This is a genomic window from Paenibacillus sp. FSL L8-0708, assembly GCF_038009325.1.
GTDB lineage: Bacteria > Bacillota > Bacilli > Paenibacillales > Paenibacillaceae > Paenibacillus_AQ > Paenibacillus_AQ odorifer.
Window position 1 is genome coordinate 1 of sequence record NZ_JBBPBC010000003.1, and the last position, 56,762, is coordinate 56,762.

General features: G+C 38.0%; 70 protein-coding genes and 1 pseudogene (1 of these 71 running past the window's edge). 58 read left to right on the forward strand and 13 right to left on the reverse strand.

Going from position 1 to position 56,762, the window contains the following annotated elements:
- Window positions 1-136: 136 nt before the first annotated feature.
- A complete protein-coding gene (locus NYE58_RS37040; RefSeq protein ID WP_076138907.1) occupies window positions 137-355 on the forward strand; it encodes a hypothetical protein in 219 nt (72 codons plus the stop codon).
- 94 nt (window positions 356-449) lie between these two features.
- Here the strand turns inward: NYE58_RS37040 and NYE58_RS37045 are convergent, their stop codons facing one another.
- From NYE58_RS37045 to NYE58_RS37075, 7 genes are all read right to left on the reverse strand, one after another.
- The gene (locus NYE58_RS37045; RefSeq protein WP_076138906.1) at window positions 450-770 is read right to left on the reverse strand and encodes a type II toxin-antitoxin system PemK/MazF family toxin; all 321 of its coding nucleotides are present in this window, start codon (window positions 768-770) and stop codon (window positions 450-452) included.
- A 29-nt stretch (window positions 771-799) separates the two neighbouring features.
- The gene (locus NYE58_RS37050) at window positions 800-943 is read right to left on the reverse strand and encodes a hypothetical protein (RefSeq protein WP_179088975.1); all 144 of its coding nucleotides are present in this window, start codon (window positions 941-943) and stop codon (window positions 800-802) included.
- A 336-nt stretch (window positions 944-1,279) separates the two neighbouring features.
- A complete protein-coding gene (locus NYE58_RS37055; RefSeq protein ID WP_076138905.1) occupies window positions 1,280-1,990 on the reverse strand; it encodes a ZIP family metal transporter in 711 nt (236 codons plus the stop codon).
- Window positions 1,987-2,211, reverse strand: coding sequence for a helix-turn-helix domain-containing protein (locus NYE58_RS37060; protein ID WP_076138904.1), 225 nt, complete (start codon window positions 2,209-2,211; stop codon window positions 1,987-1,989). Before NYE58_RS37060 ends, NYE58_RS37055 begins: the two co-directional genes overlap by 4 nt.
- Window positions 2,208-2,375, reverse strand: coding sequence for a YvrJ family protein (locus NYE58_RS37065; protein ID WP_076099531.1), 168 nt, complete (start codon window positions 2,373-2,375; stop codon window positions 2,208-2,210). Before NYE58_RS37065 ends, NYE58_RS37060 begins: the two co-directional genes overlap by 4 nt.
- Window positions 2,368-2,811, reverse strand: coding sequence for a sigma-70 family RNA polymerase sigma factor (locus NYE58_RS37070; RefSeq protein WP_036681494.1), 444 nt, complete (start codon window positions 2,809-2,811; stop codon window positions 2,368-2,370). The genes NYE58_RS37065 and NYE58_RS37070 overlap by 8 nt, the downstream gene beginning before the upstream one ends.
- Before the next feature lie 163 nt (window positions 2,812-2,974).
- Window positions 2,975-3,298, reverse strand: a complete 324-nt coding sequence (locus tag NYE58_RS37075; protein ID WP_036681493.1) for a hypothetical protein — start codon at window positions 3,296-3,298, stop codon at window positions 2,975-2,977.
- Between the two features lie 200 nt (window positions 3,299-3,498).
- On the opposite strand from NYE58_RS37075, the gene NYE58_RS37080 reads away from it, so the two are divergent.
- The 33 genes and pseudogenes from NYE58_RS37080 to NYE58_RS37240 all read left to right on the forward strand — a co-directional run bounded on the left by NYE58_RS37080 (window position 3,499) and on the right by NYE58_RS37240 (window position 28,086).
- On the forward strand, window positions 3,499-4,134 hold the full coding sequence (locus NYE58_RS37080) for a hypothetical protein (RefSeq protein WP_036681491.1): 636 nt from the start codon (window positions 3,499-3,501) through the stop codon (window positions 4,132-4,134).
- A gap of 425 nt (window positions 4,135-4,559) precedes the next feature.
- Window positions 4,560-5,168, forward strand: a complete 609-nt coding sequence (locus tag NYE58_RS37085) for a recombinase family protein (RefSeq protein WP_076138903.1) — start codon at window positions 4,560-4,562, stop codon at window positions 5,166-5,168.
- Window positions 5,169-5,263: 95 nt separating this feature from the next.
- Entirely contained in the window at window positions 5,264-5,419 is a 156-nt protein-coding gene (locus tag NYE58_RS37090) for a hypothetical protein (protein WP_178944262.1), read from the forward strand.
- 72 nt (window positions 5,420-5,491) lie between these two features.
- Window positions 5,492-5,740: a hypothetical protein gene (locus NYE58_RS37095; RefSeq protein ID WP_143761308.1), complete on the forward strand. Its 249-nt coding sequence runs from the start codon at window positions 5,492-5,494 to the stop codon at window positions 5,738-5,740.
- 380 nt (window positions 5,741-6,120) lie between these two features.
- On the forward strand, window positions 6,121-6,306 hold the full coding sequence (locus NYE58_RS37100) for a hypothetical protein (protein WP_076138901.1): 186 nt from the start codon (window positions 6,121-6,123) through the stop codon (window positions 6,304-6,306).
- A gap of 24 nt (window positions 6,307-6,330) precedes the next feature.
- Window positions 6,331-6,465, forward strand: a pseudogene (locus NYE58_RS37105) (site-specific integrase); the annotation flags it as partial.
- Window positions 6,466-6,479: 14 nt separating this feature from the next.
- Complete coding sequence (locus NYE58_RS37110; RefSeq protein ID WP_076138900.1) at window positions 6,480-6,857, forward strand: DUF2538 family protein; 378 nt, start codon at window positions 6,480-6,482, stop codon at window positions 6,855-6,857.
- Between the two features lie 40 nt (window positions 6,858-6,897).
- The gene (locus NYE58_RS37115; protein WP_076138899.1) at window positions 6,898-7,185 is read left to right on the forward strand and encodes a hypothetical protein; all 288 of its coding nucleotides are present in this window, start codon (window positions 6,898-6,900) and stop codon (window positions 7,183-7,185) included.
- A gap of 72 nt (window positions 7,186-7,257) precedes the next feature.
- Window positions 7,258-7,443, forward strand: coding sequence for a hypothetical protein (locus NYE58_RS37120; protein WP_076138898.1), 186 nt, complete (start codon window positions 7,258-7,260; stop codon window positions 7,441-7,443).
- Between the two features lie 223 nt (window positions 7,444-7,666).
- Window positions 7,667-8,044, forward strand: a complete 378-nt coding sequence (locus NYE58_RS37125; protein ID WP_076138897.1) for a hypothetical protein — start codon at window positions 7,667-7,669, stop codon at window positions 8,042-8,044.
- A complete protein-coding gene (locus NYE58_RS37130; RefSeq protein ID WP_076138896.1) occupies window positions 8,028-8,273 on the forward strand; it encodes a hypothetical protein in 246 nt (81 codons plus the stop codon). The genes NYE58_RS37125 and NYE58_RS37130 overlap by 17 nt, the downstream gene beginning before the upstream one ends.
- A gap of 69 nt (window positions 8,274-8,342) precedes the next feature.
- Window positions 8,343-8,501, forward strand: a complete 159-nt coding sequence (locus NYE58_RS37135; RefSeq protein WP_179088974.1) for a hypothetical protein — start codon at window positions 8,343-8,345, stop codon at window positions 8,499-8,501.
- Window positions 8,502-9,214: 713 nt separating this feature from the next.
- The gene (locus tag NYE58_RS37140) at window positions 9,215-9,871 is read left to right on the forward strand and encodes a hypothetical protein (RefSeq protein ID WP_076138909.1); all 657 of its coding nucleotides are present in this window, start codon (window positions 9,215-9,217) and stop codon (window positions 9,869-9,871) included.
- On the forward strand, window positions 9,868-10,404 hold the full coding sequence (locus tag NYE58_RS37145) for an accessory gene regulator B family protein (protein ID WP_076138895.1): 537 nt from the start codon (window positions 9,868-9,870) through the stop codon (window positions 10,402-10,404). Before NYE58_RS37140 ends, NYE58_RS37145 begins: the two co-directional genes overlap by 4 nt.
- Window positions 10,404-10,535, forward strand: coding sequence for a hypothetical protein (locus NYE58_RS37150; RefSeq protein ID WP_341004424.1), 132 nt, complete (start codon window positions 10,404-10,406; stop codon window positions 10,533-10,535). Before NYE58_RS37145 ends, NYE58_RS37150 begins: the two co-directional genes overlap by 1 nt.
- 11 nt (window positions 10,536-10,546) lie before the next feature.
- A complete protein-coding gene (locus NYE58_RS37155; RefSeq protein ID WP_081386682.1) occupies window positions 10,547-11,290 on the forward strand; it encodes a hypothetical protein in 744 nt (247 codons plus the stop codon).
- Between the two features lie 181 nt (window positions 11,291-11,471).
- Window positions 11,472-11,777, forward strand: coding sequence for a hypothetical protein (locus NYE58_RS37160; RefSeq protein WP_076138894.1), 306 nt, complete (start codon window positions 11,472-11,474; stop codon window positions 11,775-11,777).
- Window positions 11,778-11,929: 152 nt separating this feature from the next.
- A complete protein-coding gene (locus NYE58_RS37165) occupies window positions 11,930-12,082 on the forward strand; it encodes a hypothetical protein (protein ID WP_178944259.1) in 153 nt (50 codons plus the stop codon).
- Between the two features lie 219 nt (window positions 12,083-12,301).
- A complete protein-coding gene (locus NYE58_RS37170) occupies window positions 12,302-13,309 on the forward strand; it encodes a hypothetical protein (protein ID WP_076138893.1) in 1,008 nt (335 codons plus the stop codon).
- A gap of 16 nt (window positions 13,310-13,325) precedes the next feature.
- Window positions 13,326-14,027: an EAL domain-containing protein gene (locus tag NYE58_RS37175; protein ID WP_076138892.1), complete on the forward strand. Its 702-nt coding sequence runs from the start codon at window positions 13,326-13,328 to the stop codon at window positions 14,025-14,027.
- 24 nt (window positions 14,028-14,051) lie between these two features.
- Window positions 14,052-14,888 carry a metal-dependent hydrolase gene (locus NYE58_RS37180; RefSeq protein ID WP_076138891.1) on the forward strand — a complete coding sequence of 279 codons (837 nt, stop codon included), beginning with the start codon at window positions 14,052-14,054 and terminating at the stop codon, window positions 14,886-14,888.
- Window positions 14,889-14,902: 14 nt separating this feature from the next.
- On the forward strand, window positions 14,903-15,151 hold the full coding sequence (locus tag NYE58_RS37185; protein WP_081386681.1) for a hypothetical protein: 249 nt from the start codon (window positions 14,903-14,905) through the stop codon (window positions 15,149-15,151).
- Window positions 15,152-15,198: 47 nt separating this feature from the next.
- A complete protein-coding gene (locus NYE58_RS37190; protein ID WP_076138889.1) occupies window positions 15,199-15,612 on the forward strand; it encodes a hypothetical protein in 414 nt (137 codons plus the stop codon).
- A gap of 69 nt (window positions 15,613-15,681) precedes the next feature.
- Complete coding sequence (locus NYE58_RS37195; RefSeq protein WP_076138888.1) at window positions 15,682-16,002, forward strand: hypothetical protein; 321 nt, start codon at window positions 15,682-15,684, stop codon at window positions 16,000-16,002.
- A complete protein-coding gene (locus tag NYE58_RS37200; protein WP_076138887.1) occupies window positions 15,999-18,347 on the forward strand; it encodes a hypothetical protein in 2,349 nt (782 codons plus the stop codon). Before NYE58_RS37195 ends, NYE58_RS37200 begins: the two co-directional genes overlap by 4 nt.
- Window positions 18,348-18,362: 15 nt before the next feature.
- Window positions 18,363-20,378, forward strand: a complete 2,016-nt coding sequence (locus tag NYE58_RS37205) for a hypothetical protein (RefSeq protein ID WP_076138886.1) — start codon at window positions 18,363-18,365, stop codon at window positions 20,376-20,378.
- Complete coding sequence (locus NYE58_RS37210) at window positions 20,375-22,324, forward strand: VirB4 family type IV secretion system protein (RefSeq protein WP_076138885.1); 1,950 nt, start codon at window positions 20,375-20,377, stop codon at window positions 22,322-22,324. The genes NYE58_RS37205 and NYE58_RS37210 overlap by 4 nt, the downstream gene beginning before the upstream one ends.
- A 4-nt stretch (window positions 22,325-22,328) precedes the next feature.
- On the forward strand, window positions 22,329-23,456 hold the full coding sequence (locus NYE58_RS37215) for a M23 family metallopeptidase (protein WP_076138884.1): 1,128 nt from the start codon (window positions 22,329-22,331) through the stop codon (window positions 23,454-23,456).
- 4 nt (window positions 23,457-23,460) lie between these two features.
- Window positions 23,461-23,712 (forward strand): hypothetical protein, encoded by a 252-nt coding sequence (locus tag NYE58_RS37220; protein ID WP_076138883.1) that lies wholly within the window; start codon window positions 23,461-23,463, stop codon window positions 23,710-23,712.
- A 4-nt stretch (window positions 23,713-23,716) separates the two neighbouring features.
- Entirely contained in the window at window positions 23,717-25,891 is a 2,175-nt protein-coding gene (locus NYE58_RS37225) for an FtsK/SpoIIIE domain-containing protein (RefSeq protein ID WP_076138882.1), read from the forward strand.
- A 491-nt stretch (window positions 25,892-26,382) separates the two neighbouring features.
- The gene (locus NYE58_RS37230) at window positions 26,383-26,682 is read left to right on the forward strand and encodes a hypothetical protein (protein WP_341004425.1); all 300 of its coding nucleotides are present in this window, start codon (window positions 26,383-26,385) and stop codon (window positions 26,680-26,682) included.
- On the forward strand, window positions 26,663-27,142 hold the full coding sequence (locus tag NYE58_RS37235) for a hypothetical protein (protein ID WP_340962156.1): 480 nt from the start codon (window positions 26,663-26,665) through the stop codon (window positions 27,140-27,142). Before NYE58_RS37230 ends, NYE58_RS37235 begins: the two co-directional genes overlap by 20 nt.
- A gap of 644 nt (window positions 27,143-27,786) precedes the next feature.
- Complete coding sequence (locus NYE58_RS37240) at window positions 27,787-28,086, forward strand: hypothetical protein (RefSeq protein WP_076139110.1); 300 nt, start codon at window positions 27,787-27,789, stop codon at window positions 28,084-28,086.
- Window positions 28,087-28,376: 290 nt separating this feature from the next.
- Here the strand turns inward: NYE58_RS37240 and NYE58_RS37245 are convergent, their stop codons facing one another.
- From NYE58_RS37245 to NYE58_RS37260, 4 genes are all read right to left on the reverse strand, one after another.
- On the reverse strand, window positions 28,377-29,207 hold the full coding sequence (locus NYE58_RS37245) for a hypothetical protein (RefSeq protein ID WP_076139109.1): 831 nt from the start codon (window positions 29,205-29,207) through the stop codon (window positions 28,377-28,379).
- Between the two features lie 15 nt (window positions 29,208-29,222).
- Window positions 29,223-29,621, reverse strand: coding sequence for a hypothetical protein (locus NYE58_RS37250; RefSeq protein ID WP_076139108.1), 399 nt, complete (start codon window positions 29,619-29,621; stop codon window positions 29,223-29,225).
- A gap of 86 nt (window positions 29,622-29,707) precedes the next feature.
- Complete coding sequence (locus tag NYE58_RS37255; RefSeq protein ID WP_076139107.1) at window positions 29,708-30,148, reverse strand: JAB domain-containing protein; 441 nt, start codon at window positions 30,146-30,148, stop codon at window positions 29,708-29,710.
- A gap of 1,460 nt (window positions 30,149-31,608) precedes the next feature.
- Entirely contained in the window at window positions 31,609-32,295 is a 687-nt protein-coding gene (locus NYE58_RS37260; RefSeq protein WP_076139093.1) for a hypothetical protein, read from the reverse strand.
- Window positions 32,296-32,504: 209 nt separating this feature from the next.
- Here NYE58_RS37260 and NYE58_RS37265 point away from each other — a divergent pair, with 209 nt between their 5' ends.
- Window positions 32,505-32,813, forward strand: coding sequence for a helix-turn-helix domain-containing protein (locus NYE58_RS37265; RefSeq protein ID WP_076139094.1), 309 nt, complete (start codon window positions 32,505-32,507; stop codon window positions 32,811-32,813).
- A gap of 1 nt (window position 32,814) precedes the next feature.
- Here NYE58_RS37265 and NYE58_RS37270 read toward each other — a convergent pair whose 3' ends face one another.
- Together NYE58_RS37270 and NYE58_RS37275 are read right to left on the reverse strand one after the other, a co-directional pair.
- Complete coding sequence (locus tag NYE58_RS37270) at window positions 32,815-33,021, reverse strand: hypothetical protein (RefSeq protein ID WP_076139095.1); 207 nt, start codon at window positions 33,019-33,021, stop codon at window positions 32,815-32,817.
- Between the two features lie 19 nt (window positions 33,022-33,040).
- Window positions 33,041-33,388: a hypothetical protein gene (locus NYE58_RS37275; protein ID WP_076139096.1), complete on the reverse strand. Its 348-nt coding sequence runs from the start codon at window positions 33,386-33,388 to the stop codon at window positions 33,041-33,043.
- A gap of 550 nt (window positions 33,389-33,938) precedes the next feature.
- Between NYE58_RS37275 and NYE58_RS37280 the strand changes: the two genes are divergently transcribed.
- The 23 genes from NYE58_RS37280 to NYE58_RS37385 form a co-directional block, all read left to right on the forward strand.
- On the forward strand, window positions 33,939-35,159 hold the full coding sequence (locus NYE58_RS37280) for a ParM/StbA family protein (protein WP_076139097.1): 1,221 nt from the start codon (window positions 33,939-33,941) through the stop codon (window positions 35,157-35,159).
- Window positions 35,156-35,581 (forward strand): hypothetical protein, encoded by a 426-nt coding sequence (locus NYE58_RS37285; RefSeq protein WP_076139098.1) that lies wholly within the window; start codon window positions 35,156-35,158, stop codon window positions 35,579-35,581. The genes NYE58_RS37280 and NYE58_RS37285 overlap by 4 nt, the downstream gene beginning before the upstream one ends.
- Window positions 35,582-36,792: 1,211 nt before the next feature.
- Window positions 36,793-37,491, forward strand: a complete 699-nt coding sequence (locus NYE58_RS37290; protein WP_076138942.1) for a SprT-like domain-containing protein — start codon at window positions 36,793-36,795, stop codon at window positions 37,489-37,491.
- 222 nt (window positions 37,492-37,713) lie between these two features.
- Window positions 37,714-37,884, forward strand: coding sequence for an aspartyl-phosphate phosphatase Spo0E family protein (locus NYE58_RS37295; protein ID WP_081386690.1), 171 nt, complete (start codon window positions 37,714-37,716; stop codon window positions 37,882-37,884).
- 791 nt (window positions 37,885-38,675) lie between these two features.
- The gene (locus NYE58_RS37300; RefSeq protein WP_076138943.1) at window positions 38,676-39,734 is read left to right on the forward strand and encodes a hypothetical protein; all 1,059 of its coding nucleotides are present in this window, start codon (window positions 38,676-38,678) and stop codon (window positions 39,732-39,734) included.
- A gap of 877 nt (window positions 39,735-40,611) precedes the next feature.
- Window positions 40,612-41,007, forward strand: a complete 396-nt coding sequence (locus NYE58_RS37305) for a hypothetical protein (protein WP_076138944.1) — start codon at window positions 40,612-40,614, stop codon at window positions 41,005-41,007.
- 56 nt (window positions 41,008-41,063) lie between these two features.
- Window positions 41,064-41,321 (forward strand): hypothetical protein, encoded by a 258-nt coding sequence (locus tag NYE58_RS37310; protein WP_076138945.1) that lies wholly within the window; start codon window positions 41,064-41,066, stop codon window positions 41,319-41,321.
- A 45-nt stretch (window positions 41,322-41,366) separates the two neighbouring features.
- A complete protein-coding gene (locus NYE58_RS37315; protein ID WP_081389209.1) occupies window positions 41,367-43,454 on the forward strand; it encodes an ATPase, T2SS/T4P/T4SS family in 2,088 nt (695 codons plus the stop codon).
- On the forward strand, window positions 43,451-44,329 hold the full coding sequence (locus NYE58_RS37320; protein WP_076138947.1) for a type II secretion system F family protein: 879 nt from the start codon (window positions 43,451-43,453) through the stop codon (window positions 44,327-44,329). The genes NYE58_RS37315 and NYE58_RS37320 overlap by 4 nt, the downstream gene beginning before the upstream one ends.
- 137 nt (window positions 44,330-44,466) lie before the next feature.
- Window positions 44,467-45,312: a type II secretion system F family protein gene (locus NYE58_RS37325; RefSeq protein ID WP_143766814.1), complete on the forward strand. Its 846-nt coding sequence runs from the start codon at window positions 44,467-44,469 to the stop codon at window positions 45,310-45,312.
- 28 nt (window positions 45,313-45,340) lie between these two features.
- The gene (locus NYE58_RS37330) at window positions 45,341-45,568 is read left to right on the forward strand and encodes a hypothetical protein (RefSeq protein ID WP_076138949.1); all 228 of its coding nucleotides are present in this window, start codon (window positions 45,341-45,343) and stop codon (window positions 45,566-45,568) included.
- A gap of 16 nt (window positions 45,569-45,584) precedes the next feature.
- Entirely contained in the window at window positions 45,585-45,998 is a 414-nt protein-coding gene (locus NYE58_RS37335; RefSeq protein WP_076138950.1) for a DUF4320 family protein, read from the forward strand.
- 4 nt (window positions 45,999-46,002) lie between these two features.
- Window positions 46,003-46,422 carry a hypothetical protein gene (locus NYE58_RS37340; protein WP_076138951.1) on the forward strand — a complete coding sequence of 140 codons (420 nt, stop codon included), beginning with the start codon at window positions 46,003-46,005 and terminating at the stop codon, window positions 46,420-46,422.
- Between the two features lie 41 nt (window positions 46,423-46,463).
- A complete protein-coding gene (locus NYE58_RS37345) occupies window positions 46,464-47,144 on the forward strand; it encodes an RcpC/CpaB family pilus assembly protein (protein WP_076138952.1) in 681 nt (226 codons plus the stop codon).
- 73 nt (window positions 47,145-47,217) lie between these two features.
- Window positions 47,218-47,574 carry a hypothetical protein gene (locus tag NYE58_RS37350; RefSeq protein ID WP_076138953.1) on the forward strand — a complete coding sequence of 119 codons (357 nt, stop codon included), beginning with the start codon at window positions 47,218-47,220 and terminating at the stop codon, window positions 47,572-47,574.
- Window positions 47,561-48,415 (forward strand): copper amine oxidase N-terminal domain-containing protein, encoded by an 855-nt coding sequence (locus NYE58_RS37355; protein ID WP_076138954.1) that lies wholly within the window; start codon window positions 47,561-47,563, stop codon window positions 48,413-48,415. Before NYE58_RS37350 ends, NYE58_RS37355 begins: the two co-directional genes overlap by 14 nt.
- A 97-nt stretch (window positions 48,416-48,512) precedes the next feature.
- Entirely contained in the window at window positions 48,513-50,885 is a 2,373-nt protein-coding gene (locus NYE58_RS37360) for a CARDB domain-containing protein (RefSeq protein ID WP_076138955.1), read from the forward strand.
- Window positions 50,886-50,940: 55 nt separating this feature from the next.
- Window positions 50,941-51,354, forward strand: a complete 414-nt coding sequence (locus NYE58_RS37625; protein ID WP_143767404.1) for a prepilin peptidase — start codon at window positions 50,941-50,943, stop codon at window positions 51,352-51,354.
- Window positions 51,355-51,391: 37 nt separating this feature from the next.
- A complete protein-coding gene (locus tag NYE58_RS37365; RefSeq protein WP_076138957.1) occupies window positions 51,392-51,574 on the forward strand; it encodes a hypothetical protein in 183 nt (60 codons plus the stop codon).
- Window positions 51,575-51,605: 31 nt separating this feature from the next.
- The gene (locus NYE58_RS37370) at window positions 51,606-52,286 is read left to right on the forward strand and encodes a hypothetical protein (RefSeq protein WP_076138958.1); all 681 of its coding nucleotides are present in this window, start codon (window positions 51,606-51,608) and stop codon (window positions 52,284-52,286) included.
- A gap of 22 nt (window positions 52,287-52,308) precedes the next feature.
- The gene (locus tag NYE58_RS37375; protein ID WP_076138959.1) at window positions 52,309-53,421 is read left to right on the forward strand and encodes a WxL protein peptidoglycan domain-containing protein; all 1,113 of its coding nucleotides are present in this window, start codon (window positions 52,309-52,311) and stop codon (window positions 53,419-53,421) included.
- A 132-nt stretch (window positions 53,422-53,553) separates the two neighbouring features.
- The gene (locus NYE58_RS37380; protein WP_076138960.1) at window positions 53,554-54,144 is read left to right on the forward strand and encodes a hypothetical protein; all 591 of its coding nucleotides are present in this window, start codon (window positions 53,554-53,556) and stop codon (window positions 54,142-54,144) included.
- Between the two features lie 22 nt (window positions 54,145-54,166).
- Window positions 54,167-56,762, forward strand: partial view of a hypothetical protein gene (locus NYE58_RS37385; RefSeq protein WP_340893372.1) — the 5' portion only. Its footprint extends 164 nt past the window's final position; only the first 2,596 of its 2,760 coding nucleotides appear in the window; the start codon lies at window positions 54,167-54,169; its stop codon lies beyond the right edge, outside the window.

The following is a 56,762-nucleotide window of genomic DNA, read 5'->3' on the forward strand; positions in this document are numbered from 1 at the left end:
TCGCCGGCGGTAACAAGATCCTGGGCGATGGACTGCATCCAGGAGAGCATGAGCTACAGCTGTAGTGGATCCCGTATGGTCTACACCGATTGAATCAATATAACCCTAAATATTCAGAGATAAAGGCGGGGACGGAATGAGTACTAATGATTTTGAATGGAGAATGACAAGGGGTTCAGAATCTGGTTATCTGGTCATTAATGAAATATCGGGTATATGGACGGTGGGTTGGTCTAGTGAAACCTCTAGGATCATAACAGACATGTGGTATCAAGGAGATAATAAAGATACTGCTTTTTCAGTATTTCGTGAGAAAGTAGCAGAAAGGTTAAAAGAAGGCTATAAAGCAAAATAAACAAAACCATGGACTGCATTAAGCAATATTAGGGAACATAAAAAGAAGCTAGCTGAATTCAGCTAGCTTCTTTTTTATGCGTATGTATTATTTCTTATCTGTCACGATAGATTTTTTCAAGAACGTTGATCATATCTTCAGGTCGTAGTGTACCAAGAAATTTTTTGATTTTATCATGATGCAGTGGAACAAAGTCAGAACATCTTGCGACAGAAGGAGAACTAAGACCAGCCTCTTTCCAATGGATGATACTTACATCCCCACCATCATTTTTCCGTTCCTCATGCGAGGTTACTTTAATGACAAGAGAATGATTATCCTTGGTTTCTAAGATTATAGCTGGTCTTAATTTCTCAATGTCCATATCATCAAAAGGATAAAGGACTGTATATAAATCTCCGCGATTATGGTACATAGATTGGGAATGCTACATTTAGCAAGTAGCTAATCCTTTTTGCTCCCCTCTACTCGATTTTTGAATTCGGATTCTAATCTCTTTAAGTTCTTTTCACCTTTGGCCCAGAGATCGTCAATTACAGAATCCACTTTTTCATTAGCAATACTAAGTCTTTCTTGAACAGTACTCATATCATTTTCCTCCTCATTGAAACACATTTCATTACCCCCAAGATAATAAACAATCTTGTTGACAGTGTGCTCCCATAAGCTAATAAAATATACACAGAACCATTTATTGTGAAAAAATTAAACAACGCTCTTACTAATTTAAGTATAACATACATTTTTGTTCAAATGCACTGGGTACTATCAGGTGACGAACAAGGAATCTACGAGCTGCTTCGCATCTGCCACAGTGGGAACCTCTACAGATCGTTTTGTACAAAAATCCACCCTATAGCCATTCCTCAAATGTAAATTCGCCGGCATAGGTACTCACATTCATGAATCGATTTCATTATCAGCTTAATGGAGAAAGATATGAAGACCAAAATAGAGAGCACAGCCGACAAAAGGATAGAAGTTTGCATATTTTAAATTGGAACACTCCACAACCTTGGATAGTGCTGTTAGCGCCATAAATATGAAAATGCCAGCAGAAAGTGAAATGGCTATACCTGAAATGGTCTCAATATTTTCAAGCCTGCCAATAAAACCAGCAGTAACCATCATCCCTAGTATCGTACAAAAACTCAAACTGACTAAATATATAATCAGCCTGAATGAATCACGAACCAGCGTACACAATATTAGCGAGAACATAATTATTTCTGTGAGTTTATGTAGAAGCATAGATGAAATTATCACAATCCCCGTATGTTCATCCACCAGAAATCCAGTAGCTATAATCATTCCATCTACAAAGCTATGGATGCATGCACCCATCATCATGAATTTGATAGACAACTTCGACTTCTGTTCCTCTTCATGTTTATGTCCATTATGATGAAAGAGAAGGGGAATTAAAATTCCCAGAACAATAAAAATAAGCCCAACATGTGAAAAATCAACTGCTAAGGGAATGAGTTCGATAACCGTAAAAGTTAGCAGAACACTCATATTTAACGCTACAATTTTAAAATGATTATGAATGATCCACTGACTCTTAAAATTCATCAGCACTCCTGAGAGAACAGAAATAGCTAATAGCCCAGCAGAAATAAGAACGTATGTCATTGGGAAATCACCTCTAATTTCCCATCGTCTAAACTGAAAGTATGAACCACTTCAATAAATTTGACTATCAACTCCTGCTTTAGATCATCCCGGTTCTGAAAACTGGTTTGATGCAATGATTTTTTTATTTTGGGTTCAAATCTATAGATAATTTCCATCATAGCTTGCTTGTCATTTTCTTGTGCTTGTGCGATCAATTCATATAAATGGACTTGGTTCATTTTCGACCTCCTGTTGAACTGTTTTTAATAGCTTCAATGAGTTTGCCCATTGTCTCACTCAGTACATCTATTTTCTTCTCAAATCGAATAAGCAAATAAAAAGTTACTCCTATCGGAAATCCAACATTCGCAATGATTTGTCCCCAGGACGGAACATCATCCATCTGTTTTCCCTTCCTTTCTATTTATCGATTCTCGTAATTTTTTTAAGGCAACCTTTTTCGTTTTAGAAATACTCTGCTGAGATACGCCTAACTTATTGGCAATTTCTTTATCCTTCATATTCTGTACGATGGAAAAGTTTAGTATTTCGCGTTCTCGCTCAGTGAGGTTGATAAACGCAGCATACAGAGAAGGATCGCTAATCTGGTTCTCTAACTCTTCAAAGAAATTATCTGAATATTCAACGCTGTTTTCGGCGGGATGATTCAAGTAATCGGATTCATCCAAGACCATTGAAAAGCGCTCATTGTGTTTCCTATTCTTTTTATCAAAATAAATTGAGTTATAGTGCAGCAGACTCGATATATAGCCAACAAATCTTTTTTCTAGGGTCATATCTTTATCCTCTTTATTTTCTGGATAATCATTCCTTAACAAGTGTAATCCCTCCTTTTTATATAAAGAGATGTAAGTGGAGAAAAAAACAACCTAAATAGAACAAATGTTCCCATTTTATTATACCATCTATTCGATTGACGATATAATCTAAAAAAAAAAGCAACTTGCTCTCGAAAGAACAAGTTGCTTTTTTAAAATTAGTTTAATAAACGAACAGGTACCCCGGTAATGTAGAAGCTGAAGTATATCGAAGATAGCTTCTATTAATTGTGAATACCCAAACCCCAGCTTGCCCTTGAGCAGAAATGACGCCACCCTGAGTTACATAATGATCAACTGCCCAACCAGGACCGTAATCAGGCTTCCCAGCTACAATCATGTACTCATGACAACCCGTGCACTCGTATTTAGAACCGCCAGCAAGTTCAGAAACATTATTCCCATTTTGGTCCACTACCCGGGGCGACAACCCCGAAGGTTTCATGTGGTGACCATTACCGTAGACCGGACATGGATTTTCAGCCATTGTAATCTCTCCTATACAATTTAGTTTCAAGAACGTCAACCGAAGTTGATCGTGCTTGTACTAAGTAAAGAGATCTCATGAGAAAAAAATACAACCAGTTACTTTAAAAAATTTTAGCCACCTTTAAATTTACGGAACTAAATTGGATGAAATAAGTAATATATGGTAAGGTTATCCTAAAAGGAGGAGGAATTAAGACAATGAAGAAAGTGAAATGGTTATTTTATTTGACTCTGCTATCTGTAGTCCTAATGACCGGATGCAGTCAAGCAGCACCCACAAATGACCCGAACGCAGCTTCAGGTAACTCGCCCACATCATCTGTCGCTCCAGATGAAGAAGCAGCAACAAGAGAACCGCAAGCAGCTACGCAGAACCCCTCATCTTCTGTTTCAGATGAACAAGCCGTAAATGAAGCCATTAAGGTTGCCGAAATATACAAGAATATAGAATACAATGTTACAGCTTCTGATGAATTGTTGTCTGAAGAGTCAATTCAAAAGCGAACTGAAGAAATGAAATCATTCTTTACAGAAGGTTTTTCCGAAAAAGCCGTGGATACGCGCTACACAATTATGGTATTACAAGTAGCAGAAGCACAACAGGCATCGGTAACATCAGAAAATCTAAAATTTACGGTTTCAAATCAGAAAAAAGATATGGTTGAATTGATCTATACAGCTGACCTTATCTTATTGGATCAGGAGAATAAGGAAAGTAATCGAGTACCGTTACAAGGGACTTTAACTTTATTTAATGAAAACGGAAAATGGCTCATACAAGGAGATAGATTTGACAAACCTGCATTTGCTAAACTTTCAAGCCCCTTAGAATAATTCGGTGTGACTTAATTGTGCCCTGTAGTTTGGATTGCATTTTCGTTAGGATAATGAAATAAAAAAGCAACTCTCGCCAGCTATTGGTTGGCAAGAGTTGCTTTTTTCCATTTCTAATGGACTTTTCAGGTGACAATCAAGAATTTAGCAGCTGACATAGAATTATTCTCGCATCCTGTAGAGGAACTATTTCCGGTTCTGGGAATTTCGATGTCGATACTTTGTAGTCAAGCAGGGGGAAACTTCATTTTCGGATATGCAACGCTGGCGATTATATTCTTGGAAATTCTCAATGACCGTAAAAGCATGCTTTTGTGAACACTATAAAAACGTCTATTATTGTGTTCCAAAATGTGGTATAATAACTTTAGGAATATTCCAAAATATACATACACATTTTGAAACGAACTAAGGAGTTTTCTGGAATGAAAATAGCATATGGTCGGGTATCAGCCAAAGATCAAAATCCGGAACGTCAACTTGTGAAGTTTCGGCAGTTGGGCATCGAGGAACGGTTTATTTTTGTGGAAAAGCAAAGCGGTAAGGATTTTGAGCGACCACGCTATCAAGCTATGCGCCTGATGATCCGTGAGGGGGATTTGGTGTACTTAGATGCGTTAGATAGGTTAGGTCGTGATTATGACGGGATAATTTCCGAATGGAAATATATTACGCGGGAGGTCGGCGCGGACATTGTTTGCCTGGACAATGAGATTTTGTTCGATAGCCGAAAATTTAAGAAAATGGGAGATTTGGGGAAACTACTGGAAGATCAGTTTCTAAGCATGCTTGCTTACGTGGCTGAACAAGAGCGTAAGAAAAATCGACAAAGGCAAGCGGAGGGTATCGACGTTGCGCGAGAAGCCGGCGTAACCTTCGGAAGACCAAAGAAGGAAATCAATTCTAAATTTTTGGATGTGTACAATCAATGGAAGGAAGGGAGTATAACAGCTACTGCAGCTATGAAAATGGTAGGTATGGGAAGAACTACTTTCTATAGGCGTGTTAAGGAATACGAAGAGTCAAATATATAATTTAGTTCTTAAGGATGTTGAACACTCAACTTTATTATGGGTCAAGGGATTGTTAACCGCTGGATGATGGCTAGAGGGATAAGGAGTTGAAATAAATGAATACATGCAACAAATGTGGCAACCTATTCGACCATTACGAAGCATTCTATACGGATATCTGTGATCCGTGTGCTGAAAAGTCGGAAGGAAAGTCACTCGCCGAACTGGAGAAAGAAGACGCTAGATTCGATGATGTAGTGATTGAAGCTTAATGCATATTACGAGTTTACTAGTTAGAGGACACATATAGCGAAGAAACTAAATAAAAAGGGGCGTGCATGGAAATGGATGAAATTAAAACGATAATCATGGAGTATGAAAATAATTTGCTTGTGCGAGTTGAATCATCTGTAATGTTAGGTGACAAAGAGTATAAAACACTATCATTTGAGATTTGGACAGACCGTGAAAAGTATAAAGATAATATTTATGAAGAATGGAAACAGGGTGAACAATATTTATATTGCACAAATCACGCTACGATAGATGAAAAAGATATGATCCGAACTTTTAAGCGGCGTTTTATGAACTGAATTTTATTACGCCGTACGAAGTTGACGCATACGGCGATGGAGGGAATAAGGTGGGTTGAGCTGCATATAACGGTTCAACATGTTCAGTAACTGGCGATTCGTGCATGTTCTTTTTCCCAGACAGTAAGAACTGTGCTGAGATATATAACGAAGGTCCAGATGCAAATGTTGATAGATGCGAGGAATGTAGGTTCTTCTATATGAAAGATGAAAAACGTTGTTGTACATCTAAGCCTTTTTATCATGAACCAAGAACAGAATTTTTAGAAGAAGACTTAGTCAGTTGTGGTGGATTTGAGAAGGCATGATGCACAGTTCGAAGACACTGAATGTTTGACGCATATAGCGAAGTATAGAAAATGAACAAGGAGCGTGCATAAATGATTACCAAGTCCGTTGATCTAACACTACATGAATCCGTTTGGAAGGCATTAGAACATGATATTGAAGCATCCGGTGGAAACGTTAATATCGCAGAACTGTTACGTGCAGTAGTGACTGAATCCTATTGGAGCAAGATGGAGCTAATGGGACTGGAATTGCCACTTTACAAAGGTCCAAAATGAATATCGAATATTCATAATGAGACTCACTTTTACCAGAAAACAAAGGATGTTGCTCTCCTGCAGGAAATATTTAACCATTCAGCTCCATCCATCATGATGAGATACATAGGGATAAATCAGGACATAATTGATCAGGCGATTAGCGAAATTCACCTTTGAGGGAGGGTTTATTGATGTTCTTTGTTAATGAGGCCCATAGAAAGAACTATGAATCTCTATTAAATTTCTACGCAAGCAGCCTACCCAGTATTGAATATGAAGTAGCTTGTTATATCTTGGCGTTACCCGAAGTTTTAAAGAGAATACCTGAAGATCATAGCATAAAACTTCCTTTTGATTGGGTACATCATTGGGAAGATGAGAATGATGAAAGTACTAAAAGATTATCCGATGCTATTTTTTACATGGATGATCCATACAAACATTTGGTATTTGCGGGGATGCACATGTATAACGGTGAAATATTTAGGCTTAATAGTGGTCTGAGTACATGGAACGACACTCATTTTCAAGTTTTTATACAGGCATGTAAGATTAGAGGAAAGCTCTAAAGCATGAACACCGTATCGCATATAGCGAAGGAGAATAAATATGAAACTTGAGTTTAAAGGCAAGAATCATCGCGGTCGGGAAATATGGATTGATACGGATTATTATGATGAATCTAAGCCGTATACGGGGTTTGAGTTGGAAGAATGGCAAATCCCAAGATACCAAGAAATGATGAATGCAGCTGTAAAGTGCATGGGTCGTAAGCTTACAAGAGAAGAGGCTCGTACATTGGATTGGCTGTCAGGTATGGAACCTGAAACCTGCCAACATATAACGAGATTCATCAGAGAGGCATACGAAAATCCTAAAAAAGCTGAAACGAAATAGTGAACAGTACGAAGACACTGAATGTTTGACACATATAGCGAAGTATAAAAGTGAATAAGGGAAGTGTATCAAATGAGTGTTGGTTCTTATGAATATTGGTTGAAAATTTGGAAAGAACAGCAAGGTTCTTTGAGTAATGGTGAAATGCTGGCAGCTGCCGTTGATTTCTGCCTTACAACCTATGGTTTAAAGGGTCCGGAAAGACTTAAATGGATCCGGTCGGCTCATAAGGTATATGAAGAACAAGGAAAAGCTTAATTCCAGCGAAAACACTTGCCAGCCTGAGTTCATTAGCAACTTTTTTATTTTCTTTTGCCTAGCCTGGTAGATCTCTTTCAAAAGGGTACACAATCAATTAATGTGACATAGTGGGGGCATTTTTTGTGGAGGATCTAGTTTTTCTATTCTTATAGAGCAGCTATCGTAGCGTTTAATATATATGGAGCTTAGTACGAAATATATAGCAAAGGGGATTATATCTATGGGTTATAAAGCAGCAGAACTTGCAAGTGAATGGTGTCATGCTAATCCTGGGTGGCAGAGAATTTGCGATATAGGAAATGGAGCTGAACATTTATATTTGCAATGGGAAGAACTATCTGCAAAGGCTAGACGGGAATGGGGCAGTGATTTCGATGAGCATGGAGCAAAGGAAGCCTGGGAAGAATTCGGTAAGAAAATATGTAAAGTACATAATGGCTTTATTGCTGAAGATGGTCAGTTTTACACAACGAATGATTTTTTAGGCTTATCCTTAAATGGAATGATGGTTTTTAAAACGGATGTTGCACAAACCGATGAGGCCGAACAATATGATGCATATACCAAAGGAGCGAAAACGAATGGATCATGCAATTGATAGTCTAAGCGCCTTTTATGAGATTGCTTTGAAACGCCTTTATGATGAGTGGGCAACAGGTAAATATATAAAATTATCAGATTGCCCTTTGTATAAAGAATGCAATACGTACCGCAAGGCGATTAAGGTAATGAGAGATTCATATAACGGTGAAACGTCGAGGGGTTCTGTCAAGGAAGACTTGGAATCTGAGATGTGGGTAACTAAAGGTATCGAAGTTAAATGGTGATACGCAGTACGACACCGAACTATAGAATGAATAAAGGAGTGTAATATTGAATCGGGAGAGTGTATCAGAATGGATACATGGTTAAACATTGTTTTTGGCGTGGGGTTTGCGTTGGGAGTAACTGAAATATTCTTTTTAATTAGAGCAAGGAGACAGGTTGCTCCTAAGATTAATGTTCCCAAGAAAAAATATATTTGGGATGGTAAAAAGTTCAATGAAATAAAATAAATATAGCAATAATGCCGCTGCTTAATGCTTGCGGTTTTTTTGTTGTGATGGAAATAATTTATGCAAATCTATCAGGCTATTTAAGCAGATTTCATGTGAATCTGCGTAACTTCAGGTAACTCAGTGTGATCCTGGGCGCTGGACTGCATCCAGGAGAGCGTGAGTAGCAGCTGCAGGGGATCCAGCGATTAGCTGCAGCATTTAGCCAGGGCAATGCACAGATCCGGAACCTGCAGATAGTTAGGTGAGCAGCTGAAGACTCCGGATCGATGCCGGCAGTAACAAGGTCCTGGGCTAGCAGCATCCAGGAGAGCGTGAGCTGCAGAGGATCCAGCGGTGAGCGGTGGCACTTAGCCAGGGCAATGCACAGATCTGGAACCTGCAGACAGTTAGGTGAGCAGCTGAAGACTCCGGATCGATGCCAGCAGTAACAAGGTCCTGGGCTAGCAGCATCCAGGAGAGCGTGAGCTGCAGCTGCAGGGGATCCAGCGGTAAGCTGTGGCACTTAGCCAGGAACAATGCACAGATCCGGAACCTGCAGATAGTTAGGTAAGCAGCTGAAGACTCCGGAACCTGTTACTTGTAAATCTTACAAATTATAATTTTTTTCCGAGATATATGTGAAAAATGATAGTTCAAAATGGTGCAAATGACCTATATAATTGTTTTGTTAATCATAAAAATAGAGAGAAGTGATTTATCAGTTGAGCACAATGATTTATTTATTATTAGGAGTATTTGATGCATCTGCAGTAATTATTTTAGCCCTTAAACTTTACAGACTTCCATTTCGAGAATACATAAAAGACATAGCGTTAATGTCTTTAGGAGTATCGTTGTTCTCTTATTTAATGAGAATAGTCATAGGTATACCAACATTAGATCTACCTATACAAGTGATATTCTTCATTCTATTTTTTAGATATCGTCTAAAAATAAAGCTGTTTTATAGTTCATTAATAACCAGTGCCAGTCTAAATGCATATATTATAGTTCAACTCTTTATATTATATGGATTTATTTTCGCAGGAACTTTAGAGTATAATGTAGTCTTTCAAACCCGTGATCTCCAGATACAGTTAATTCAAATACTATCTATTATCGTCTCATATTTGGCGGCGTTTTTATTTCATTTATTTGGATGGGGATTTTCTTTTATTATTAGACCTCCGCATCAGTTCAGCATTAAAGAGGATTATTTTAGTGGGGAAAACAAGGCTCTATTATTAACCACTTTATCAACTCTAGTAGGCGTATCATTAGCTTTGGTTATAACTTTTAACTTCTATGCTTTTTTTCTTATTCCATCATTTCTGATAGTCTATAGCATATCTTATTACTTTTCACAGAAAAGAGATCAGCAAGGATGATTGAAAGATTGGCACTTTTAATAGCTTCTAAGATAAAACAATTTGAATCTGTGACTGTTAGTATTGATATTATGGCTTATGAAATAGGTCGTAAATTGAATAATTACATAATTATTTTATTGACTCTCTTATTGAGTTACATAAATGGTACTTTAATTTTTTCGACAGTAGCAATGATTTCATTTGTTTGTATAAGAAAGTACTCAGGTGGACTTCACATGAAAAGCTATTTGTCTTGTATTATAAGCTCTGTAGCTATTTTTATTTTTGTGCCTATGGTTAGGCTGAGTGCGTTTGGTACTGATTTCTTATTAAGTATTTCATTAATAATATATTTATTTTATGCACCTAATGTATTTACTGGTAACATCCATCCTGAGGGATGGATGAGGAAAGCAAAAATAATATCTATAGCGTTAGTTATAATAGCTTTCTATATTCAATTATCTGCAGTTTCATTGGTTTTTTTCTTACAAGCAATATTAATCCTGCCGTGGAAAGGAGGTGCTAGAAAATTATGGGGGAAATGTTGATGAAAAAGATATCTGTAATGTTGGAAAAAAGTGCAATTAAAAATGGACCTAAAGAAAAAACTTTTTTGGGAAATCAACCGATGCCTGAAGATCTAAAGAAATTATTAATTGGGATTTCTGATAAAAAGTAGAATGAGTCAAAATGGATAATGAATTAATATTAGGTATAGGAATTGCTAATGAAAAAGAAACGGGTAACGTAGTTTTTGTAGAGAGAAAGAGTGTAAATTATATTGATATATGGTCGCCTAAAAAAAATTATCATGTTCCTAGATTCCATAGTGGCTCTGAAATGTATGGGGTATTAACCACATTGGAAGCATGTAAAGTAGCTTTTCCGAAATATCTGCAAGCAGATACAGGTAAGTTGGTTAATATGGATTCTGTGATAGATGTGACTGAGAGTAGATTTGCACTCACTCTCCATTTTGTGGACGGTTCGACTACTAATATGGCAAAATACAAGAGAAATCTTGTGAAAAATTTAAAGGATTGTTCGAAAAACAATAGTAGATTATTGCAAGCGAAAGATGAATTCTTGATAGGCACAAAAGTTGAGAAGGGGAAAGAAACAGGGGAAGTTACATATTTCGACAAAAAACACATTAAATTTATCGATGTGTGGGAACCTAAAAAAAACTATCATGTTCCCCTGTTTCACACAATGTTCGGAAATTTCAGCGAGATGTTAACTCTAGAGGCATGCAGAGCTGTCTTTAATGATTACTTAATGTTAGATACTGGTAAGTTAGTTAATCTGAACTTTGTGGATTATGTAGAAGAAAATAAATTCGCTTTGATCTTGCACTTCCTAGATGGGTCAACTACTGACATGGCAAAATACAAAAAAGATATTGTATATCACTTGATCAAAAAGCCTCACTAAATGCTGTGGCTTTTTTTGTTTGGAAAAATCATGAATTTTACCACAAGTCGAGCTTAGATTACAAGATAAATCGATACTAGTATTGATTTGCAAAATAGGCGTTCATTATTCGACATATTACACAAAGTTTCTATGCTAAATTAACTAGGTACAAGTGATCATGTGAAGGGGAAATGCAATAGTGGAAATAATACAGCAAGTCATAGAAATGAGAACTGCGAAAATATTTGATGGCATCCTGGAGAACGAAGGTGGATATCGATATAAGGAATTTATGGATAGTATACAATCGTTAACATCAGTTCCTTCAGAAATCATACTTAACTTAGAAGATATATTTTTGAGTCATACCAGGGAAGTGATAGATATATGTTATGAGTTAGGACTCAAAGAAGGAGTGCAGTTAAGTAAAAATAGAAAAGGTCTAGAAATAGATCTTTTTAAAACGAATAATAAATCCGGAAGTGAAAGGAAAAATCTAGCATAAATCAAACGAAATTTTTACAGCCTGGTTGCTTAAGCAGCTAGGTTATTTTGTTAAATAACTTGCGTGTAACCGATTAATGATCTTTGGATCAATGCGCCATCGATTGGTTCGTTTGAACTATTACATTTACAGTAACTAAGGAGGAAGTAAACATGTCAAACAGTAAACTTTATCGCTTTTTAGTGGAGTATATCACTGAAAATTATGAAACAACGCCTGGTCAAGTCGAGGCTACAGCAAGAGGCATTGAGCATTACTTAACGGATATAGTAATCCCTGAAACCCTATCAGGCAATAAGGAGTAGTGTGACACCAATGAAACCCACTAATACTCAGCCATTCAAGGCACAGGGAGCTAACTGAACAACAATTAGAGATAAAATTTGTAGATCATACTTCTATCATACTTTTTGAGTACGTTGAAATATAAAAACTGTGTTAAGCTATTAGAGATGGATAGAGGGGTCACCTAGCAAATTAGGTGACCCTTTTTGTATTTATTTTATTTAGGAGGTGCTCTGAAATTGAATGTTTTGTTGTATGGTTTAAACCCTACTAGATTAAACTCTCCGAGTCTAAAAATTCGCAAATGTGAATCTTTGGACGAGTTAAAGGAACTGACAGTAGTATTAAGCCCTGATTATTTACTAGTTGAAGAGTCTATGGCAAGCGAAGCAGTCTCTTTAATTTCAGCTGAAGATGCTTTTTGTCCAATAATTGTGGTTTGTACAGAAGATTCCGCACATAAAACGAGATATTGGAGTTCTCAAGGTGCAACGTCTGTATGGACTATGCTGGATTGGCAGGATAAATTATCTGAGCTTCAGGTTTCGCCAATTATGGGCATTGCGAAAGAAGAAGTGTTAATTCCTATTCCTAACAATCGATTTGTAATGAATGATGTCAGTGAGGAGACAATTGTTATTGCTGTGGGAGGAATCTATGAAGGTGCTGGATCAACACATACTGCTTTGCTTGTAGCAAATTTTCTAGCGAAGAATTTTAAAACAAAGGTGGCTTTGTGGGAAGGAGGAACAAGACCATGTTTTAGGTATTTAGAATATATTCAACGGGGTGAGGTGAATAATAAATCGCGTTTCGAAATTAATGATGTAACCTATTTCTCAGGGATACCCTCAGAATTAGCGGAGGCTGCTACTGAAAACTTTCGTTTTTTTGTTATGGATTTAGGTAGCCTAAATTCAGATGCCACATTCAAACTATTTAATCAAGCAAAGGTTCCAATTCTTTGTGCCTCTGGTGCCGAATGGCGAATGGTTGAACTGCTGCAATTTTGTCAAAGGCATTCAACCACACGCCAAGATCGATGGAAAATTGTATTGCCTCTTGCAAGTGAAAGTAGTAGAGAAGAGACGGCTGATTGTTTGAAAGATCGGCTGGTGTTCTCAATTCCACCGCATTCTGATGTATATAAAACACAACTAGATAGTGATCAGGTGTTAGAGGGTATATTGGGTTCGGTTATATCCGGAAAAAAATACAAGAAGAAGTTCGGCTTTTTTAATATGTGATTTAAGGAGGGAGGATATGTTAAAGAAGGTTCTTTTTCAACCAATTAGAGATATTATCATAGATCGAAATATAGGTTTTGAATCTACAGTGTGTGGTGTTTCTGGAGAAACAGCATCTGAAATATTTGATTATTATGCTGGTAATAGAGTGGAGTTTGATAAATGGGCAATCTGTGAGTCTATCAATAAAGGAATTCCATTATTGAAGCCAGATCAGAAATTATTTATTAATATTCGTTCTGAAACTTTTGAACATGGTGGGATTATATTAGCTGACATAGATCCCAATAAAGTAATTATTGAGGTATCTGAGGTAACGGAAATCACTAATCCGGTACGCGATTCATTAATGGATCTTGCTAATCGTGGATTTAGATTTGCTATAGATGATTTCGGGGTTGGTTTTTCAAATATTAATCGACTAATTTTAGATTGGTTCAAGCCCACATGGTTAAAATTGGATCTAACATTAATCGAACAAGTGGATACAAATCCCCGAATAGAAATTATTGTTAAATACATTCTTGATATGTGTTCTGAATTGGGTATTGAGCTTGTGGCAGAAGGAGTTGAAACAAAAAATCAATTATTGAAACTAATGAAAATTGGCGTGCGGTTTGCACAAGGATACTATTTAGGGAGACCGGATGATCCAAAGATAATAATTGATAGTCAAAGCGATCTCCAAATATCGGGAGATCGTTTTTTTCGTCTCTAATAAACATGGGGGGAGGTGATAAATATGAATAAAAAAGGGCATGTTGCTCTCGCTGCGATAGCAGGATCATTAAGCTTCTATACAGCGTTGCATAGCAAACTCTGGAACCCATCACACGAATATATTGGACCTCTTCTTATACTAAGTGTTGGTGCTGCAATTACAGGAGGACTTGCACCAGATTTAGATCACAAAACAAGTACCGCAAGTCAACATATTCAATTTTCTGTACAAAAAAGGCGGTTCTTTAGACTTGTTTCAGTATTAATGCTTGTTGTTGGGGTAATCCTTCTGGCGTTGAAATTATATGAAGGGGACTGGCGTTTAAGCGTTCTACCAGCTGCTAAAAATGCGCTGATATGTCTTGTGGGAAGTTTGATATTTTTTATGTTGGCCAATATGAGAAATATTGTTTTAAGTGGAGTCGGTATAACTCTGTTAGCTATGTATAGTTTGTATGGTTTGCATTGGATAACTGCCTTTGCTGGATTGGGATTTCTGATGTTACCTGTAGTCAAACATAGAGGGATAATTCATACACCAGAGTATGCAATTGTGATGAGTCTAGGTATTATTTCATTTTCATTCCAACAATCTGACACCGTTCAAATTTTGGCAATCGGTTTTTTAACCGGTTGGTGGGCGCATTTAGTTGGAGATTGTTTTGGCAGTGACGGTATTCACTCGTTAATAATTCCAAAGCTTAAAATTGGTCTACATCTCTTTTCAAATGGCGGGACAGTTGAACGCTGGATATCTCGTATTTGCTGGTGCTCTAGTCTAATTGTATGGGTGATCATACTTACAAATCAGGCATTACCTAACGTAACCTTTTTTAAGACACTCAATTTTTTACAATAAAGGAGGAGATAAAATTGAAAACATACAAAAATTGGACAGGTAATTTAAGAGAATATTTAAATGTAAATGATTTAGTGGATGAGGAGATGGTAAATCATTTCACCAATGTATCTCCATCTATATTAACAGGGGATCTAATCCAAATTGGTGAGCCTCAAGGCATTGTTGAGGGACATTATCTTTATCTAACTCTAATAAAAACTCCAGATGGTTGGAGATATGCGGGGTGCTGCCACTATGGACAAGCTAAGAATATATCATAAGGTACCAAGAATATTTATTTAAAATGAATAATGGGGAGGTTTTTTTTATGAAAAGAAGTAAAGCTTTTTCAATACTTCTCTTTTTAATTGTGTTTCTTTTACCGGTTGTAGCATATGCGGATGATGAAAACCCAGTAACAAAAATGAAAAGTATGTTGAAATTCAACTGGAAAGTATTAGATGGTTTGGGTTTTCTATTCTATATCATCATGATTCCCCTTACTCTTGCTATAATTGCATTGCTAGTATGGTGTATTGTTGATGTTGTTAAGTATTTAATTAAAGTAAGAAGAGCTAAAGCAAGCTTGGGTGACAAGAAGTTTTGGATAGAACTTGCGATTACACTTCTAATAGTGTTCTTGTTCACTTCAGGCGCTTTCTTGAATGTATTAGAAAACGTATACGATTGGACAAGCAAACAGGATATAGGTACAAACGAGATAAGTACTCCAGCTAAATAATTTTAAAAAAGGCAGATTCCCGAGAGGGGATCTGCCTTTTATTTATCTTGAATCGTAGGCGGTGGTGAATTGGATAAGGATTATATTGATCAGATGAAAAAAATATACACTATTAAACAATCTGATGTTACAGCATTAGACTGGTTTCTATTGTTGGTAGGTGGAGCAGCTACAATAATATGTACCGCTGCGTTTGTCTATTGGATTATAAAAATTATTATATTCTTGATTAATGTAAGGAAAGCAAAGGCTAGCATAAATGATGTTAGATTTTGGAAAAGGATGATCATTTCATTATTAATTATTTTTCTCTTTATGTCAGGCACTTTGCTCCTTGTATTCGAAAAATTAACTAACTTTCTGCAGATTATGGGGTGGAATGTTAAATGAAAATAAAATCAATACTTTATATGCTTGTGATAGTTTTAACTTTAAACTTTGTTTCGTCTAATGTTGTTCTCGCGGCTGCTGTTGCGCCTGTTCCCAATTATCCACCGAATGCACCGGTAGCTACACCTGTTGTTACTCCTAATCCATCTGTAACACCTGGACCTGGGGTAAGTGAACCTATTAAAGAGGATAATCCATGGTATATGCCTGAATGGGTATCTGCCTTAATGGAAGACTTTCAACAAATGAACCAAACGTTCAAGGATTTAATGTCTGGAAAGTTAATACACGATGCTATAGAAGGTCTAATTGTTTCATGGGTTGATGAGATGATGAGTCCTTTATATGGTGCTTTTGCTAAGAGTTATTTATTCTCACCGCGAGTAGCTGAGATATCACTTGTCTATTCTGGTTGGTCAATATTTTCAATTATAGGTTTGGCTGCAATATTGGCTGGATCACTAGTTTTAGCCTGGAATGTTATACATGGGAAAAAGGATCTTAAGAAGATGCTTCAAGCTTTTATAGTAAGCTTCGTAGCATGCTTATTGAGTTTAACGGTTTTAAACTTCTTGAATGTTTTAATGAATTGGATTACACAAAAGTTTCTTTCTGGAATTATAGGTACAACTGATATTTTATATGAAGGATTAAAAGGTGATCAAATCTTAAAGTCCCTAATTCTTGGGGCTGATGGAATTACGGACGCTATATATGCCAGTAAAACCTTAGGTGAGATTGTTGTTGCAACAGAGGGTGGAATATTCACATTGCTGATGTTTGTCACCATAGTAGTAGTACCTCTTTTCTTTATATCTGTTTTGAAGGTTCTAGTATTGATGATGATGGCTATTTTCGTTGCAATTTGGATTTCATACACTGCATATTCCGGAAAAATTGAAACACTGATTGGATTCATAAATATATATATTCGCACCTTACTGGTAGGGCTTATATCAGCTATCCAGTATGGAATATTTGTTCGTCTTCAGACAGATTATGGTGAGGGGGCTGGATTTTCAAGCGAAATAGGAGTATCGCCTTTAGTCTTTATGATCTTAAGCATTTTGGTCACAGTAATATTAATATTCGTGTTTTGGGTAAGACCACTTTTCAGAGCTATTAAACGACCAATGACTTTAAATGGGGGAGCCACGATTGAAAAATTGGGGGAAATGGGGGAAAGAACAAGTACAGCAATGAACAGTGTCGGTAAACGATTAGGGGCAGATTCTTTACAAAAAGGTTCGCTTTCTTTGAAGCAAAAAAGCAGTCGTATTGCTGAAGTGGGAAAAAGAATGCAGACTCAACAAAAAGGTACCCGTAGAAATCGGGTTGCTTCAAAATTAACAGGTGGAATATCAGAGTCGATCCAAGGAGTGAAATATACTGAACCGGAAGCTTTAGTCTCAACAGGGACTATGGTATCTGTTGATAGTGGTCATTTGGAACTTGAAGATGATCGTATTATTGAAAGTAATCAAACAGTTGCTAAAACGCTGCAAAAAGACAAGTTTGAACACGCTGAAGTTATAAATATAAAGAACAGTGAAAGAGCAGATATGTCCAGATTGATTAAAGAAATCAAACCCCAATATGGTGAACGAATTAATTGGAATGCAAGGGAAGGTAAGCTTACTCTTAAAGGGGATACAGGGGAAATAAAGGAAAGAATCAATGGAGAAATGTTATTTACAACCTCTGATGTACAGCGAGGATATTATAAAAATGGTCTGTTTATTGATACCGAGACTCTAAAAACGCATGTTGATGGTTCGGAAGCATCAAAATCAGAGCTTAAAAAAGTAAAAAACCTGTTACCGACTTACCGAAAAGCTGCTCTTTCAGCAGATGTTGCAAAAGAAGCATATAAGCAGCTGAATCAACAAGTAGACAAAATGCCGTGGGTTTCTAAAATTCGTTTGGATAATGGTGCCCTTTGGATTCCGGAAGAACATGTAACTGAAGCTGAAGGAGTATTTAAGCAATTACTAGCCAAACCAGTGGATCTAGTTAGATTGGATTTACCAAAAGGCAATCGTTTTATGCCGGCACTTGAAGAACATATTAAATTAAAAAGCAAAAATAAAGATCTACTTGCTGGTTTGCAAATTAATTCAAAAGATACCTATGTAATCGTAAAGAAAGATCTTGAGCAAGCATTCAAATCAGCATTAGAAGAGTTTAGGGATGGAAGAACACCGTACTGGAGAACAAGAGAAGGGAATATCAAAGTGATTGTTGACGGAGAACCTGTAAGTTATGGTCAAGCACCCATACCGGGAATGGACATGGGGAGTTTTGAGAACTTCCAAGCTGAAATGATAAACAAGCATAAAAGTTAAATTGGGGGTGTAAAGGTGACCGAAAAATCTTATCAAGAGCGAGAAAACGAATTGCTCCGCGCTAGTATGTTTGCTGATATACGAGAAGACATTCAATTTATGGGACTTTCAGTGAGTGACATAGGTTGGATCATTGGGGTTACATTTTTAATGGGTACCACGGTATTCCTATTACCCATATCCTTTATCATAAAGCTGTTATGGCTAATTACAGTTTTTGTTACCATTCTGATGTCAAGGATCCTAAAATGGTCCTATCGTTTTAGACGTTTGACACATTATATCAAGCACCCAAAAGAAGGATCTGGAGATAGTATGGATTCTTTATTGGGGGTTACAGAAGATGGATGGTTTTATAGAAGTGGAAAAACAATTCACATTATGCTAAACGTCCAATCACCGCCATGGGAAACAGCTGTCTTTTCTCAAAAAAAGCAAAGAATCGGTGGATTTGAAACTTTTCTAAGATCATTGGTGAGGGAAGGGTTTGAATGTGATATTACAGAAGAACAAATTCCTGATTTCAGGCATGAGATATGGAATGTGAAAAAGGAAAAAAGAAGTGTATCTGAAGGTATTGAGCGGAGAAAAGTAAAGAGGCTTCAGCTGTTTGAAGAATTAGCGAAGTCTGGTTCTGCAAAAAGAAGTGAATACACTATACGTTTGTCTATCAGTGAATTCGACCTCACGATTCGCCAAAGAGAGGATGAACCTAAGGGTTTGTCTAAAGCAGAGTTAAAAAGGCATAGATTGATTGCCGAATTGCGTCAAAGGAAAGATAGGGTACTTAACGGGCTTATACAAAGTGGTCATGAGTGTACAATAATATCTGGATTTTCAATTCCTGAGCTTACAAGTCGTCACTGGGATCGAACGGTTTGGGAAGAATGGAAAGCCTCACAAGGTACATGGGAAGAGGAAGAAGAAGAGGAAGAAACAAACGATGAACCTTCTAATTCTCAAAAATCTTTAATTGAATCCGTTGTATTGGCTATCGAAGGACAAAGGGAAGATGCAGTTATACCAACAAATGATATAGATCTCAGGAAAAATGAAGATGATTTTATTTTTCAGCCAGAACATGGGGAGGATCCGGAAATTTTGAGTGTTAATAATGAGGCTGCAGTAACAATGGAGGACAATGCTGTGGGGGAAAATAACGAATCTAAAGCGGACTCTGTAGAAAGTGAAGACATTGTTGTTCCGGTAATTAATTTGACCATAATGATTAGAATAATCAAATATCTTAATTTCATTAAGCATAAATTATTGGATTTGAAAGATTTACATTTTCCAAAATTAAAAAAACTGATCTATATGTTTCCAAAAAAGAGCTCTAAGGTAGAGTCCACAATTGAGATTGAGGAAGAAGAAATTGTTGTAGAAAACGGAAAAATCACAAAAGAATTGGTAGGAGTGAATATCTTTACATCTCCTACCTCATCAGGAAAATCATTTGTGGCTGCGAATATCGCTGTTGCTAATAGTGACAACGAGCGAACTGTTTCGCTAATTGATCTCTCGCCTCATTTTGGTACTTTAACTCTAATAAACCCACTACAAATTGATGGAGAGTACGCCAAGTGGAAGTCTTGGAGTTCTCGCCAAGTTTCAGGATTAAGTATTTTTACACCACTTGAATTTCCTGAGATTGAAGAAGTTCAGAATTTAATAAATTCCAGGTTAAGGGTTGGAGCAGTAGTTATAGATCTACCATGGAATTATCCAGGGCGGAGTTACTTAACTAACCAATATGACACTATAGCTATAATTGACACCGATTATCACCATTGGATGCGTTGGGAAACGGAGGTCAGCAATTGGAAGGGAGAGGTTTGGTTAAATCAAGTAGATGTGGACATGGATTTGAAAATGTCAGCACTAGTTAAAGAACATTTCAAAAAAGAAATTGATAAGAAGATTCCTTTTTTTCAAAATGCAAATCAAATGTTATTCCAAGGGCGACCGCTTGCTATTGATCCGCAAGCGCGTCCTTTTTTTGTGCATAGTGAAAGGAGTGTAGAAGAATGATAGAACAGAAGGAAAAGAAGCTATCACTTAAAAAGGTTTCTCTAAAAAGCAAGGTTGATAAACAGCTATTAACATATAGCGGACGTTTGATTAAGAAGTGGTCAAAGGAAAAAAAACATACTCTAGTGAACTCTGGTGATGAGAAAAACACTAAGTTAGTTAAAACTATGGAAGGTAAAGATTCAAAAACTGGTCATTTTGTAAGAGTCGTAATGATTGAGTCATACCCTCTTGAGATAGTAGCAGGGTACCTTGATCAATTAGATGAGTTAGTCACCAAAGAAGGGGCAACTCTTCGTAAAACAATTCGCTACATCAAATCAGATGTTAAATGGAATTGGGCAATGAAAAATAAATATAAACGACTTGAAAAAAGCGTTTCAGAAATGACCATTACAGATCCAGGTCGTCAATCTGAGATAGACGCAAGAGATGCCTTAGTATCTCTGCAGGAATCGATACAACAGGGGAAAAGTAAGCTGGTTGAGGTCAGTACTTTCCTTACCATATCTGCGGAAACAACTTATCAACTGGACGCAGCTGAATCAAATATGAGAGATTGGATCGATGACCTAGATGGAAGACTTGATAATCTTTTTAGTGAACAACTAGAAGCTTTAATTCAAACCAGTCCTGTGTCAGATAAAGAATCACCCTCCGGTGAATTCTTTAATAAGCATCACTATGGGCGCGTTATTACTGATTCAGTTGCAGCAAGAACATACCTATTTACTAGTGGATCTTTTAGTGATGGTCAAGGGTTATACTTTGGTCGGCGCACAGAGGACGGTGGTTTTTGTTTTATTAACTTGTGTGACCCTAATGACCCTAGAGCTCAAAATTTGATGGTTTTGGGGAAAACGGGACAGGGGAAAAGTTATTTTTTGAAAGCACTAGTTGTCTCTTTGTTAGAAGAAGGTGTACATGTATTTGTGTTCGATCTTGACGGCGAGTGGAGGGATTTATGCGACGAAGTCGGGGGAGTATACATTGATCATACTGCTGATGTTGGCAGATACTTTGAACCACTAGCAATTATGCCCTCTATACCAGAAATCGATGAAGAATGCGTAAGGTATAATCGTTCAAGATATCAAAGAGCAATTGATACTGGTATTCGTACTTGTTCTATGCTAGCTGATGGTTTAACGAAAACAGAACTATTCGAGGCTGGTGAGGCTGTTAGGCGAGTATTCCAAAATGCTGGTATAGAGAAAAATAAACCAGAAACTTGGGACGGACCATATTCTGGTGAGCGACCAACTATTCATGCGTTTTTTAGAGATGTACAGGAAGATGCAAAAACGAATGATGATGCTAAATCATTATATGACAAAATCAAAATCTATTTTATTGGAATTTATGATGGAGTATTCGAGTCTGAAGAACCTTTAACATTTCAGAATGCTCCTTTAGTAGTCTATAAGGTAGGAAGTGGAGAAACTGAAGGGAACGAGAAGGATGAAAAAGCTAAGTTAGCACAATTAAAAATGTCCATGGCTTTTGATGTGGTAAATTCTAATATCCAAAAACTTCGATTCGAAGGGGCATATTTCAGCGCGGTTCTAGTTGATGAGGGACAAAGGCAATTAAAAAATAGAGAATTAAAACAAGCTGTATTTGATTGGTATACAGCCATACGTAAGTGGAATGGAATGATGATACTAGGGGCTAATACTCCAGCTATTATTCTTGATACAGCTGAAGGTGTTGGTATGTGGGAAAACACTAATGTTAAGGTGTATTTCTATATGGAACATTCTGCTGTACGGATGTTATCTCAGCACTCTGATGTACCAGAAGAAGTACAGGATAGGATTAGAGAAAATGAAGATACGAATTGCTATGTCTTAGAGTATCACAAGAAATATGACGAGTTGTTTATGCATGTTCCGGAAGATGAGCACGTTCTTTACAAAACTCGCGGTCTAAAAGAAGCAATATAAGCCTATGTCAGATGCGATAGCTAAAACTCAGGAAACAATTAATAAGATCAAAAAAACTCGTCGAATGATTATCTTATTAACTACTTCATCTCTAGCACCATATATTTGGGGGCTCATTATATTAATCGCTCTGGTGATTCTAGTGATCGGATTTGTTTTGCTTCCGTTTTTCTTATTCTCTACTCCTGGTTCTCTATCTTATAGTTCTTCCACAACAGACTCAGCTTTATATGCACCGAATCAATTAGATACGGACGGTACAGCCTATATATGGCCTGTGCCGTCTATTTCGCGTGTCTCCTCATCGTTTGGAAACCGTGATTTAGGAGGGATTGAGTATCATAAAGGGATCGATATTGCTAATGGAGCAGAAAAAACAGAGTTACAGCCAATTTATGCAATGGCTTCAGGGGTTGTAACGTTGGCTGGTGCGGCTAGCGGCTACGGTCAAGTGATTTATATCGATCATGGTAATAATCTTGTATCGAAATATGGTCATTTGGAAGCATTGATGTATGTGAATACTGGAGATGTCGTAAGCAAAGGACAACTAATAGCAAGAATAGGCAAGGGAATAGTTGGGAGATCAACGGGACCACATTTGCATTTTCAAATTGAATCGTCGGGAAAACCTGTGAACCCTCTTGATTACGTACAACCGCCTGGAACATCGCTGGATCCAGGTGAATATTCGTATAAACCTTTAAATATACCCGTTTTATTGGATTATCTAAAGAAGCGTAAGTCAGCACTTGGGTACGTAGAAACTCTAAACATGATTGATCGTGCCGCCAAATTAAAGAATGTCGATCCATATCTACTCCTTGCAATTACCGGTCAGGAGCAATCATTCGTCCCTGAGAGTAATAATCATGCTTCAGAGATTGTGAAAAATCCTTGGAATGTGTTTGGCTGTTGGTGCAAGGGAAAGGGAGCTACTCTAACTACAGAACAGTCAGCAACTATTGCAGCTCAAACAATAATTAAATTGTCCCAGGATAGACCCAATGGAAGAGATTTTATCGAGTGGCTGTCTGCAATGGATAATCCCCGAGGATATTATGCTGAACATAGAGGATGGTGGATAGGTGTACGTAAATTTCACAAGTTGCTATCAGAATTAGGAGGATGATTGTATGACGTTAGTATTAATAATTGGTATTGTTTTTTGGGGACTTTATAAATATGGAGACAAATTTAAGGTACCTTCTTTATTGTGGAAAGCAATAGGTGTATTTCTTCTAATAATGCTGGTTCGTAACATTAGTGATGTTTATGATCTTGTAGTTGTTCAGGCAGACCAATGGTGGCCTATTGTAAAAGAAAATGCAAATGATCTTGCAAATGGATTGTTAGGATTTTTTAAGCACATGAAAGCAGGTGATTAATCAAATGGACAATAAAGATGTTAATCAAAAAGAATCGTTCGCACAGTTTTTCACACGTATAGCAGCGCTAACAGCTGGGGCATGTGGTCTGATTTATATATTTGATTTTTCTCCCTCACTACATGAGTTAAGTGAAAAAGTCCTATCTTATACATTAAAGAGTTGGATTCTATTTGTCGGTCTACCGTATGTTGCAAGGATAGGTTGGAGGAAAAGAAAACAAATACTTAATTATGTACTTAAAAGCAAAGAGAAGTATTCACAGGGTAGCGATCAAGCTAACAGTAAATCTACAAATGATACTATATTTATTGAGGCTGCTGAGGGGCAAATAGCAGCCTCTGTCTCTGATTTGAGGGAAATCCCTTTTAGTGAGGTTTTTCCACCGCAATTTGACATGTTACCTCGAAATCCTCGTCCCATCAATTCTAAAGTCTTTACCAGAGAATATGCGAGTGAGAAGATTTCTAATGCGCTTGAATTGGTAGGTTTCAATTTTGAGGGGAATATAGAAATTTTAAGTATAGAGTCAGGACCGGCTCTGCAAATAATTTCGTTTCGCTTACCGCCTAAAATCCAACTTTCCCAGCTAATGAAGAAGAAAGATGATATAGCTAATCATTTAGGACAACATCAAAGTTTTGAGGTCACAACATCTGATTATCAAAGTGCGGCTGCTTTCATAATACCTCATAGAGATGAAGACAGAGCATTTGTATATTTACGCGATGTTGCACAAGATTTAATACGTTATTCTGAAAATGCTGAACTACCTGTAGTTTATGGTAGGAAAATGAAAGGAGAGGCATTACTTGTAGACTTGGCAAAACTACCACACTTACTAGTTGCTGGTACTACAGGTTCCGGTAAATCTGTTTTTTTTAATGTCATATTGTCTTCTTTATTGACAATATTAAGTCCCAAGAGATTAAGATTAATTCTTATCGATCCTAAGAAAGTTGAATTTTCGGTGTATTCAGGTTTTCCACATCTCCTAACGCCTGTGATTACAGATATGCGGCGTGCTGCAACGGCAATACAACAAACCATTGTAGAAATGGAACGTAGATATGATTTGTTTTCGCAGCTAGGTGTTAGAAATATATCGCATTACCATAAAAAATATCCAAAAAAAGAAAGGCTGCCTTATATTATTATTGGAATAGATGAATATGCAGATTTAGTACTTCTTTTAGGTGCAGAAGTTGAGGAACCAATACAACGGGGGTTACAGATGGGGCGTGCTGCTGGGATACATATAATTATGGGTACGCAAAGACCTAGCGTTGATGTTGTGACAGGTATTATTAAAGCTAATTTACCCTCAAGAGTCGCCTTCCGTTTACAAAGCGGTGTTGATTATAGAACGGTTATGGATACTGGTGGACCGTCACTACTTGGTAATGGAGACGGAGTATGTGTTGTTAATGGCGGAAGTCCACAGAGATTCCAAAGCGCAGCGATTAGTACAAATGATGATGAGTCCACTATGTTCATTGAGCAACTAGGGGAATTTTGGAGAAGGACAGTAACTAGTAACGAATCTATTTTTACAGAACCTAATCTTGGTGATACATCAGATAATGAAATATTAGGGGATTTGGTGGAATTAGCGAAAGTTCAAGAGGAGTTTTTGGACAACTCTAATGATATTGATCTATCTAAAAATATTGATAAAACAGACGATACAGAAGGACAGCATAATCCAGAAGGACAGCATAATCCAGATGAAATATATGAAAAGGCTATTTCAATTGCTAGAGAGAACAATGGAATTAACGTCGCGATTTTGCAAAAGAAACTCAGGATAGGATATATGAGTGCAGCAAACATATTAACTAAAATGCAGGAACAAGGATTAATCGAAAAATATAATTCTAGCAAAAATATGCGTCAATGGATTTCAGGTCAGCAAGATGAAGTATACAAAGAAAAAAAATTAAGGGAAGGGATTAAAGATCATATTTGCAGAACAGGGATATTAAGTTCGACTGATCTTAGTTCTATATTTGAAATTCGGAAAGAAACGATATTACTGCATATGAAAGAGTTAGTTGCTGAGGGATTTTTGTCTCCTCCTTCTAGTCCAAGGATGGGATATACTCTGGCATGGGATGAAGAACAAGTACAAAATTATCTTGAAAATCATCCAGCAGAGTTAAAAGATACTATCAATTGATAAAAAATTATTAGTTCCCGTATTAGTTCCCCGCATCAGTTCCCCATATTAGTTCCCAATGAATTCTATAGAGAACCCTTTACCAATAAGGGATTTTATAAATTATCACTATAGATAATCTATGGGAACTAATATCCGGAACTAATCGAAATATCCACTAATTACAAACCCTCTTTTTTTATTTTTAGAAAGTCATATTCCTTTTTAAAGACCACACATGGATCCAATACAGCAGCAGCTCACGCTCTCCTGGATGCTGCTAGCTACCGCCGGCGAATCGATCCGGAGTCTTCAGCAGCTCACTTAAGTGTCTTCAGGTTCCGGATCTGAGCATTGCCCTGGCTAAGTGCTGCAGCTTACCGCTGGATCCCCTGCAGCAGCAGCTCACGCTCTCCTGGGTGCTGCTAGCTACCGCCAGCGAATCGATCCGGAGTCTTCAGCAGCTCACTTAAGTGTCTTCAGGTTCCGGATCTGAGCATTGCCCTGGCTAAGTGCTGCAGCTTACCGCTGGATCCCCTGCAGCAGCAGCTCACGCTCTCCTGGATGCTGCTAGCTACCGCCAGCGAATCGATCCGGAGTCTTCAGCAGCTCACTTAAGTGTCTTCAGGTTCCGGATGAGCATTGCCCTGGCTAAATGCTACCGCTCACCGCTGGATCTCCTGCAGCTGCTACTCACGCTCTCCTGGATGCGGTCCAGCGCCCAGGACCAAATACCGCCGGCGAATCGATCCAGAGTATTCAGCAGCTCACCTAAATGTCTGCAGGTTCCGGATGAGCATTGCCCTGGCTAAATGCTACCGCTCACCGCTGGATCTCCTGCAGCTGCTACTCACGCTCTCCTGGATGCGGTCCAGCGCCCAGGACCAAATACCGCCGGCGAATCGATCCAGAGTATTCAGCAGCTCACCTAAATGTCTGCAGGTTCCGGATCTGAGCATTGCCCTGGCTAAAATGCTGCAGCTTACCGCTGGATCCCCTGCAGCAGCAGCTCACGCTCTCCTGGATGCTGCTAGCTACCGCCAGCGAATCGATCCGGAGTCTTCAGCAGCTCACTTAAGTGTCTTCAGGTTCCGGATGAGCATTGCCCTGGCTAAATGCTACCGCTCACCGCTGGATCTCCTGCAGCTGCTACTCACGCTCTCCTGGATGCGGTCCAGCGCCCAGGACCAAATACCACCGGCGAATCGATCCAGAGTATTCAGCAGCTCACCTAAATGTCTGCAGGTTCCGGATGAGCATTGCCCTGGCTAAATGCTACCGCTCACCGCTGGATCTCCTGCAGCTGCTACTCACGCTCTCCTGGATGCGGTCCAGCGCCCAGGACCAAATACCACCGGCGAATCGATCCAGAGTATTCAGCAGCTCACCTAAATGTCTGCAGGTTCCGGATGAGCATTGCCCTGGCTAAATGCTACCGCTCACCGCTGGATCTCCTGCAGCTGCTACTCACGCTCTCCTGGATGCGGTCCAGCGCCCAGGACCAAATACCACCGGCGAATCGATCCGGAGTCTTCAGCAGCTCACTTAAGTGTCTTCAGGTTCCGGATGAGCATTGCCCTGGCTAAATGCTACCGCTCACCGCTGGATCTCCTGCAGCTGCTACTCACGCTCTCCTGGATGCGGTCCAGCGCCCAGGACCAGCTACCGCCGGCGAATCGATCCGGAGTCTTCAGCAGCTTACCTAATTGTCTACAGGAACCGGATCTGAGCATTGCCCTGGCTAAATGCTGCAGCTTACCGCTGGATCCCCTGCAGCAGTAGCTCACGCTCTCCTGGTTGCGGAATCGGAATTTACCTGATTGATTATGACGAGGTACGGTTTATTTCTCTTGCTATACAATCTAGAGCTCACATATAATACAAACAAATGTTCTTATTTTGGAGAGGTGTTAAACATGTTAGAAGATACTCCGCGCAAGTTATTGTTGATCATTAATCATTACTCACGACATTTTGGATGTCTGCCATCATTGCCTGAGTTGGAGCGATTAAGTGGTCGTATGCCCGTCGATATCAGAAACGGATTAGAAGAATTAGCGAAAGAAAACTATATTGAGTGGAACCCACATACACCGCCTGAAAGGGCATGCATTATATCAGGTTGGGAAAGAGATAATCCATCCCACCGAGATCCAGATGAGGTACAAAAGGTTAAGAATATACCGAGTAGTGCGGATTATTGGTTGTTATATTAGTGGGGGATTTATGCATAAAAAAATTAAAAGGTTAGGTAAGGAGATGCAAAAAAAAGCCCGATTTAAATCCCAGGCTTTGGTATGAATTTTCATAAATCGGACGTAAATCCATAACAGCAGCAGCTCATACTCTCCTGGATGCTGCAAGCGCCCAGGATCAAACACCACCGGCGCACCGATCCGGAATCTTCTTCAGTTGCAAACCTGTATATCTGCAGGAACCGGATCTGAGTGTTGCCCTGGCTCATTAGAACACTTTACATGTGGACTTCATGATTAGCTTTTATGAATTAGTCCGTATCATAATTTTTGTTTAAGTAATCTGAAATTAGTTCTTGGGTTTTGTCAACACCCACAATATTTTCATAGTTAATTATTGCGGCATCAAGTTTCTTCTTAGCTAATAGTTTAGGTAAAGCTACTCCTTGATCTAATTGGATTATCCTTTGAACTACTAAACGCATTATTGAGGTTCTTGTTATCCCAGGATCAAGAAAACTTAAAATATCATCAATTACTGAATAGGCTGTTTCACTAATACTAATTCGTATTGGTTCTACTTGTTCAGGTGTCTTTCTCAAAAAACTTATATCCTCGTCAGTGATAGAGGATGGTGTGAAGTCGGAGCTTAAAATAAACTGTTCGATTACATAATTAAGATTTCTTGATTTAGTCCATTTTTTTAAAAATTCATGAGTACCTTTTTCCAGATAAAAGGTATTTGGTTTCCTTTCTGATGGAGAAGTGAAAAGGTCCCTTTTGTCTTTATAGAAAATGTTGAAATTGGATATAACATCTCTCATCACAGATGAACGGTTTGCCGAAACGCCTTTATTTTTAAGATTAGTAACTAAGTCATCTATAATAGTTATTGCTTCGATACTTAGAGCCATATTCGTGGCAATTGAATTCTCGCTGTTTTTTTTTGCTGGTCTGCCTCTTCCCCGTTTTTTATCTATCTCATTATCTTCATCATCAAGGGAGTTGGAATTTGAAGGAGAAAATTTATAGTCATTCAATATGAATGATTCTAAGCTTTTTCGTCTTATTTTTTCTGGAACTAAATTTCTAAATTCATCCAATTGAACACTATCTAACGCGAGTCCATATTTTTTAATCAATTATAAACAACCTTTCTATATATAAGAATCCAGATTATCTATTTCATAGGTATTAAAATGGAATCCTTCTTTAATATTTTGCAGCAACATTAATACCATAGAAAAATTATTTTTATCTAGCTTATTTATTAAATCATAAATTGAAATCATTTGCTTATGACTATATAGTTCTGCAGATAGTTTAATCAAAATTGTTAGTTCTTCAATATCGTCATTTGAATTTAACAGATTACTCCAGTCAATTTCTCCTTCATTCCAATTTATAAAGTGAGTTACCTTGTTTCTAAATTCTTCATTTCCTGCCATCAGGTAAACTACAGGAAGTAGATTGCAATCATTTCGTTTTCCTGCGGGTAGTTGTGCTTTTATTAATCTGTATTGGTTTTTATGTGAATAATCAGTGAAATTCTTCATTTGTATTCAACCTCCATTTTTTAATTTATCCGAATAATATTTTAGAGTAAAAGCCACCGGCTATAAAGCCGATAGCTTTTACAGCTTTATAATAAACCAGAGGATTTAAAAGAATAATAGCCTTCTTGCCACCCTACTATTAAATGGTCTAAAAGTTCAATGCCCATTATTTCACCGCACTCTGCTATACGTTGTGTTAACTTTATATCTTCTTCAGATGGGGTTACAATGCCGCTAGGGTGGTTGTGAGCTATGATTATACTTGCAGCATTATTTAAGATTGCAGCCTTGAATATTTCTCTTGGATGAGCGATTGATGCGCTTAAGGATCCCATATGACAACGATGGATAGCAATAATTTGGTTTTTAGTGTCAAGAACCATAATTAGAAGAACCTCTCTATCTTCGTCAACTATGTATTTGTTTGTGATCTCAACTGCATCAATAGGTGAGCAAACACGTATGAGAGGTAAGTTTGTTTTATCAATTTGTTGAGTAATTCTTGTGATTTCGATAATGCATTCCATTTCGTATCCCCTTTTCTAATTGTTTCTTGATTTAATTATACCATCAAGACATTAAAAATCAAGTGTTTAATTACATAATAAATTAAAATTATTGTATCGATCCGGAGTCTTCAGCTGCTCACCTAACTGTCTGCAGATTCTGGATTTTAGCGTTGGCCTGGCTAATTGCTACCGCTCACCGCTGGATCTCCTGCAGCTGCTACTCACGCTCTCCTGGATGCGATCCAGCGCCCAGGACCAGCTACCGCCGGCGCATCGATCAGCAGCTCACTTATGTGTCTGCAGGTTCCGGATCTGAGCTTTGTTCCTGGCTAATTGCCACCGCTCACCGCTGGATCTCCTGCAGCTGCTACTCACGCTCTCCTGGATGCGATCCAGCGCACAGGACCAGGTATCGCCGGCGCATCGATCAGCAGCTCACTTATGTGTCTACAGGAACCGGATCTGAGCATTGCCCTGGTTAAATGCTACCGCTCACCGCTGGATCTCCTGCAGCTGCTACTCACGCTCTCCTGGATGCGATCCAGCGCCCAGGACCAGCTACCGCCGGCGCATCGATCAGCAGCTCACTTATGTGTCTGCAGGTTCCGGATCTGAGCTTTGTTCCTGGCTAATTGCCACCGCTCACCGCTGGATCTCCTGCAGCTGCTACTCACGCTCTCCTGGATGCGATCCAGCGCACAGGACCAGGTATCGCCGGCGCATCGATCAGCAGCTCACTTATGTGTCTACAGGAACCGGATCTGAGCATTGCCCTGGTTAAATGCTACCGCTCACCGCTGGATCTCCTGCAGCTGCTACTCACGCTCTCCTGGATGCGATCCAGCGCCCAGGACCAGCTACCGCCGGCGCATCGATCAGCAGCTCACTTATGTGTCTGCAGGTTCCGGATCTGAGCTTTGTTCCTGGCTAATTGCCACCGCTCACCGCTGGATCTCCTGCAGCTGCTACTCACGCTCTCCTGGATGCGATCCAGCGCACAGGACCAGGTATCGCCGGCGCATCGATCAGCAGCTCACTTATGTGTCTACAGGAACCGGATCTGAGCATTGCCCTGGTTAAATGCTACCGCTCACCGCTGGATCCCCTGCAGCAGCAGCTCAACACTCTCTTAGATCGGGTGTATGGTTCAAATAGCTACACTCTATTACGCAGCAAAAAAAACACTATATGAGGTATCGACTAAATCTCTTATCTGATATCTCATATAGTGTTTTTGAGTGGGTTCTGTAATGAACCCCAATGGAAATTAATGTTTTAACGCTGAAGATACAATGATTTTTTTCTTAAGTAAAAAATTGTCGGATATAATAAATTCTCCGTTTTCATCAACAAAATGATTATTCCCATTCTCGCTTAGGATGAATTTTGAAAGTTTCTCGAAGGTTCCATAATTGATTATGTAAGAAGCTCCTTTGTTAAAGTACATTATCTTTCTACCTCCATTTAACTGGAAATTACTATATGACTGATAGTTCTTGTGCAATTCTAATTAGTGATGTTTTTTTAATCTCATAATATTTTTGTCTTCCAAACCCTAAGACACTCATTAATTGATCATCTTTGGGTTCGCGTCTAACTAAATATTTCGCACTTACCAAAGATAGCTGGGGCTCAGTTAATTCACTAAGAGCATGAGCCATATCATATAAACGATCTTCAACATTCATTAATTCTTCCTTGATTTTTTCAGCTCTAGAAAATGGTCTCATTACTGCATCTTCAATCGGAGAAGATACTCCCCCCCTTGTTTGAACGCCACTGATATTTCCATATGTAGCAGTCATTTTAGGTAAATCAAGAACATAAAAGGCACCCAAAATGTCGGTCAGCTGCTGTTCAAGATTATGTTTTCTTTGTGTTAATCGATAATGCTCACGTAAACGATTTTCTATAATAGGGACATATTGAGATCGTGATGCAGTTGGAATTTCCAATTCCATTTGATCAGCATCTGATTTATTAGTTATTCCAAAAATCGCAGCGTAACCATTCAAATCAAAGTATTCTCTAATTAGATCTAATTCATCAGAGTGAGTTTCTCCTTCTGATTTTAAACAACTTTTTTGAAGTCTTTGATAGCGTATATAAATCCAGTCAAGTGGTAACGAACTGATGTTAGTTTTGGTAATCTGCACGCTTCGCATTAATTTCTCCTTCCGTGATAGACAGATTTAATATGGATATCAAAAATACATATCTCAAACTTATTTAAATAAGTAATTATGACAATGAATATTACTAAAATTAGTAAGTTACCTATATAACAGTGTTCCATTATTACTTTTTTTGAGAAGATATGTATTACAAATAACTAAAATTCGTATTCTCAGCTTATTTTGTAGGAGGATCTCTATTGCAATACATAGGTGAACGATTAAGAGCAATTCGTAAAAATAGAAATCTCACACAACAAAAAATATTTGAGCGTTCAGGAATATCAGTTGGAACTTTATCTGATTGGGAAAATAATAAGCGTGCTCCAACAACATCAGCTTTGCAACGTTGGGCAGATGCCGTGGGTATTGATTTTTGGGACATATTTTTTTCTGATTTGACCCCTACAGCAGCTGAGATTAACATGCTGACTTTATTTAGGCAGCTGACTCCAACTGATCAAGAACATTTGTTATCACTTATGAAACTTATGTCAAAGAAAAAATAGTTTAACCTTTACCTTCGATTCTCCGAATAATTCCGATTAATCCATCAAATGAAATTAAATTTTTGTCAATCTCTGCTTCCGACTGATCTTCTATTATTATTCCAGTGAATCTAGAAGGTGAGAAACTGCAAACTGTCTCACTTTCTTCGATTTTCCCATCTGTTTTTGAACACCAGTTCCAATGGCTACAATTTCCGCAATTCATCATAAAAAAAACCTCCTAAGTATTAATTTCGATTTAACACTGATGTTAGCAAATGGGCGATTGTCCCAGCATTCATTTGTAATTGATCATCTTTTTTTAATTCTAAATATCCTGCTACCCGAGCTTTGTAATTTTCCTGATTAATACAGTGTGTTACAGAAATTAAATCAGTCCCTCTTTTTAAATTCTCGACTAGTGATATACCAGTCATAACAAGGTGTATTAATTTTCGATTTCCAATTGCTTCGTTAATCAGAGACAAGTGATATTCATTAACTGCTTTTGTTTCACCTGAGATGTAATCAATATAGTTTTTAGGGATTGTGATAGAACTTGAATCTCCGATGCCTTTTAGTTTTGTGTGATCCATTATTTCCCTCCATATTTAATGTTGTAAGATAAAACCGGCTTAATAAATACCTTAATAGATGAACTTAGATAGGCTTAGATGAAACTTCAATAGTTATATTGCCATATAAAACCAATGATAGCAATGGAAAACTTACTAAAAATAATAATAAATTATGACGAATGTTATCTTTAAAAGTAATATAAGAGGTGATTTAACTCTGTTTGTAGGTATAAAGTTCCTTTTTTTAGAGGGGAATTATGCAATATGAAAATAAGTGCCGACTATATTTTTTGTAGTCTATTAGTGGTAAAAACTTATAAAAGTAATAGGAATAAATGAATTCATATTGAATTATAAATGAAGAATATTTAGGATAAGCACTGATTTTAATTATGTACATTTCAATATTAAACTCAAATTGAATTGAAAATGAATTTAAAATACTTGATTACTTTTGAGATTTGGTATATATTTGTAAAGAAGAATCATTTTCGTGTTCAAATTAAATTCAAATACAATTCATTTTGAATTGAAAGGATTTAAAAATTAAAAATGAGGTGATTGTGAAATGGTTGCTAATATTAAAAATGATTTTGGAAACTCTACTAACAAGATGTATTATAATGGTAAAAAACTGGTACAGCCATCTACGATAAAACGGCTTACTGAACAACCAGCTATTGCAGAAGGTAATCTTGAAAAACATATGGCTAATCTATTTGATGAATTAACCGTGAATATTACAAGCCCTGCATTAAAGAGATCGGGATTTTTTAGTGTAGGTAAACGTGCGAATCTAAATATTGCTAAAACCGAAAATATGAATATACGAATTGGTGAAAAGCATAAGCATGACATACCAGTGATTATGAATCTCTCAATGACAGCAGCCGCAGCAATTGCTGAATACTACGAAGAACATGCCAAATTGCCGGTAACCTTATCAATTGAAGCAAAAATGACAGGAGCAATCCCTGCCTCTGAATGGAAACCAGCAACTGCTTCAATGATGGAAAAAAGATTTACTAATAACGGAGATGGAAAGTCTTCGCATGTAGTGATTGTATATATTGGAACCTCTTTAGTAACTGTTACAATTAACTATATTTCCGTTAAAATAACTCAAGAGGGCGTACCTGCAATATATGCATTAAGGGAAGCACCGACCCCCAAGGAAAATAAAGTCCCTGGAATACTGGAAAAATTAGTAAAGGAGTATAAAGGGAAAAAGGGCAGAGAACATATTGCGAACTTAACTCAAGTTGAAATTGCACAGAAAAAAGGCTTATTAACTGACATAGGTTCTGGAACAACGGAATTAATTCATCTTCATGGTGCTAATCCTGTTATAGATAACTGTACCGGTGTACAGCGTGGGGTGGGTCATGCAGCAGAAGAGGCAGCTAAAGCGCTATCAAGTGATCTCGGAGGTCACCTACAAATTAATAGACAGCGATTTGATGATTTGTTGTTAAATACTGATGATAATTTACATGATTCTGCTGTAGCATTTATGGATGATGCTAAGTATGTAGAGGCGCAGAATATTTTAGAGATTATTAAAGAACGTTACATAGTAATAGGTGGGGACATTGAGTACTTTATGGTGCTTGGAGGCGGTAGTATAACATTTGAATCGGAACTTTATTCCGAGCTAGTCGCTTTCGCAGAGGAAGTGCATTGCTTTGTACTTTGGATTCCTGCAGAGTATGCGGTAGATATGAATCTTGAAGGTTTATCAATACTTCATGATAGAGTGTTTTTTCCTTCGGAGGTTGTTAAGTCGTGAACGAGGATAATAAAGAGGTCAGTAAACGAGATCTTGTGTCCTGGCGTATTAATAAACTCAATGATTTTCAGTCTCTAAATAAATGGGTTAATGCACAAGGAAACATTCAAATTTCACTCACAACGTTGGTTAGACATATGATTGATCGCTTTGGATATAGAGATATTACGGATATTGATATTCAAAAAACAATGTTTTTAGAGCCATATTCCAAAGATTTTCAAAACATCATTGCTGTTATGGATGATTTGAAAAATAAATTATCGATTTCAAATTCTTCTACAGAGTTAAGCGTAGACGCAGAAATTAGTGATGAAAAGAACCAAGATACAAGTTCTGCTGTGACTAGCATTGAAGCAAAAAAGGACGTAAACTCAGAGAAAGATAACTTTTACTCAACTATAGATCCCTCACGACTTTAAACAAGTGGAAACCTAATTATTTGGCCTCAAAAGCCACTTAATTAGGTTTTTTTTGGAAGAGCGTAAGAAAACAAAAATCAGGAACCTGCAGACACATAAGTGAGCTGCTAATCAATGCGCCGGCGTAGCTGGTCCTGGGCGATGGACCGCATCCAGGAGAGCGTGAGTAGCAGCTGCAGGGGATCCAGCGGTGAGCGGTAGCAATTAGCCAGGGCAATGCTCAGATCCGGAACCTGCAGACACATAAGTGAGCTGCTGATCGATGCGCCGGCGGTAGCTGGTCCTGGGCGATGGACCGCATCCAGGAGAGCGTGAGTAGCAGCTGCAGGGGATCCAGCGGTGAGCGGTGGCAATTAGGCAGGGCAATGCTCAGATCCGGTTCCTGTAGACACATAAGTGAGCTGCTAATCAATGCGCCGGCGTAGCTGGTCCTGGGCGATGGACCGCATCCAGGAGAGCGTGAGTAGCAGCTGCAGGGGATCCAGCGGTGAGCGGTAGCAATTAGCCAGGGCAATGCTCAGATCCGGAACCTGCAGACACATAAGTGAGCTGCTGATCGATGCGCCGGCGATACCTGGTCCTGTGCGATGGACCGCATCCAGGAGAGCGTGAGTAGCAGCTGCAAGGGATCTTATTGTAAGCGGTAACATTAGGCAGGGCAAAGCTCAGATCCGGAACCTGCAGACACATAAGTGAGCTGCTGATCGATGCGCCGGCGGTAGCTGGTCCTGGGCGATGGACCGCATCCAGGAGAGCGTGAGTAGCAGCTGCAGGGGATCCAGCGGTGAGCGGTAACATTAGGCAGGGCAAAGCTCAGATCCGGAACCTGCAGACACATAAGTGAGCTGCTGATCGATGCGCCGGCGGTAGCTGGTCCTGGGCGATGGACCGCATCCAGGAGAGCGTGAGTAGCAGCTGCAGGAGATCCAGCGGTGAGCGGTGGCAATTAGCCAGGGCAATGCTCAGATCCGGTTCCTGTAGACACATAAGTGAGCTGCTGATCGATGCGCCGGCGGTAGCTGGTCCTGGGCGCTGGACCGCATCCAGGAGAGCGTGAGTAGCAGCTGCAGGAGATCCAGCGGTGAGCGGTAGCAATTAGCCAGGAACAATGCTCAGATCCCGAACCTGCAGAAGAAAAATTGATAGTAATAGATCAATATGCTATTATAAATAATATTTTTGAGGCATATGCCTCAAAAAAGGAGGAGCCTATGTTTGATATAAAATCTTTAACATTAAGTGATATAACGACAGAGCTTCATCACGTATTTGAATTGTTTAATAAAACTTATTTTGATGGGGTATTACCTACACCAGCTATAACTATACAATCAAACGGGCATCAAAGGCTTTCTATGGGATGGTGTTCAGTAGTACCCGTTTGGGGCACACAAGATGGGACATTGCAAATGTATGAATTAAATCTATCAGCTGAGTTTATGGATCAGGACTTTTATGAAACGATGGATACTGTTTTGCATGAAATGGTACATCTTTACCACCTTCACGCAGGTATACAGGATACCAGTCGTAAAGGTACATATCATAATAAACGCTTTAAACAAAAGGTTTTAGAGCTAGGATTTGAATACAAGGAGGATAAACCAGATCCTAAACATGGATGGACTTATGCGAGACTTGGAGATGAGGCAAAACGAAAAATAGGAGAAATGCCGATTAGAAAAGAAATATTCGTTATCGCACGTCATGGATATAGTTATTTCAAAGCCTTAGCAGAGGGGGGGGAAACGGATGAAATAGCCAGTTCTAGCAGTACTAATATGGGTTATGAGTCAGGCTCAAAATCTATTAAATGGACCTGTCCATCATGTGGGATTTCAGTAAGATCATATAAAAAAGACTTAAACATTTTATGTGGTGATTGTAATCAAAATTTTGAAACAGAATAAGTCGAGATTTCTAGGTCACTATGATAAACAACTGAGTATGAGCAGCTAGATTCTAGTAGTTGGAGCATGTAAGACAGTACAATCCAGAGCCATAAATATAACCTTAAAAAGCTTTGTATGTATGATTTATTAAATACAAAGCTTTTTTTTATTTTTTTATACCTAAAACCATTTACAAAAGATGTTTTGATGGTATAATAAAATAAAAAAGGAGGTGATTACATGGCCGAGGCTTCACTTGAATCACTTTACGATCAATTTGAGGCACTTCAATCTGAAATGTATGAATTAAGTAACCTTTATGCGTTAAATTCTTATGTAGTCGTATCTAAGTCACAGCAATTAGATCAGGTACACAATCTTATTAATAAAACAAAAAAGCCGAATGCGTAGGAGCAATCGACTTGTAAGAGGCGTGAAACTTTGCCGGTACCACGCCTCTCCAGAATAACATACAAAGGGAGAGAGTAGAATGGAAATTTTGACAACACCAGTTTTAGGTTGGGTATTTTTAGTAGAATCAGGGCTTGCGTTTTTATGGTGCATGTTTAGAAAAAATAAGCAAAATTCCGACAAAATATAGGTTTGGAGCAAGGCTGTGAACAACTTTTCTCTTCTTTTTTATAACCTTATGTGCTAAAATGTGGATAACTTAAATTGTTCTTTTGACAAAGAAATAGCCATTGAAAAAGCTTCTAGTAGAAGAGTTGGAGCTCTGATACTAGGTGCCGAATCAACCGATCTGGACATCGGTGAATCAGTGCTTTAACAATGACCTGGGGTATTTCTTAATACCTTATTTATGGTATTGATATATATTAATTTACCATAGTGTCATCTATTTTTCAAGTGTTTACAAGCCCTCGATTTGTCTTTGTACAGGCAGATCGTGGGCTTTTTCTGTATTCATAAACAATTAAAATCCATCTATTAGAGGGGTAATTCATCTAAGCCATGAAAAGGATCCTTTTTTCCACGGTGTGCGTTAGAAGTAGATTTATAGGACTACGTATGAATGCGCTGGCTTAAGATCTTTGCTATTTATAATTTCGCACTATATGAAAAATTCATAATAGTAACGACTGCAGTCCCTTTGCCACTACCAGAACATATATACAATCGATCTCATAGCAATTTAAAAAGGAAGCTCTTTCTGTCACATTTTACATAATCAGGAGGTAATTATGCAAAATCCAATGAAACTAAAACGGGTCGTTATTAAAGAGGAACTGGTAGCTTTAACCGGCGATTACGTGTCAGCATTAATACTAAATCAATTTATTTATTGGTCTGAAAGAGTCAAAGATGCAGATAAGTTAATTCAAGAAGAAACTGAGCGTATGTCTACCAATGGACTGCAGCCAAATCTAAAACGTGATCATGGTTGGTTTTATAAAAAAGCAGAAGAATTGTCTGAGGAATTAATGCTTAAGGCAAGTATTCAAACCATAAGAAGAAAAATAAAAAATTTGATTGACGGTGGATGGATCTACGAGAGAAGAAATCCTAATTATTCTTGGGATAAAACATTTCAATACAGAGTAGATTTAATACAAATTATGACTGATCTAAGTATAAAAGGTTATCACTTAGAGGGATACGAATCATTACAACGAACGCTAAATATAACAAACTTTCAAATGACATACCCGAAGTTCCAAAATGGAAGTTCGGAAGACCATTTTGGAGATAGCAAGTTCCAAAATGGAAGTTCGGAGGTCCAAATTGGAGATTCGAATCACCATACAGGAATTTCGAACGGTCAATCTGGATACTCGAACTTCCAGAATCGAACTCCGAACCTCCCTGCTGGAACAGCAATACCAGAGATTACTTCAAAGACTACTTCAGATTCAATATTGAATGATAGATTGAATGGGTCGGCTATCGCCGCCTCTATGAATCTTCCATTGAATAACATTGATGATAATTTAAATAGAATATACGAAGTGCTCTGTACTAATGTGCCTAAATATTGCTACGTAGCAGATAATATACCAATGAATGATAGTTATATAGAATCTATCTTTCTAATGTTAAGCAGCCATCATAAAGATATTCTCTTACCAGAAATAGTTATTAAAGCGTGTGAACTCTACTTCGAAAAATCTTGTAATCTTGATTTGGTTTCTGGTGGTGTATCTATGCATTTGAAAATAAACAATCCAACTGGATATTTTTCTACATGTTATGAAGAGGCTTATAAACTTTACAAGGTAAAGCAAGGTTTATTAAATAGATAATTACGAAATCTACTAATTGAGCCAAAGTTAATTTTTACAGTGCTTATTTTAGTGCTCATTGCTTTACAAGAGATTGAGTAACTAGAACTCACCGGTAGATCCCTGCAGTAACAGCTCACTTAGTGTCTGCAGGAATCAAATTCGGGCATTGGCCTGCCTAATTGCCACCGCTCACCGCTGGATCTCCTGCAGCTGCTACTCACGCTCTCCTGGATGCGATCCAGCGCACAGGACCAGGTATCGCCGGCGCATCGATCAGCAGCTCACTTATGTGTCTATAGGAACCGGATCTGAGCATTGCCCTGGCTAATTGCTACCGCTTACCGCTGGATCCCCTGCAGCTGCTACTCACGCTCTCCTGGATGCGATCCAGCGCACAGGACCAGGTATCGCCGGCGCATCGATCAGCAGCTCACTTATGTGTCTGCAGGTTCCGGATCTGAGCATTGTTCCTGGCTAATTGCTACCGCTCATCGCTGGATCTCCTGCAGCTGCTACTCACGCTCTCCTGGATGCGGTCCAGCGCACAGGACCAGCTACCGCCGGCGCATCGATCAGCAGCTCACTTATGTGTCTACAGGAACCGGATCTGAGCATTGCCCTGGCTAATTGCCACCGCTCACCGCTGGATCTCCTACAGCTGCTACTCACGCTCTCCTGGATGCTGCTACAGCTAAATATTTCAAATCATACTTGTATCATACTTTTTAGGTACGTTACAGGCTGAAATACGTGATATTCTTATAACATGATAATTTTTGACACCAGGCAGTTACACGAGGGACATTGAGTTAAGAAGTGATACTTCTTTCGAAAATCATATTAAGCGTGAAGGTGCCGATAGTAGGCGCTTTTTTTGTTTAAAGAGGGGGGTAACATGGGAATCTGGTCTTTTAAAGAGGCGGCAGAAGTTTTAGAACTTGCTGAAAGCTCTGCGAGGCGCTGGGTTTACAGTTTAGAGAATGCTGGGTATCAATTCGGGCGTAAAGAGAAACGAAGAAAATTGACGGATGAAGATATGATTGCGCTACTAAAACTGAAACTGCTGAGTCAGAGAATGAATCTTGAAGAGGCATGTGCCGTTGTTTCAGATGAAAATATAAATCCAGAGCGAGTAGTTATGATCGATAGTGATTACGAAGTAGCTGAAAAAGAATTTGAAGAAGAGTTATTCAAATTAGATTCATCTATTTTTTGGGAAGGTGGAATTCAATCAATAGAAAGAGTTAAAGAAATGTGGACGATATTAAAACAAAAGGAACAGCACAGTTAATAGTGCTGTTCCTTTTGTTTTAATGATGTTAAAGGCGAGAGAAGGAGGAAATAAAATTGCTAGAGGATACCAAATTAATTAATGATGCTTTGGAGATCGTAAAGTTGGGAACACAAAAATTTAAGGTGAGTGGCGGTTATATTATGCCGCGCGGATACGCATTTAAACATCCTAAATTGGGGTATCTGGCTTTTTGTCATAGCCCTAATTGTCCGTATAATCCGATAGGTGGTCAAAATGCTCTCAAAGAGATTTTAGATGCTGGAGGGTTTACAGGATTTGAAGATATCGTTTGGTTACAGGATATGATATAAGGCTACTGAAGTAAGCTATATAAAATAGGATTATAGAAAGGAAAAATGAAAGATATGTCGGAAATTAAAACGGATAGTAGAACACTGATGATTGCAAATCCTGGTGGTGGTGATACTATCGGATATTTGCAAAAGACAATTGGACAACTTCCAAAAAATAAAAAAAGTATCATTGTTGAATTTCCATGTCTTGGTATTCCACGGATAGCTTATGCGCTAGGTGAAGAAGCGGTCAAGATTGATAAGGAAAAGTCCATGGATCAGTTACTCTTGGACTATGACCGCAATGCACCAGCTGAAATGAGTGAATATATTTACACGAAGAATGATAGCAGTGATTATATATTGATGAATCCACGATCTAACCCTGAAAATCCAGTTACTAGAAGAATTAACAGCAACAGTTCATTGATCGAATTACCGCTTTATTTAAAGAATAAACTTTCCAGTATGTATGATTATATTTTTTTCGTTAGTCAAGGAACAATGATTCATCCAGCAACTTTGTATGGAATGAAAGTTGCAGATATCATTGTTTTCTATAGTTTGAGTGAAATTGAATTCGTGAATAATTATACTTTTTCTAAAAAAAGTAATGAAGTGTTTGGTATAGAGAAAGAAAGGCTGATTTTATTTTCTGCCACTAATCATTTGCAATCTAATAATATCGCAATTTATACCAAACACAGCGAACTAGCCAAAAAAATTTCGGAAATTGAGCCTAATGTAATTCAATGGAGTCCGCGAAATAGCCTCAAAACAGGAAATGAAAATATTGGGCTGATTGATCCAATGGATCATTTAACTCTTAAATATCATTTAAGAGAAGCAAAGACAGAACTTTCGGACTTGGAAATGAAGAACATAACATCTATTACTGAAAGAATAAGAGGACAACTCGCTGAGGGGCATTTAGATGATTATGTGAGTTCACTGACAAACGAAGATAAAAGACAAAAAATTAAATATTTGATTGCTGATATGGTGAGAAGTATCACGGATTTTGTTTTTACGATGCCAATCACTGATGTTATTGAGATGGTGCAAAAAGAAATTACAGAGCTTGGTGTAATCCAGGAAATTTTAGATGATCCAACCATTAGTTCAATCGAAATCAACGGTCCTGATCAGGTCATTGCAGAAATTAATGGTAAAGATATCCATATGGAGCATATAAAATTTCAGGGTACGGAGCATTTAATACAGACCATTGACAAAATGCTGATGCCGATAGGAAAGCCATTGTCGAGTAATGAACCAATTATTGATGCTAACTATCGAGGCTTTAGAATTTGTGCTGTTGCAGATAATAAACATTACTCAGGGGTGAGTGGTGGTCACTCTCTTATTTCAATAAGAAAATTTCCTCCTAACGTATACACAGACGAAGAATGTATAAACTATGGAAATATAAGCCTGGAAGGAACCGAGTTTCTTCAATTCGCCATAAAAATGGGGGCGAATACTCTGGTTGCTGGTGGGACAAACAGTGGTAAAACTGCTAAATTGCTTATGTTCCCTCAATATGTTCCAAAGATTACTAGAATCATTTCAATTGAGGACTCTGAGGAGTTGATGTATGCAAGCAAATTGCAATATAAAGATTATCCCAATTTACCATCTTTGTTAGTTAAAAATATTGAGGATAAAGACAAAAGTTATGGTATTGGAAAATTAGTTAAGGCTACTCTTCGGTTAAAGCCTTCTGTATTGGCTATTGGCGAAATAAGAGATGAAGAGGCGGCTTCTGAAGCTTTAATTGCCATGAATACAGGTCATGTTATTTGGACAACCATTCATGCCAATAGCGCAGCAGAAGCAGCTGTACGGTTATTGCAACTTAACGGGAATACTAATGCAGCTGCAGCGCAAGTTGCTGGTTCCTTGGATCTTATATTATTTCAGAAAAGATCGAAGAAAACTGGTGTGAGAGTTTTGATGGAAATAAGTGAACTGATTAGTTACAAAGGAACAGAGGAGCCTGTTTTAAATACAATTTTCAAGTATAACCCTACAACTCAGGTTTTAGAGTTTAAAAATAAGATTAAATCAACAAGCTTTTTGGAAAAAATTCAATCAGAAGAACCTGATGAAAAAGAATATCATCGCTGGTGTGAGGTGGAGGGTATATGAGTTTTGCACTTATTGCATTTGCAGTTATTGTTATAACTTATGGTATATCCAGCATATTACCTAAGAAAAAAAGTGAAGTGAGGAGTAACCGGCTACGAAATGCTTTTGGTTTTGATAGTGTAAAGGATCAAGCCACTGATCTAGGCTTAAAGTTTCAGCTAAAGCACTATATTATTCTTATGATAATTTCAATGGTGGTAGGAATTTCAATCGCGTTTATAACCGATAACCTAATGTTCGCAGTAGTCGGAACAGTTATCGGTTTTTTTGTGCCGCGATTAGTCTTTTCAAAATTAAAATATTCTAGAAGAAAGGCTATGCTTTTTAATCTGCCTACAAATGTAAGACTTTTAGTATCCATGATGAGGGATTGCAAATCTCTTCAAAAATCTTTGGAAATGTCTTTGCCAGTAATGTCTGGTGTCACTAAACCACTTTTTGAAAATCTGTATAATTCTCTTTTACTTGGGGTAGATCCACGAACTGCTCTAAAGCAAATGAGTGCTAAAGTTCAGTTTCGGAAGTTCGATGATCTATGTGAAAAGATAATAATGGGGAATATTGATGGGTTCCATACGAAGTCCATTAAAAGTATTAAGGAGTCAAATGATGATATTAAGAGTGACATCGCCTTGCTCCAAACTATTGATGTTGAGAACAGGACTAAACGAAATAAGTTTTTCGTTATTTTTCCTGCAGGATGGGCAATAATTTTTTTATTCGCTTATCTTGAAAAAAATATGGAGAGTATGGGTTCATCATTAAGCTTATTGACTACACCAGGCAAAATATTAGTTGGAACCTTATTGTTGACTACTTTTTTCGCATATTTGGGCAGGGATAAGTATTTAAGATTAGATTTAGACAACTTGTAATATCATCAACGACTTACTACCCTTTTGGGGGAAGATGGTCGTTTTTTTATTAATTACGAAGAACATTATTTATAAATTAATTAAAGGAGGTGAAAAAAACGAATCTTTCATTTTTGTTTTCAATTGTGATACTAATCATGTCTCTGCCAGTGCTGTCTATTATCTTGCCTGGATTTGATAGGCAAAAAAAAATAACAAAAATGGCTGTTTTTCTAAATATGGACGAGAAAGAAATCCAGCGAATGGAACAAAATTCTTTTCTTGTTCTTTTTTCGGACCGGCTTGAAAAATGGAAATGGTTAGATCAAATATTTGGAGAAGTTACAAGGGCAAAATATTTGACTCTGAATAAAAAGGATAGTTACCCATATTTCATTTCCAAAACGATACTAAAATCATTACTGTTTGTTCCAATAATGGTGTTGTTACCAGTAGTGACGCATATGCCAATACTTTATACACTAGTCCCACTTTCAGTGGGGCTTTTAATTTGGAACGATATTAATGATATTTCAAAACAGCACAAAAAAAGGCAGAATTTATTGATTAGGGATCTTCCAAATCTCATTAGCAAAATGATTAACGCGCTAGAGGTCGGTAAGCCCTTAAAAGGTATATTCGAAGCAGCCAGTAATCAAGGTAGCGAACTTCTTGGGCAAATGCTCAAGCGTTTAATTGCTAATAGCGACAGGATGTTAATGAAAGACGCACTGAAAATCTTTGCAGAAGATATTGATCTTCCAGTAATGTACGATTTTGTATCTGTAGTCAATGTTATTTTGGAGAAAGGATTCCACGAAGGGGAAGATGATTTAAACTCAATAAAAAATGATTTAAGGGATTTACGTAGACTTTCACTGATAGAGCTCACCAAAGGAAATCCCGAAAAAATGAATTTATTCTATGGGATTCTAATCTTTCATGACATGATTTTTATGGGTTTGATGGGATTTAAACTTTTTGCAGGTCTTGCTGCACTTTAAAAAAATTAAAATATGGAGGAGATATTATATGTCTAGTATCATCGGAAAAGCTAAAAATAATTTTAAAAATGTAGGTGCTAAACTTTATTCTAAAAGTATGTCCCTTATCAATGGAGATAAAGGCGATGGCGTGAATTGGGTTGTAGTTACATTTGTTACTATTATATTGATTGTTCTTGTTTTTGTACTGTTTAAAGATAAACTGATTCCGTTGATTTTCGATAAAATTTCTAACAAAGTCAATGAAATTAACTGATTTTATGAGAAGAAAAATGAAGAATCTGATAAAAAGAGAGGATGGGGACAGTCATGTCTCTATCCTTTTTTATTCTCTAATAGTTACTTTTTTTGTCATGTTCGGATTATCAATATGGCAGTACACAGAGGCCAAGGGCATTATTAACAGTGCTGCTAATGAAGTTTTGCAAGTAATGAAGGTGCAAAATGGCGCGAATGCACAAACTAGACAACAATTTAATGATTTATTGGTAAGGGCTGGTATGGATCCTTCGAAGATAACTTTCCAAGCTACTTCACAGACTGTACAGAGAGGGGACGTATTAGAGATAAAGGTATCAAAGACAGTAGATATTTATGCTGCCAAAATTTTAGGATTATCCTTTAGCTTGCCCATTAACGTTAAGGTTACAGGTCTTGCCCATAAGCTGATCAGAGAAGGAGGGTAACTAAATGTGGATGAAATTATGGGGGGCTATTCTAATAGGGACATTCTTTGTCATTTTCTCCTTTGACACGTATTCAGTTGGCTATCTATACGCTAAGTCAGGTCGGGGTTTCGAGCATTCAATTGATGCAGGGATAATTGAGTCAGGAATTGTAACGGATGCTCAACAAGGTACGGTAACACTTGATGAAGATATGTTGAGGAGTGCAGTGAAGCGTGAATTTATTCGCTATATGAACCTTGATCCATTGATGGAGAATGCATACATGAGCGGAAGTCAGTTAGATTTAAAGATCTCTTATGATTCAGATGGAATCCCTTGGATTCAGGTTGAGTTCAAAACAAGGATTTCATACTCAATAAAAGAAATAAGTTATCCTCTTTCATTAAGTCGAAGAATAGCGTATGAGAGTATTTATATATAACAGAGAAAAAAAGAAACACATTAACGAGGAGGCGTAATCTTTTGAAGCGATTTTGGAACAAATATACACGGGCTCTTTCATTTATCGTTATTGGACTTGTAATATTAATCGGAGTTTACACCGTTCAAAATAGAAATATATCTCAACAGGTAGAAACGCAAAGGGTTGTTGTAGCCAAACAGGACATTGCACCATTTACCGAAATAACAAAAGACAAGTTGCAATATCGCGAAATAGTTCTGAGTGAAATTCCAACAGATGCGGTTCTTGATGCTGAAGATCTCAAATTCGGTGATCTTTATGCAGGGGAGTATGGTATTAGAAATAACGAACCGGTTAGGACAACTTATAATACGACATCCTTGAATTCAGAAGTTGGCAGTAGTATTGGTCTTAAAGAGGGAATGACTGAAATCGGGATAGCCACTGATTTAGTCCGATCTGCAGGGGACGACGCTAAACCTGGTGTATATGTCAATGTTATCGCTTATGTAAGGGATGAGGCTACAAACCTTAGCAAAAAAGTTGTAAATCCAAAGTTAACTAATATTAAGGTCTTAAAGCGCCTGAATTCAGAAGGAACAGCACCTGATGTAGCATCAGGTAATAGTCTTATTCCAGTAGTAGTTGTGCTTGAAGTGACCGTTGAGCAAGCCGCTGCTATCATGGAATACCAGGAGAGTGGAAAGGTGTACTTACTTCCGGTAGGTATAAAATCTTAATAGTCTGAAAATTATCTTTACTTTATGTCGGACAAAAATTATAATTAGGTATGACATAAAATAAGGTGATACGATGAAGGAGAAAGAAACGCCTTTAAACCAAGTGAAAAAAAGGAATAGAGGGCGACCTCCAGCAGAGAATCCGAAGGTCAAACGAACAGGATTGAGGCTGGATGATGAATCAGCTAAGATACTACAAAATTACTGTGAAATAAACAACGTAGATAGTTCAGAAGCGATACGAACAGCAATAAAGCTTTTAGGTTCGAAAGTGAATGATTTTGGTGGTACTGAATGGAAAGAAAAGGTGCAGCAAAGTCAACAAATATTTAATGAAGCAACAACTTCAATTAATAAATTATTGAAAGATCTTTATGAAGTAGTACCGTATGAAAATAAGGGGAAGGGTGATCAAAATGAAAACGAATAAAAGTATGAAGTTGATAATTTCTCTCCTCATGCTCTTTAATATTGTTGGTATTGCTGGTGTTTCTGCTGCCCAAGTTCAGGGAGTCACGGTAAAGGTGAATAATAAAAACGTCACATTTCCAGATGCAAAACCCTATACAGAAGGTGATAGGGTGATGATTCCTATTCGATTTGTGTCTGAAGCATTGGGCGCAAATGTGGGCTATAGCAAAGAGAGAGTAGTTACAGTTCAACAAGGTGATAAAAAGATTACAATGAAGGTAAACAGCACTTCTGTAGTGGTGGATACTGTTATAAAAAAACTTGATGTTCCGGCACGTTTACAACAATCCCGTGTCTTTGTTCCACTGCGATTTGTGTCAGAGGCTTTAGGAGCTCAAGTCGGATGGGATCAGAAACAAAGAATTGTGAGTATTACAACTGATACAAAGAAACCAGTTGATAATGGATCACAGCAGCCTAATAAGGATTTCGGTTGGAATCAAGAAAACAAAGACCTTGGAAAAGTTTTGTTTGTGGATAATATAAGCCTTACAAACGGCGTGGTTACTTTTACGCTTCCGAAAGATGTGAAGGGAACATATTATAATCCTGGCGGTGGTAGTTTGTTAACACCAGGGAATAAATATACTTTTGCTGTTGGACAAGGAAAGGGATTTGTTTCTTTCTCGATGGTAGATCCTACAAATGCATTTTGGGAAAACTTTTCAGTTATTTTTGATGTTCAAGATTCAAACCTTGTAAGGGATTTTTCCGAACATAAGAAAGATGCAGTAGTTAAAAATGGAGATAATGAGAGCCTTTTGTCTGAAGTAATTAAAGCAGCCCAATCTTTAAAGTAATCTGCTTTTATGAGTCGAATAAAAATCATAATCTTAGCAAAAAGACCCCTTCTAAAATGAGGGGTCTTTTTGCTAAGAGAAAAGAGGAGGGTTACGTTTGAAAAGGAAAATAATGCTAATTATATCATGTTTCTTTGTTATGTTCGGTGCAGTGTCTAGCGCTGCGTCAGCTGATCCAATGGTGAAAAAATATGTGCCTCTTTGGAACTATGACTATGAAGGGACTGCGCTTAATGGTTATATTCCAGCCATTGATAAAGATGTTAACGGGAACGTGTGGAAGTTAACGGGCTGGAAAAGTGTTTTTAGTTTTCCAAATAATAAATCAAGCATTATTAATAATTATGATGTTTTCAATGTGAAAAATAGTCCAGGGGAGGATTTTGATAAAGAGAATGGGTTTGGTTTGGTGTATAAAAGTGCATCAAGCTTTGGTACATTATTTGATGCAATTAATTCCAATAATCTAACTGTAAGTACTAAACAACTAAAGTATTATCGTGATAATTTCATGTTAAGTGCTGATGATGCGATTTTTAAAGAAGGGCATCCCTTTTTTTATAAATTGGAAAACTATTACCCTCTCATTCGTACATCGGGAATAGTACAGCGATTGGGAATAAAATTTGTGAAAACTGAAAAAACATCTGAAACTGAGAGAACTGCTTATTACAGTGTTTCACCTTGGCCTGAATTGAACGTTGTCCAGGGTAATAATTTGACAATAAGTTTTACTGCTTCAGGTTATAGTGAACGTAATATTCGTGTAGTTGCAGCGCCTAAAGGAGCTTTTCCGGATCTAAGTAACGTTGTCTCATTAACAGATGGGAAATTGATAAATACTACTGAAGATACCTTAAGTAAAACTCTCAATTTCGAAGCTAAGAAGATTCTTAAAGTTCTAGGGAAAGACGTTGATATTATTGTAGAAGATGGTTATGGCAGAACCGCTATTAAGAGTTTGACACTGGCTGACAATACACCTATGGACTATAAACCAACTGAATTAACGCTTACAGAAGGTGGTCAGTTATGGGCTAAAGTTCGTTATGATGGAGAAGATTTTATCACTTCTGATTCAGTTAACGTAGCTGGAATCCCTAATACTGCAGAAATGAAAATCGGTGGTGCGGTGACTGGTGAGTTCACTATGTACAGTAACCAGACGGCGCTACCTCAAACTATAACCAATGGTACAACATTATCCTTTTTTCTAGGTAAAATCGATGTTGGGAAAAAGCCTGGTAAGTATTATATTAAGGCGAAAGCAACGATCAACAATCCAAATCATCAGAATCGTGCGCTGGAGTCACCAGCTGCAGCATATCTTAACAATGAAATTAGTGGTGAGTGGTTAATCGAAGTGGCTGAACCATCAACTGACTTGGTTGCCCAATCAGTGACGGCAGCCCCTTCAACGTTAGTAGTTGGAGATTCATCTATAATTTCTGCTAAAGTTAAAAATATCGGTGATAATGGTAAATCTAATGTGCGTATTCGTTTCTATGATAATGGAAACCAAATTCATGAGCTAAGAAAAGATCTATTGGCTAATCAAACGGCTACTGTCGGCGGGTTTACTTGGTCTGGTGGTGAGGGAGTACACAATATCACAGTTCATGTAGATCCACTAAATGAGGTTGAAGATAAGGACCGTTCAAACAATATTGCATCTACTGGATGTACAATAAACGGGCGTTCTGGATCGAGTGACGGAAATTGTTCACCTAAGCTAGAAGGGAATTGGAAAGTAACATATAGTCTTATAACGGGATATCACACTAAGACTAGTTATTACACCTGGAAAGATATTAATGGGAAAGAGTACTATAGTTCATATAGTTACACTGACTATAGTGATCCCATTTGGGAAAACAGAAGTGTCTCGTATCAAGAAGAGTTGAAAGTAACCTCAACAGTTACTACAAAGCAAGGGATTGCAACGGACCTCAAGAAACCTAAAGAATCTGATCGGGAAAGTAGAGGATCATGGGAAATCATACCTTATGCAAGTAAATCTTCTAAAGATCCTAATAGGATTACTCGGGCAGGATACGGTTTTGAGGTTAAGGTGAATACTGACTATAGCAATGATTGGGAAACAAAAGTACCAACGGGGTTGAATAATACTGCAGAACCGATAGGTGGAAGTTTTAAAGGTCCGGACGCAATGTATGCGATGGTTTATGATACGAGAGGTACTCTGGTTAAAACTATTAAAATGGAAAAAACATCGGGTAATAACAATACAGCAACTTGGGAGCTGCCAATACAAAGCGTAAAATCGGATTCAGGGAAGGTATATAATGATAGGAAATTTTTTACTGCTGTTAACTCACCTAATGGATCCTACACAATAAAAGTATACTCATCTGAATCAGGTATGACTGGATTGAAAGTATGTTTTGAAAAGAAGGTTGAAATATGGGGTTCAATGTATGATGATGTTCAAAATTTGAAGAGTAATTAATTCTGTTAACAGTAGCCATATCCTCGGATATGGCTATTGTTATTTTGATTTGGAGGTGAATATTATACTGCTGCTTATTGCTCTAATTTTAATCTGTATGATATTTAGCTATACGGATATCAGGACAAGAAGAATTCCAAACAAAATCATTCATCCTTTGCTTATATTGATCTTCGTAATCAGAATGTTTGATGTCCAGTTTTATTTCGGACTCATACCAGCTTTAATACTCACAATTCTTTTTTTTGTTAACTCAAACGCGATTGGTGCTGGCGATATTAAGCTAATTGCATTGATTGGACTGGTTCTTGGTTTGGAAAAAACACTCTTTGTGATAATGGGGATGAGCATCTCCGCGATGCTATATCTTATCTTCCGACTCTTAAAAGATAGAGTAAATGTTAAGTCAATCCCATTAGCTCCATTCTTGACGTTTGGGGTTTTTTGTAGCGTTATTTTACTTTATTGATTTAGAACTTGACCTATTTTTGAAAGGAAGAATGAACATGGAGAATAGTATTATTAATTCAAAAATCGTTGAACTTGCCGTGAGAAATATCCGTGCTTCCAATGTGAATGTTGAAGAAGCTTATTCATTGGCATTACGTGAGGCTAGTCAATATTTTCAAACAGATCTTGATATGCCCATTTCACTCTCTGTGAAACGTCTCATTGAAATGAAAATCTGACACATTATGTTGGATGAAAGGTGTTGTTGAAATGAAAAAAACTTGGATATACATATTTATTATCTTTTTTCTGACTGTTGGAGGATTTCTTAATATCGGTTCAATAACAGAGGTGCTTGCCGATAATGTAGAAGAAAATCATGTGAGTTCAGATGAACAGATGAATGTGGAGATGAGTGTCCTAGATGATGTTTATAAAGTTGAGAAAGATACTGTAATAACTGAAGTGTACTCTTCTCAATTACTGAAGGTTGTTCCTTCAATAGATTCTCCCAGTATTGATATGTCTGGAGTAACACTTTCGAAAACTCTTACCGTGGAGATTGGGAATTCATCAGAAAGTGGGTGGCAATACGATATATCAATGCAGGATTTTATTGTGACTAGATCTTACTCGGATAATCGTCACGTAACCGCAAGTTTCCCGTCAAGTTATGTTGCTTTCACGGTTACTGATTTAGAGGCTATTGAGGGTAATCCAGAGGGGATATTCTTAGGTTCTGGATTTTTCTCGGACTCGCAGACTGTTCTTCAGGCTTCAGAGGGATCTGGTAGAGGTACATTTAAGGCTGCTATTAATCTAAATATCAGCGTACCGGCTTTACTTAATATTAAGAACGCCCAGGGGATGTCAATACCTGAGGGAAGAATAGGCATGTTAACCGGAAGTTATTCATCAACAATGACTTGCACATTGGTTTCAGGAATTTAAGCAGTTAGAGAGGAAAGAAAAAATGAAGAAAATAAGGACCGGTTATTTCAAAATCATTTCATCCGTTTTGATGATCTGGTGTGTATTTTTGGTGGGGATGGCAAACGCAGAAAGCTCATTCGTACTTTCACCAACTAAAGAAGTGGAAGAAGGTCGAGGTTACTATAAAGACCAGATCAAGCCTGGTGACACTCGGGAATATACTTTTTTCATTCGAAATGCAAAAGACAATCCTGTAAAGATTAAAATGTATCCAGCAGATGCTCTACCAGCTCAGAATGGGGGGAGGAGCTTTTCGGAAAAGGATCAGGAACTTAAGCTCGTGGGAAAATGGATGGAGCCGCAAGGAGTGAATGAATTCACTCTGAAGCCTAAAGAAGAACGCAGTTTTACTTATAAATTGACTGTACCAGCGGATATTACTCCAGGTCAGTATGTCGGCGTTATTGCTGCTGAAGAGCTGATCAAGGCAGCAGAACAAAATCCTAACATTCAAGGGCAGCAAGCATCATTAGCCATTGATGTGGTTAACCGAAGTGGCGTGCAGATGGTTCTGGAATACAAAGCAGATCAGGCGAAGCATAATATGAGCATTGATAGTTTTAAACATGATTATGTTAGTTCGGGATATTCCAGGCTGACGGTGGAGCTCAGTAATTCAGGAACTATACTTGAAAAACCTAAAGGTAAAATTCGTATAAATGATAGTAAAGGTCAAATAATCTATAAACAGGATTACGCTGCAGAGTCAATCTATGGTGGGACAACAGCAGATATGGTTTATATCGTGAATGAGACTCTTTTGTTACCAGACACATACGAGGCGTATTATGAAGCGACTTTTTCCGGAAAAACAATAAGTCGTACTTTTTCGTTTTCTATTAGTCCTGAGCAATCCAACGTATCTAAAGAGGCTTTAATACAAAACGGAAAAATAGAAGTAACTCAAACATTTTGGGATTGGTTAGAGCTTCATCTTTGGGTAGTTATTTTAGTAATCATAATTATTGTTATCTTTTTCTTTTTGTTTTTTTGGTTGTTGTTACTGCTTTGGAAACGGAAAAAGGAAAAGGAAGAAGAGAAAGAGTCTGATCCGGAGGCTATTAAACCCGTAGATAAGCAATTAGAAAACTAAGAAGGAATTATTAAGAACGGACTCTATATTTTTAGGGTTCGTTTTTTGTTGTTTTATTGTCTTGAAAGGAGGTGGTGATGTTCGCAGTGTAGGCTGATTTCTAACAAAGATAAATTTTCGAGGAGGAGAATCATGAAAAAAGTATTATTAAGTATTTTAATGCTGGTAGCCTTAGCAGTTCCAATGTCTGCTTATGCCGCAGATACAGGTGAATCAGAAGTTGTGGTAACTGGTGCGGGGCTTCAAATAACTCAAACGAAACCAACCTTTACGGATGTAACGCTTGATTTGAAGCAGAACCAGAGTTCAGCTGCTAACAGTAATTTGTATGTACTAGATGCGCGTGGTACTGCAGCTGGTTGGGGTGTTGTACTCAGGGCTTCCGATTTTAAACTGACAAAAATGGTAGGTGGAAAGGCAGTTGAATTTGTCATTCCTGCATCAGCTGTATCGTTCTCAACCTTGTACAAAAGTGCTATTGTCGGGACACCAATTGATTTCCAAGGAGCCAAGGGAGAGTTAGCAAATCAACAGGTGCTCTCCTCAGCAGACAGTCGTATTGTAGCAGTGATTCCCTCTGAAGGGGCGGGAACTCATCAATTTTTAGTTAATTACACCTTGAATGTTCCTAAGCTGATTATGGGTAGTAACGGACAACAGGTAGGTTTGCTACAAGGTACCTATACCTCAACATTTAGTTACACTGCAACAGCAGGAATATAAATTCGAATACTGGAGGAAAAAAATGAGGAAACAACGGACTCACACTACGTATAAGAAGACTAGAAGTGGATTTATATTTTTCTTAGTTCTGATGTTATTAGTTCCGGCATTAACCTTTTCTGGAATGGCACCTAAGGCACAGGGGGCGTCTTTCAAATCTGTAGTTGATGTAACTACTACCTATGCCCTGGATAATGATGTGTATTTTAGAGTTACATTTTCAGATGAGTCAAAAGCTTATTTCCACAATAACACATTGGAGTATCCTTATGATGCTAATATTCTAGATCGTGTACCTGGATATTACAGGGATAGAGACGGCTACATTTGGAACAGTAGTACAAATACAAAAATTAGTTCTTTAACGTATACATCTTTAGTTTCTTACAAGCTTAATATGAGTGGTGTTGTAGCTCCCAGTTATTTCGCCCTGACAACTGATGGAAAAGTACACGCATGGGGCGAAGGGATAAAAGGTCAGTTAGGTACAGGAAGTGTTGCAGATAGAACTACACCTGGTTTTGTTAAGAATGGATTAGATAGTACTGATCTCACTGGAGTTAAAAAGATATTGGTATATTCCGATATGGGTGTTTTCTTCGTAAAAGACACACAAGTATTCTTTGTTGGTTATAATGTCCTGGGCTTGAATGCAAATCTTGGTGTATCTATGCCCCAAACTGGAATACCTGCCTTTACGAATGGGTCATTTGACTTAAAGTTTGTGAATAATGTAATGCTAACTTCGGATGGATCTCTCAAAAAAGAGACAGATGGTAGTTATAATTTTTCATATAATCATTACGATAAGTCAAGAAGATATTTTATTATAAACGGTCAGACATACACATACACTAGTTTTTATAGCCCTGATGGTGGAGAAGATAGGGCGAGTTCTACTACTAAAGCGTTAGTACCCTTCAATGAAGATCCTAATGGGGTACTGAAAACGCATGTTTCGCTTCAAGTAGGGTATTTTGAGTTGTATACCTCATTAGAGGGATCAAATCTCTATAGATGGGGTCAATCTAGTATGGCTAAGTGGTATCCAGACACCACAGGAGGAATTAACTTCTCTTCTAAAGAGCTTATGACTACGGGAGTTAAGAAAACAACATCTACGAACTTCACAAGCTTAAATCTTATCCTAAAAGAAGACGGCACCACTTTTGTGTATGGTGAGAATAATAGCGGTTATGCGGGGGTTTCAGGTAGCGCATATCCTTCACCTAAGAGAGTTTACGGTCCTAATGATGAGCTAACTGATGTCGCAGATATTGGTTACGCTGGTCTACAAGGCGCTACTTTTAAAACAATGGGAATGGGAGCTTTTTATGCACTAGTGCCCTCTAGAGGGGCAGGTAATGACCTAGTTTACTGGAAGGGTTCTACATTCAAGACAACTGGTGTAGCTGGAGAGGCATTTGCTGGTTTTATTGAGCCAAGAGCTGGAACCGGCGACTCTGTTTTATTAGGTATAACTAAAGCAGGTAATGTATACAGTCTTAGCCCTACAACGGGTGTAGGTTCGAAGATACCTGGATTGACAAATGTAGCACCAGAGGGATATGTTCCCACTACACCTGAACAGCCTACCATAACTTCACAAACTCTAGATAGTTATAATAGAAACACACTAACAGTGGATTATGGTACAAGTTCAGTTAAGGAATATTCACTGGATAATGGAACGACATGGACTCCATATACTGCACCTATTGTAATTACACAGTCGGGTTCTATAACATTTAAAGCCAGAGCAGGCGATGGATCGACCTACAGTACAATACTCACGACAACTTTTACAAATACTCCTATAGTTATCCCAACAGGATATCCAAAGATATTAATTAGCGATGATATTGTAACTATAGATATAGGGTCTACTCCCACAAGTACAACAAAAGTCTACGTGTCTATTGATGGGGTGGAGTCGCTTTACACTGCACCTGTAAAAATTTCCGAAGGGACTCACGTAGTAAAGGCGACAATTAAGAATAAAACTACAGATGCTGTATTGGGGGAAGCTACCGAAACCGTGACTTCTGTTCCTGTAGCAACACCAACACCAACGCCAACAGCGACACCAACGCCAACAGCGACACCAACGCCAACAGCGACACCAACGCCAACAGCGACACCAACGCCAACAGTGACACCAACGCCAACAGCGACACCAACGCCAACAGTAACACCAGCACCAACGCTGGACCCAAGCTGGGGGAATCCAATCGGTTCTGAAGATGTAACGTTTAATGTTCTTTCAGGAGGGTTTTCCTCTCAATTTAATGGATTACTGCTGGACACAGTAACCATTAGTACTACAAATCAATATCAGGTTCTTAATAGTGTGACAAATTCAATTATTGAAGATTCACGGGGGACGGGAGCCGGCTGGAATTACTCATTAAAGGTAACGGATTTCATTTCTGATCCAGTAATCGACAATAGCTTGGGTGAGAATAACCTGGTAGTTAAAATGCCTTCAAATTCTTTAAGTGTAGATGTTTCAAATTCCAAAGTAATGGCAGGTCAAGACACTAATTTGAGCTTAAATGGTACTTATGTATTTAATGCTGAACCAGTAGTGTTAGCAAAAGCAGAGGAGTTCCAAGGTA

Excerpts from the sequence above, each read along its gene's own strand:
- NYE58_RS37175 (WP_076138892.1), top strand. The coding sequence starts at position 13,326 with ATGTTAAAGAAGGTTCTTTTTCAACCAATTAGAGATATTATCATAGAT.
- NYE58_RS37325 (WP_143766814.1), top strand. The coding sequence starts at position 44,467 with ATGTCTCTGCCAGTGCTGTCTATTATCTTGCCTGGATTTGATAGGCAA.
- NYE58_RS37220 (WP_076138883.1), top strand. The coding sequence starts at position 23,461 with ATGACGTTAGTATTAATAATTGGTATTGTTTTTTGGGGACTTTATAAA.
- NYE58_RS37210 (WP_076138885.1), top strand. The coding sequence starts at position 20,375 with ATGATAGAACAGAAGGAAAAGAAGCTATCACTTAAAAAGGTTTCTCTA.
- NYE58_RS37215 (WP_076138884.1), top strand. The coding sequence starts at position 22,329 with ATGTCAGATGCGATAGCTAAAACTCAGGAAACAATTAATAAGATCAAA.
- NYE58_RS37155 (WP_081386682.1), top strand. The coding sequence starts at position 10,547 with ATGGATAATGAATTAATATTAGGTATAGGAATTGCTAATGAAAAAGAA.
- NYE58_RS37240 (WP_076139110.1), top strand. The coding sequence starts at position 27,787 with ATGTTAGAAGATACTCCGCGCAAGTTATTGTTGATCATTAATCATTAC.
- NYE58_RS37060 (WP_076138904.1), bottom strand. The coding sequence starts at position 2,211 with ATGAACCAAGTCCATTTATATGAATTGATCGCACAAGCACAAGAAAAT.
- NYE58_RS37085 (WP_076138903.1), top strand. The coding sequence starts at position 4,560 with ATGAAAATAGCATATGGTCGGGTATCAGCCAAAGATCAAAATCCGGAA.
- NYE58_RS37190 (WP_076138889.1), top strand. The coding sequence starts at position 15,199 with ATGAAAAGAAGTAAAGCTTTTTCAATACTTCTCTTTTTAATTGTGTTT.
- NYE58_RS37095 (WP_143761308.1), top strand. The coding sequence starts at position 5,492 with ATGGATGAAATTAAAACGATAATCATGGAGTATGAAAATAATTTGCTT.
- NYE58_RS37375 (WP_076138959.1), top strand. The coding sequence starts at position 52,309 with ATGAAGAAAATAAGGACCGGTTATTTCAAAATCATTTCATCCGTTTTG.
- NYE58_RS37045 (WP_076138906.1), bottom strand. The coding sequence starts at position 770 with ATGTACCATAATCGCGGAGATTTATATACAGTCCTTTATCCTTTTGAT.
- NYE58_RS37260 (WP_076139093.1), bottom strand. The coding sequence starts at position 32,295 with ATGCGAAGCGTGCAGATTACCAAAACTAACATCAGTTCGTTACCACTT.
- NYE58_RS37255 (WP_076139107.1), bottom strand. The coding sequence starts at position 30,148 with ATGGAATGCATTATCGAAATCACAAGAATTACTCAACAAATTGATAAA.
- NYE58_RS37065 (WP_076099531.1), bottom strand. The coding sequence starts at position 2,375 with ATGGATGATGTTCCGTCCTGGGGACAAATCATTGCGAATGTTGGATTT.
- NYE58_RS37340 (WP_076138951.1), top strand. The coding sequence starts at position 46,003 with ATGTGGATGAAATTATGGGGGGCTATTCTAATAGGGACATTCTTTGTC.
- NYE58_RS37350 (WP_076138953.1), top strand. The coding sequence starts at position 47,218 with ATGAAGGAGAAAGAAACGCCTTTAAACCAAGTGAAAAAAAGGAATAGA.
- NYE58_RS37200 (WP_076138887.1), top strand. The coding sequence starts at position 15,999 with ATGAAAATAAAATCAATACTTTATATGCTTGTGATAGTTTTAACTTTA.
- NYE58_RS37355 (WP_076138954.1), top strand. The coding sequence starts at position 47,561 with ATGAAAACGAATAAAAGTATGAAGTTGATAATTTCTCTCCTCATGCTC.
- NYE58_RS37335 (WP_076138950.1), top strand. The coding sequence starts at position 45,585 with ATGAAGAATCTGATAAAAAGAGAGGATGGGGACAGTCATGTCTCTATC.
- NYE58_RS37320 (WP_076138947.1), top strand. The coding sequence starts at position 43,451 with ATGAGTTTTGCACTTATTGCATTTGCAGTTATTGTTATAACTTATGGT.
- NYE58_RS37300 (WP_076138943.1), top strand. The coding sequence starts at position 38,676 with ATGCAAAATCCAATGAAACTAAAACGGGTCGTTATTAAAGAGGAACTG.
- NYE58_RS37115 (WP_076138899.1), top strand. The coding sequence starts at position 6,898 with ATGAAACTTGAGTTTAAAGGCAAGAATCATCGCGGTCGGGAAATATGG.
- NYE58_RS37250 (WP_076139108.1), bottom strand. The coding sequence starts at position 29,621 with ATGAAGAATTTCACTGATTATTCACATAAAAACCAATACAGATTAATA.
- NYE58_RS37075 (WP_036681493.1), bottom strand. The coding sequence starts at position 3,298 with ATGGCTGAAAATCCATGTCCGGTCTACGGTAATGGTCACCACATGAAA.
- NYE58_RS37315 (WP_081389209.1), top strand. The coding sequence starts at position 41,367 with ATGAAAGATATGTCGGAAATTAAAACGGATAGTAGAACACTGATGATT.
- NYE58_RS37165 (WP_178944259.1), top strand. The coding sequence starts at position 11,930 with ATGTCAAACAGTAAACTTTATCGCTTTTTAGTGGAGTATATCACTGAA.
- NYE58_RS37365 (WP_076138957.1), top strand. The coding sequence starts at position 51,392 with ATGGAGAATAGTATTATTAATTCAAAAATCGTTGAACTTGCCGTGAGA.
- NYE58_RS37130 (WP_076138896.1), top strand. The coding sequence starts at position 8,028 with ATGGATCATGCAATTGATAGTCTAAGCGCCTTTTATGAGATTGCTTTG.
- NYE58_RS37110 (WP_076138900.1), top strand. The coding sequence starts at position 6,480 with ATGTTCTTTGTTAATGAGGCCCATAGAAAGAACTATGAATCTCTATTA.
- NYE58_RS37295 (WP_081386690.1), top strand. The coding sequence starts at position 37,714 with ATGGCCGAGGCTTCACTTGAATCACTTTACGATCAATTTGAGGCACTT.
- NYE58_RS37290 (WP_076138942.1), top strand. The coding sequence starts at position 36,793 with ATGTTTGATATAAAATCTTTAACATTAAGTGATATAACGACAGAGCTT.
- NYE58_RS37380 (WP_076138960.1), top strand. The coding sequence starts at position 53,554 with ATGAAAAAAGTATTATTAAGTATTTTAATGCTGGTAGCCTTAGCAGTT.
- NYE58_RS37370 (WP_076138958.1), top strand. The coding sequence starts at position 51,606 with ATGAAAAAAACTTGGATATACATATTTATTATCTTTTTTCTGACTGTT.
- NYE58_RS37150 (WP_341004424.1), top strand. The coding sequence starts at position 10,404 with ATGAAAAAGATATCTGTAATGTTGGAAAAAAGTGCAATTAAAAATGGA.
- NYE58_RS37040 (WP_076138907.1), top strand. The coding sequence starts at position 137 with ATGAGTACTAATGATTTTGAATGGAGAATGACAAGGGGTTCAGAATCT.
- NYE58_RS37125 (WP_076138897.1), top strand. The coding sequence starts at position 7,667 with ATGGGTTATAAAGCAGCAGAACTTGCAAGTGAATGGTGTCATGCTAAT.
- NYE58_RS37100 (WP_076138901.1), top strand. The coding sequence starts at position 6,121 with ATGATTACCAAGTCCGTTGATCTAACACTACATGAATCCGTTTGGAAG.
- NYE58_RS37090 (WP_178944262.1), top strand. The coding sequence starts at position 5,264 with ATGAATACATGCAACAAATGTGGCAACCTATTCGACCATTACGAAGCA.
- NYE58_RS37145 (WP_076138895.1), top strand. The coding sequence starts at position 9,868 with ATGATTGAAAGATTGGCACTTTTAATAGCTTCTAAGATAAAACAATTT.
- NYE58_RS37080 (WP_036681491.1), top strand. The coding sequence starts at position 3,499 with ATGAAGAAAGTGAAATGGTTATTTTATTTGACTCTGCTATCTGTAGTC.
- NYE58_RS37235 (WP_340962156.1), top strand. The coding sequence starts at position 26,663 with ATGAGCATTGCCCTGGCTAAATGCTACCGCTCACCGCTGGATCTCCTG.
- NYE58_RS37180 (WP_076138891.1), top strand. The coding sequence starts at position 14,052 with ATGAATAAAAAAGGGCATGTTGCTCTCGCTGCGATAGCAGGATCATTA.
- NYE58_RS37275 (WP_076139096.1), bottom strand. The coding sequence starts at position 33,388 with ATGGATCACACAAAACTAAAAGGCATCGGAGATTCAAGTTCTATCACA.
- NYE58_RS37140 (WP_076138909.1), top strand. The coding sequence starts at position 9,215 with ATGATTTATTTATTATTAGGAGTATTTGATGCATCTGCAGTAATTATT.
- NYE58_RS37270 (WP_076139095.1), bottom strand. The coding sequence starts at position 33,021 with ATGATGAATTGCGGAAATTGTAGCCATTGGAACTGGTGTTCAAAAACA.
- NYE58_RS37050 (WP_179088975.1), bottom strand. The coding sequence starts at position 943 with ATGAGTACTGTTCAAGAAAGACTTAGTATTGCTAATGAAAAAGTGGAT.
- NYE58_RS37330 (WP_076138949.1), top strand. The coding sequence starts at position 45,341 with ATGTCTAGTATCATCGGAAAAGCTAAAAATAATTTTAAAAATGTAGGT.
- NYE58_RS37305 (WP_076138944.1), top strand. The coding sequence starts at position 40,612 with ATGGGAATCTGGTCTTTTAAAGAGGCGGCAGAAGTTTTAGAACTTGCT.
- NYE58_RS37225 (WP_076138882.1), top strand. The coding sequence starts at position 23,717 with ATGGACAATAAAGATGTTAATCAAAAAGAATCGTTCGCACAGTTTTTC.
- NYE58_RS37280 (WP_076139097.1), top strand. The coding sequence starts at position 33,939 with ATGGTTGCTAATATTAAAAATGATTTTGGAAACTCTACTAACAAGATG.
- NYE58_RS37055 (WP_076138905.1), bottom strand. The coding sequence starts at position 1,990 with ATGACATACGTTCTTATTTCTGCTGGGCTATTAGCTATTTCTGTTCTC.
- NYE58_RS37135 (WP_179088974.1), top strand. The coding sequence starts at position 8,343 with ATGGATACATGGTTAAACATTGTTTTTGGCGTGGGGTTTGCGTTGGGA.
- NYE58_RS37120 (WP_076138898.1), top strand. The coding sequence starts at position 7,258 with ATGAGTGTTGGTTCTTATGAATATTGGTTGAAAATTTGGAAAGAACAG.